Genomic DNA, 57,671 nt, shown 5'->3' with positions numbered 1-57,671 from the left:
CTTGACTTGATGATAACCATAGAGCTGCTTCATGATGGGTGAAAAAATATTATCCCTTTCACTTCTTGCATAAAACTCGGTTAAGTCATCTTTTAGACTCAAAAAGAATGTGATTCGATCTTCTGCTTCTGCTTGACTAGAACTGCTGATAGGATCATTTGCATACAACTCATATTGTAATATTGGGTTCTGAATGGTGCCTGTTGAATAAACGGAAAAAATAACACGAATAGAAGAAAGTTCGATCGCTTTTGTTAGTCGGTGTCCTTGATAGGTTTGCTCATTATTGGTCGGTTTAAACGATTGTAAAAAAGAAATGCTTTTCTCAAAATCAAAAGGTGCGCTTGGGTATAAAACGCCTGCTACATTATATTTCATTCACGATTACTCCTCAAATAAATGTTTGGTTAGAAAATCCGTTCATCGGGTTGACTAATAATGACTTACCATATTATACTACGATATATAGTTCGGTATCAAACTATATTCTAGCGAATTATTTTGGTTAAGGGAGGGGAAAACCATGAAAAGTGTTGTTGTAGTATGGTAACCAGATGTTCGATTGTCTCATGTGATAGGCACAAATCGATTGAGCACGCTCGATATTCGAATAAGCAATCCATGATCTGTTTGGAAATACATTTGCGTTTTATTGTTTGGAGCCTTATTATATAGTTACAAACTTTTAAAGGGGTAATCATCATGACCGATTTTTATTTGCAGGATTTACCGAGTAATAAGGTTTTAAGACAATACGCCGAGCAATTTCCAGAAGTAGATGTTTTATCCGTGGAACTGTGTCTGGGTTTTCTTACCACTTCCCGTGCTGTTTCTGATGCTTATCAATCATACTTTGCTAAATACGGATTATCATTAAACAAATTTAACATCCTTATGTTACTGTATCGAGCTCCCAAAAATGAACTATTCCCATCTGAATTAGCCAACAGTGTGGGACTTACTAGGGGAACGGTTACCGGTCTTTTAGATGGATTGGAAAAACAAGAGTGGGTAAAGCGGAAGCATAGTTCCGTTGATCGAAGGAAGTTAACGATTAAGCTGACAGAGAGCGGAAAAGAAAGATTGGTGGATATGTTACCTGACCATTATTATAGAACCAGTGCTCTGTTAGATAACTTAAGTACGGAAGAGAAAGAGTCTTTGAAACATATTTTAGAGAAGATATATACTGGAACATCGGTATTTTATGATTAAGGAGGAACGAACAATGGCAATAACCGCAAATCAATTTTTTGAAGAAAAGGTGCAGGCAACGTTTAGCCCAATGGACTATCTGAACGCAGTAAAGGAATCTCCAGAGGATTATTATCTAGTAGATGTCCGCAATGGTCCGCCACATTTGAAAAAAGAAAAAGTGGAAGGAGCAGTAGAGATACCACAAAGTGAGTTAAAGAAAAGATTTTTTGAATTGCCAAAAGACAAAACGTTAGTATTATATTGCTGGGACGTCTGGTGTAATACAGCGGCAAAAGCAGCATTATTTTTAATAAATGAAGGCTTTGAAGTGAAAGAATTAGCTGGGGGCATAGCAGCTTGGAATACAATGGGGTTTCCTACTGAAAAAGTAGCGGGAATAGAAGTGTAAGGAATTTCACACATTGTTCGATCTTGAATACCGTCCATTAGCAAATGAATTTTAATGGACGGTATTTACATAACCTCACGAGTGTTGATTAGGGAATGATACGGATCTACCTCTTTACAGACTGATATCACGATAAACTATTCCATTTCACTTGGATTCTCCTCTCTTATCCGATTGATTCGATCCAGCATTTTCGTTGGCTGATCCGATCTAAAAACAACACGATTAACCTGTTTCTTCCTCCCATAAGAACCCTTCATTAAAACCGGCTCTTTTAGAATGATCTCATATTGCGGGGAGTCCATTTTCAGCAATGAATAATAAGTATCTTTCGGTAGCTTATCTTCTATTCCGCCTTGTTTTGCGTTTATGATGCTTTCTATATTTCTAATATCTAATTCAATGCTACTCTGGTAGCCTAGTCGTATAATAAGCTTATCTTGTTTGATAACATGAGGCAAAGATCTTGTAGAATGATAAAGCCCAACCAAATAAAATAAAGCGTAAATATTTAATACCGTAAAGATCCATGCAGCAATGTTGCTCCACCATTGAATAACAAAATGGAATAATGCTCCTTCTATTGCAATAATAATCGAAAATACAATGACGATGGTTTTGATCTGTGATGTTTTGTGATAGGTAAAAAACTCATTTCCCTTCATATTAATGTTTTCAAACCATCCCCATACTGCATAATAGAAAACACTGATTTCTGTCATGACTGCTTCTAAGAAGAAACCTTTTCCCAATTTTGGCTCAAGCAACATTCTTGTCGTTTCCAGAAAAGTATAGCTACCATCCGCATTGATTTTCTTATAACGTATAATTCCTTTGGCTATACTATACACAACATAGATAACGACACTCATTTGCACAACAGGTAAAAGCCAATCCAAAATTTGATTAAAAAAATGTTTCTGAGCAGAAGGAATAATCCAATAAGAAAGCCCTAAGCATACAATAAATGATACATATAGGAGTATTTTCGGCAACGATCTAGGCAGTATTAAAAAGAAAAAAATACTTAATGGGCATAAAATGATTAAAGCTATCGTTAATGATAGGGCAACCAAGCTATGAATATTACTTAACCGAAAAATAATGGAACTTCCGATCATTACAAGGGAAAGAATCATAAGTAAAATAGGGAGTTGCAGACGGTCAGTCTTCATATTCATTGCCTCTTCTTGGTCTATTATTTTGCTTATTTAATATATCTGAGGCTGCTGCGGTGTAATCTTGGAATCCTTTAGATATAAAGGAAAAATGATATAAGGAACTTTCTTCTGTTTTTAACTTTTCGAGTTCTTCTTGATACTTTGGTTCTAAAATGTTGTTTAACATTCTTTCTAGCTGTTTCATTAAATGTTGAACGTCTATATGATGTGGAGGAACTCCACTCTCATAAAGACCTTGTAATTTATGGATAGCTATTAATAGTTCACGATTCCTATTCATTCTTTCTTCTTTAGGTATATGTTCCATAAATACTTGATCAACAATGGGTTTGGGAAGTTGGTTAGATAGCCATTGTTTCTGTTTGTTTTCCATTTGAATGGAATGAATGATAGCGAGTAATAAGTCACTCTCCATCTTTTCATCTTGAATGATTTGTTCTACTGTCGAAAACGTATTGATGATATGATCCAGTTCCTCTCTTTTCTGCTTAAGCAATTCTTTCTGTTTAAACAATGTATCTTGTACACTAGCTTTTGAATTCTTAGACAGGTAATCGATGATCTCTTTCAAAGAATACCCTAAATATTTGAGTGTTAAAATTTTCTGCATTTTAAATATATCGTCATGACTATAGAGGCGATAACCGTTTTGGGTATAGCTCGTTGGAGTCAGGACTCCTTTTCGATCATAATAATGAAGCGTTCGTTCTGTGACACCTGTCAATGTTGCAAATTTTTTTACGGTATACATTTTTTCATTCACGTGCGCTCTCTCCTTCCTTATTACATTCTATAGTATGACGTTAGGTCATAGTCAATCTTTTATATATTATTACTGGACTACCTGTTCATAGGTCTACAATCCACAGAATTGTAAAACGATTATGCGGAAATAGCAAAAGTTACTGAAGTACAAGTAAAGGGTTTAAGACATTATCACGCAAGCTAATTAATTAATGAGTTTAATGCTGATTATTAGTTGTATCACGAAGATTAGGACATAGCTCACCAGAAATAACCTTAAAACATTATGCACACTTATGGAGTAAAAATGATGAGCCGCTTGCTGAAAAAATGGCAGGGAATATTTTTTAGGAGGAAAAATAGGGTGACTATTGGGCGTTTTTGTAAGATGGAGATACAAGCTTGTTATGTGCTCTCTTCAAATTAAGGCGAGGGTTATAGTGAATTATTTAAACACTTCACAATAAGAATTATATATTGTATTTTTAGGAATATAAAATATAATAATTCATATATTCAATTTTATGATTATGTAAAACCAACAAATAAAGTGGCGACGTTTAAAACAAAGTCACGCCGTTTATAAAAATGTTGCGAAGGTTTATCTCTATGGATATGATGATTCCAAAGAGTATTTTAACGGAAGATACTTATGCAACAATCGGGTCATTTAATTGAATAATTGTGAAAGATAAAGAGGGAAAGAAGGGTGTATTATCATGATCAATACTGATACGGCATTAAGGGATAATATTAAATTTCAATTTAGTATTTCTAGACAACTTCTCGAATATCATCTTTCATCATTAAGTCAGGATGAATATATGTGGCGTTCCCCTAATAGTGGACTGTATATTCAAGAAGTAGATGGAAATTGGTATGCTGACTTACCTGAATCTGAAGCTTATGATATTGGTACACCAAGTATTGCTTGGACATTGTGGCATATAACATTTTGGTGGGAAATGGTTTTTAATCATTCATTTGGTGACGGTACTCTAACTAAAGAGGATATAAATGTTAATAGAAATGTAGAATCAGTCAAGTCAACTATCAACTCTCTGATAGAAAGGTGGGAAAAGACATTATCAAACGTAACAGAAGAAGATTTAAACAGTAAACATTACAGTAAGTTCCCGTTTAATAATGAAGTGGAATTTCATAAACTAGCCTCTTGGTTAAATCTCGAATTAATGAAAAATGCTTCTGAAATTGGTTATGTTAGATTTGAATATGCATCATCATCTGATAGATAGAAAAGTGCACTTAATATAGTAATGCAACAAATCTCTCTTTCGTATCAGGACTTAGTACAAAGGGGATAAAAGAGCATTGCTCACTTCCTTTGATAACACGAAAGGAGGTGAGAAAAATGAAACTATCTTCTTTTCAAACAACCATAGAAAATCAATTTGATTATATCTGTAAACGTGGGATGGAAGATGAACATATAGACTATTTCATTCAATTCAAAAAAGCATTCCAACTTAATCTGGAATGCTTTTTTGCCTTTTAGATTTGAGCATTCTTACGTACCAATAACAGATAGCTTAACAACCCGCCAAGGTTGGCAATGACCATGGTTAACCCCATCGGAACAGCCGTATCTTCTCCTGCAATCCCTACAAAAGGAATAGCTATGCCTCCTAATAGATAAGGCAGAATTCCTAAAAATGCAGAGGCACTTCCTGCATGTTTCTCCTGATTGCTCATGGCTAAAGAAAATGTAAGAGGGGTACTGATACCAATACAAGATACAACGACAAACAAAGGAATAACAATCAATGGCAAAGGCGCTTGTATCCATGTCATAAAAAATAAGATCATGCTAAATAAAGTAGAAATACAAAGTCCAATATAAAGTAGTTTATCTTCCTCTATTTTTCTTGTAATCCTTCCAATGATTCTAGTGCCGATGATAATTCCTGCACCGTTTAAAGCAAACAAGAAACTAAACATTTGTGGTGATACTCCATAAATAGACTGATAAACAAATGGTGTACCGGAAACATTCGCAAACACACTTGCCATGATCAAGCCTTGTGTCAGTCCATAGCCTAAGAAGCGTTTATTCTTGATTAACGTTCCAAATGTAAGCAGTGTTTCTTTTATATTTCCATCTACCCTGTTAGAAGTGGGGTTTGTTTCTGGTAAAACAATAAAAATAAAGGCTAAAATCGCCAGTGTAAAAAAACCAAGTAGCAGAAAAATGCCTTGCCAATTGGTGAAGTTAAGAACTGCCCCACCAATAATTGGAGCTACTATTGGTCCAACCCCGACAAAAAGGGTGATTAATCCATAGAGTCTTGTCAAATCCTTACCAGAATATATATCTCGAACAATCGCTCTGGAAATGACAACTCCTGCCGATGCAGTCAACCCTTGGAAAAATCTAGCAGCAATAAAAAGCCAAATCGAAGGTGCAAAAATGCACAAAACAGAAGCAAACACATAAAGAATCAATGCAGAAATAAGCGGTATTTTTCTTCCTCGCTTATCACTTAATGGCCCAAAGACAATTTGCCCAGCTGCCAACCCTAACAAACAAAAGGTTAAGCTTAATTGGACATTCGAAGCGGTTGTTCCAAATTCATTTGCAATGGTTGGAAAACTAGGCAGATACATATCGACTGTCAGTGAACCAAAAGCCGCCAGAATACCCAATAGTGCACTAATGGCGATTTTTCTGGAATGGGACATTGTATTTAATGATTTCATGTTATTCTATCATCCTATTCATCTTTTCTTCTTTCATCCTTATATATTTCAGATTAACAAAGAACGCAACATGTGTATAATACCTAAAATTTAAGATGTAATGCCTCATAAGCATAATTCTTTTTAGCAAATTAGATAATCAATACAAGAAGAACAAGATATTGCATAGGCGCTGTGCAAATAGGAGTGTTCTGAAATATTGAATCAATGGAAAAAGAGAGTAAATCTCCTCCCTTTTCCAATGCCTTCAACTAAGGTGCTTGACTCGATACATCCCCTTCTCAGCTATCAATTCGCACATACATAAGCAATGCTACGAATAGCAGCGGTTTTCTTCAGCTGATCGGTCATAGCCAATGCCAAATCGGCTCGAGTAATACGCCCTTTTCCGTTTGGTACAGGTTTATCAAAATGGATGCGATAATGTCCCTTGGGCGCGCCATTGGTTAGATAAGGCGGTCTGATAATGGTCCAGTCAAGGTTGCTTTGATAAATTTGTTTTTCCATACGTTGCATATCTCGGTAGATATGATGAAATACTCTCCATAAAATGCGGACAAGGATACGTTCTGTCAAAGAAGTTTCTTCTTTCGGCTTTAATGTTTCTGCAGACAGGCAGATCAATCGCTGTACTCCTGCTTGCTCCATTTCGCTGATGATCGTTTTCATTCCGTCCGAATAAACGGTTGTCGGCTGACGAGGACTTCCGCCTAGCGCCGAAAGCACCGCATCCTTTCCAGCTAGCTTGCCTGTTATGGTGCTAGATTGTAAAACGTCGCCTTGGATGATCTCTAGATGTTTATCTGATAACGCAAATTTCTCTGGTCTCCGCACGATTGCGGTTACTTCATGGCCTTGCAAAAGTAATTGTTTCACTAAAGGAATACCCGTATCGCCAGTGGCTCCAAATACAACGATTTTCACATGTAACACCTTCTTATTTATTTTTTTTGATAGTTATCAACAACTAACATTCGTTAGATGATTTATGGCACTACCACATTGCTACGTCCTACACCATAAGAAACAGAGAGTAGTAGAATCGCTAGTTAAACCGCCACATTCCATAGAAATATCTGTTCCTTTCTCGTTTATCTTGACCAGCCATTTGTTAACACTTCTTTTACTGGTGAAGTCCATAACAAAATGTTTGCACACTATTTTTAATAAATTCTTCCTTTGTTAGGCTAATAAACTTTCCTCCCCATAAAGCGGTAGAAATAAAATAACTGAACAGGGTAGCTAAAAAGGTAGAGGCTTGCGTATAAGAATCGGCTCGGATCATTTTTCCTTTTTCTTGCATGGTATTAAAATACGATGTGATAAACCCTTTTAACTGTTCGGTGTTGTCCGATATCAAATCAACTAATTCAGGCATCGACGTTCTTTCCTGAACAGCGATAAGGCAAATGGATTCATTGCGTATCATTAAATCAAGATATAGATCAGCTATTAGCAATAAATCTTTTTCCAGATCCCAAACTAGATCTTTCTCTAGGGTTTGTTGGAAGCGGGGCACAACCGTATTTTTTTCAATCGCTGCCTCTAACACGCCTTTTTTGGTTTCAAAATGGCGAAAGACCGTCATTTCACTCACGTCTGCTTGATCAGCAATTTCTTTAATTGTTACCAGTTGAAATCCTTTGTTTTTCATTAATTGCAGTGCTGATTGCAGGATGCGGTCAGATGTACTTGGTTTGTTTGGCATAATATGGCCTCCACTTTAATAAAATGATAGTTAGTGATCACTAACGTAAGTTGCTTATCATTCTAACTTTTTCTTTTTAGAATGTCAATCTCTTATGTTGTTTTTATTATGCAGAAAGACTAAACAAAAACAAATATAATTTAGGGTTGCCGACGGTGTGTGTTATACAAGCACTTCACAAAGGAACTTAATTGATGAAACAAGGTGAAAGTTAAAAGTGAATCATGTATTTTTATTGACTTGAAGTCAACTTTATCATATATACTAATATACGAAGAAAAAAGGAGGCGTGTGTTTTGAAGAAATATACAGTGGTTACAGGGGCTAGTTCAGGCATAGGATACACATCAGCTATTGCTTTTGCTGAGAGAGGAAAAAATTTAATTTTAATTGCAAGAAGAGAATTGAAATTAGTGGAGCTAAAAGACAGCATTAATGCACAGTTTCCAGATGTAGACGTTATTATTAAACCTTTTGATTTAACTGATATTGATAATCTAGAAGTTTCATTTAAGCAACTTGACGATTATTTTATTGAAACGTGGGTTAATAATGCAGGATTTGGTTACCATACTTCCATTCAAGAACAGAGTATCAGCCGTTCTCGTGAAATGATTCAACTTAATGTTGAGTCGTTAACGGTATTGTCGTTATTATATGTACAAAAATATAGTAACCAACCCGGCACACAATTAATCAACATTTCTTCTATAGGCGGTTATTTAATGATTCCAACTGCTGTGACATACGGTGCTACTAAATTTTATGTTAGTTCATTTACGGAAGGTCTAGCTTTAGAAATGAGAAGTAAAAATTTACCGTTGAAAGCAAAGGTTTTAGCTCCAGCTGCAACAGAAACAGAGTTTGGACAAGTTGCAAACGATATCGATGACTTTGATTACAATAAAGCATTTTCAACGTTTCATACTGCGGAAGACATGGCTCAATTGTTAATGGATTTGTATGATAGTGATCAAATAGTTGGTGTTGTAGACCGTAAAACTTTTGATTTCACATTAAGTGAGAATAGGTTCGATTACGGAGGTAAATAAACGGATTATTATGCCCACGGCAATAGAGGAACACTTTATTCAAATAAATGGTTAATATCAAATCCTATAGTTGAGATAAATAATGGTGAATAAAAGCCCCATGAAAAAACTGTCTTATTGTATAGGACAGTTTTTTAATTAGACGAGAAATAAAACACTAGCTTTTTCATTGATTATCAGCCTTTCTGTATCGTTGATTTATGTGAACACTAACATAAATACCCCTATTTAACATCTATTTATATTCTTGCTTGTTACGCGTCTTTGTTACATTGATAAGTTCAACAGACAATTATTAATGAGAATAAAATGATCGACAGAAATATTGATTTTAAAAGGACAGTCATCTATAATGTAATTAGTAATGATAATCATTATTAGTTTCATTGGAAAGTAATGATAGGTCATATCTTTATAAGACGTATAGAATCACGTTTGCAGGAATTGGTGGCGCACAATGACTTATGTTACAACGTTTTCATTTAAATATAACATACCATCTATATCCATTTATTTAATACTTAAAGAAAGTAGGGCTATGACATGATTGAACTTAAAGGATTGACCAAGAAGTATGGTAATAAACCTATCGTGAATGATATCTCGGTTGAAATTCAGCCTAATAAGATTACGTCGTTTATCGGACCAAACGGCGCAGGGAAATCAACGCTGCTTTCCATGGCAAGTCGTCTACTTGCTGCAGATACCGGAGAGGTATTATTAGATAAAAACAATATCAAAAGTATGAAATCGAAAGAATTTGCTAAGCGTATTGCTATTTTAAGACAATCGAATTTTTTGAATGTAAAATTAACGATTCGACAGTTGGTATCATTTGGTCGTTATCCTTACTCAAAAGGTCGTTTAAATGCGGAGGATAATCGCATTGTCGATCAATCGATTGAATATTTAAACCTAACCGATATCCAGCATAAATTTTTGGATGAACTGTCTGGTGGTCAAAAGCAACGTGCCTTTATTGCTATGGTTATTGCTCAGGATACAGAATACATTTTACTGGATGAGCCATTGAATAATTTAGATATGAAGCATTCTGTGCAAATTATGAAGATATTACGCAAGCTTGTTGATGAGTTGGATAAAACAGTGGTGATTGTTTTACATGATATTAACTTTGCCTCTGTCTATTCGGATTATATCGTAGCTTTAAAGGATGGGCATCTCATAAAAGATGGACCAACACACGAAATTATTAATTCAGAGGCGTTAAACGAAATTTACGATATGCATATTCCGGTTCATATGCAAAACGGTTGTCGTTTTTGTGTATACTTTGACTCTCATACAGGTTAAAAGCAGAGGGATCTGATGCTTTCTCCATCCATTTCTAGTGGGGAAGCGTCTGCTTTATGTATCATAACTGGATTTAGTACACCTGACTGAAAATGATGAATCTTGACCTATGCTTGCCCCTTTTATAAGGAGCAAGCATATTTTATCAACAAGGAAAGTATAAAACCCTTGGTATAATAGGACTTGGAATGATTTGACCTTGAACGAATAGTGGTACCGATAAGATGGATTATGTGAACGGTTTGTGTTTTCCTATGTGGTGAGTTTGACCTATTTTTCTCTGCTAGACAAGTCGCTCCGAGAATAGGTTACGCTTCCTAGCACATAAAAAACGTTCAACATGATCACTTGGAATAGCCTTTTACTTCACATAATCCATCTTATCGGCAGTCCGTATTCTCATCTCGGGTAGCATTAGAGGACTAGACGGATTTCCCCCTGTTTTATCTGACCGCAGTAACGGTCTGTTAGGTTCAACAAATTTTCAGTGATGATTCGTTTCTACAAGGGTGAACAGCAGTCATTTTGTATAAGTACCAAGATTAACAGTGAAAATGTACAAAATACAGTTGACAACTTTTATTAATTTGATATACTTTAAAATAGATTAATTGAGATTGATTATCAATATCGATTTGTTGTAGCTAGGCACTATAGTATATTAGGATTCATTATTTTACATCATGCGCTAAATATACGCAGATATTAAATAGATCACCTCAATAGTCTATTTGTCTATAAAATATACATAAAGAAAGAGGTAGGAGAAATGGAAAAAATACGTTTTTTTAAGTCCGCTTTTATAATTGCGTTATTTGCAATGTTTGTTTTGGTTTTGGTAGCTTGTGGCGATTCCAGTAATGAAGATGAGGGAAATGCTAGTCAAGATAATGATTCTGCTGAGACAGAAGAAACGGATGGTGCTTCTGAAGATGCAACGGTTGAAATTACAGATGCTCATGGAACAGTTACAGTCCCGGTTAATCCAGAGAATGTGGTCGCTTTAGATAGTAGAGCTTTTGAAACACTATCTGATTGGGGGATTGAATTAGCTGCTGCCCCTAGAGATTTAATACCTGAAGATATACCATATTCCAGTGATGAATCGATTGAAAATATCGGAAATCACCGTGAACCTAATTTGGAGCTTATTGCAGCTGCAGATCCTGAGCTTGTCATTGTGGGCCAACGATTTGATGGCTTTTACGAAGATATTAAAGAGATAGTACCAAATGCAGCGGTGATTGATCTGAACATTGACGTTTCTGAAGAAGCTACCACTCCTGGAGAAAATTTAGTAAATGGATTTAAGGATTCGACCACTTCTTTAGGAGACATTTTTGATAAAAAGGAAGAGGCGGAGCAATTGATAGCTGATTTTGATCAATCGATTGAGGATGCTAAGTCTGCATATAATGGAACAGATACCATCATGAGTGTAGTTGTTTCTGGTGGGGATATTAATTTTTCCGCTCCACAGTCCGGTCGTGTTTGGGGACCATTATATGATATCTTTGACTGGACGCCATCATTAGAAATTGACCAAGCTTCATCCGACCACCAAGGTGATGATATTTCGGTGGAAGCTATTGCAGAAACAGATCCTGACTGGATTTTCGTAATGGATCGTGACGCGGCTATCGCATCGGAAGAGGAAGCTTCACCTGCTCAAGATGTTATTGATAATGCGCCTGCTCTTCAAAACACAACGGCTGTTACGGAAGGACAATTAATTTACGCACCAGCAGACACCTATACCAATGAATCGATACAAACATTTACCAATTTATTTGAAGATATTGCAAATACTTTATCTGAGTAGTTTAGAGGAGTATAACTATAGTGCTTAAAAATACCATACAAAAAATGTTTGGGGCTGGGGATTCTCAGTCCCCACATTCTCATTATGAAAAAATATGGACGAAGCCTTTTATTTTAGCAATTATCGTTGTTATTATATTAGGTGTTATTTCCATGTCTATCGGGGTTTACGATATACGAGGTAAAGAAGATGGGATGGAAATGTTTTTCATCACTCGTATTCCAAGAACAGCTGCGCTAATGCTTACAGGAGCCGCAATGGCCATGTCTGGACTCGTCATGCAGCTTATTACACAGAATCGTTTAGTCGAACCTACGACTACAGGAACGATTGAATGGGCAGGTTTAGGCTTGCTTTTTGTTTATTTATTATTCCCCGCACCATCTTTAGTGCTAAGAATGACAGGAGCAATCATTTTTTCCTTTATAGGAACGATGGTTTTCTTTTTGTTTTTAAGAAGAGTGAAGCTTCGTTCTTCTTTAATTGTGCCGATTATAGGGATCATGCTAGGGGCGGTCATTTCTGCATTTTCCACTTTTATGGGACTTGTTTTTCAAATGTCGCAAAATGTGGAAACCTGGTTTGTCGGTTCATTTGCCTCGATTCAAGTTGGTAGATATGAATATTTATGGCTGATTGTTGTGGTTACTTTTCTTATTTTTATCTATGCTAATCGATTGACTTTAGCTGGACTAGGAGAAGATGTTACCACGAGCCTTGGGGTGAGTTATAATAAGATTATTCTTATTGGTACTGGCCTTATTGCTTTTGCCGTTGGAATTGTGGCAGCTGTGATTGGTAACTTACCATTTCTAGGTTTAATTGTTCCCAATATTGTTTCCATGTTTAGAGGCGATAATCTCAGGAGTAACCTGCCATGGGTATGTGTGTCTGGAATTGGGGCTTTGACTATTGCTGATATCATATCACGCACGGTTATCATGCCTTTCGAAGTGCCAGTCTCTTTGATACTTGGAACAGTTGGTGCGATCGTATTTATTGTTATTTTGTTAAGAAGAAGGAGGCTAGGATAACGAATTGGAATATACTAATAAAAAAAATGCAAAAATGGATTCTAGTCTCCTTAATACAGATAGAGCTGATAAAGCTTTTCGTTCTAAAAAGGAGGAAAGACGTTATTGGATATTATTGATAACAATGATTGGATTAGGTCTCCTTTCCTCGTATGGACTGTTAGTTTATAACAATCCCGTTCCAATAGATTCTCCTTCTTTTATACCAGTTGTGGAAAGAAGAATGATAGCTATTGTGTCCATGATTGTTGCTGCTGTTTGTCAGAGCTTGGCGACTGTTGCTTTCCAATCGGTTACGAATAACCGGGTGATAACTCCTTCGCTGTTAGGGTTTGAAGCACTGTATTCCACGATTCATACGAGTACGATGTTTTTCTTCGGTACCACTGTATTTATAGGTTATATGGGTGCTGGCTCCTTCTTATTGCAAGTGGCTGCCATGGTGGCGATGTGTTTGATCCTTTACGGATGGTTGCTTTCTGGGAAGTATGGAAATTTACAGCTGATGCTTTTGGTTGGTATCATTATTGGGACAGGGTTAAGGTCTTTGTCGACGTTTATGAGAAAATTACTTGCGCCTTCTGAATTTGACATTCTACAGGCGAAGTTGTTTGGTTCTGTCAATCATGCGGATGCGGAATATTTTCCAATTGCCATTCCCATCGTAATCATTGTGGCAATTCTTCTACTAGCTTATTCGAAGAGATTAAATGTATTATCGCTCGGGAAAGATATTGCTAGTTCTCTGGGAGTCAATCATCAATATAGTATCATTTATGTGCTTGTATTAGTTTCTATTTTGATGTCCGTCTCTACGGCGTTAGTTGGGCCGCTTACTTTCTTTGGCTTTTTGGTTGCAACATTGAGTTATCAGTTGGCACCAACTTATGATCACAGATATATTTTTCCTATGGCCCTTGCGACTGGATTTCTGATACTAACGGGTGCTTACTTTATTATGAATCATGTATTTAACGCTCAAGGTGTTGTGTCTGTTATTATTGAAATCGTTGGCGGGTTAACCTTTTTAATTATTATCTTAAAGAGAAAGACTTTGTAATTTTTATATCCTTCCATCTGTTAAAAGTCGTGCTGATGACTCTTAACAGATGGAAGGATTTTTTGTAAGTAGACTATAATAGGTGTTTGACTGGTTTTGACAGAGGTATTATCAGGAAATCATGTAAGCAAAGACTTGCTTGTCACATGTTTTTGTTGCATTGATAAGCTCAACTAATATAATACGGCTATAATAAGGGTTCATCACTTATCTCCAGCAAAAAAAATTATGGATTTAAACGAACTTTCATTTCAAATCATCCTATATTCCTTCATTTTGAAGCTTATCTGTTCTGGAGATACGGATTTATTTTGTGTTATACTTTGGTCATATGTTCATAGTTATAGCAAACGAAGGGGGGTAACGGAATGAGCCAAGACCGTAAGACCGTTACGAAAGAATATGTATCTATCAATGGGTTGAAGCAAGGTTTAATTATTGAAACAATCGATGAGAATCTGCCGGTTTTGTTTGTCGTACATGGAGGACCGGGTTATCCATTATATCCGATCGCTCGCGCGAATAATGTTCCGTTCCATCGCCTGTTCACGGTTTGTTATTGGGATCAGCGCGGCACTGGCATGTCCTATACATCAGACAAAAACAGCTTAACCATTGATCAGCTGGTCCAGGATATTGTAGAAATCAGTCATTATTTGCTCGACAAGTTTTCCCAAGAAAAAGTCTATCTGATGGGACACTCTTGGGGTACGATTATTGGCAGCAAGGCCGCTAGTATTCAGCCAGACCTTTTTCAAGCCTATATTGGTGTGGGGCAAGTGGGATCACAAAGTGCTTCTGAGCAAGAAACCTATGAGGTTATTTCGGAAAAAGTCAAAGCGACAGGAGAAGAAAAAGCAATCGCTGAGATCAACAGTGTTGATTATAGCGACGCCTATTATAAAGATCGAAAATATTTTAGTATCGTTGATAAATACAGAGCCAAATTTGGAGGCGGTTTTTTACGGAAAGGATACCCGAATCGACAAGGGCTGAAGGATGTATTTGGTACACGACAGTATGCGTTCAAAGAAAGAATCAATGTGTTTCGCGGTATCGGAAATGCTTACCAAGCTTTTGGTGAAAAAATGGCCAAAACGGATTTGGCGACGGAAATCAAGGAGATAAATACCGATGTTTATATCCTTCAAGGCAGACATGATTATTTAACGACGCATGCTCAGGCGTTTCGTTTTTATGATCAGTTGAAAGCACCTAAGAAGAGATTCCATACGTTTGAACATTCCGCACATTCCCCTTTTATTGAAGAGCAGTCGGCATTTTTAGAGAAATTAAAGAACGAGGTATTGGCAGTCCGTACATAAATATTCCGCTACTTTCATGAATAAAAGTCAAAAATAGATGATAAAGGTTGGAAGCTAAATGAAGATAAGACCGTACCAGGAAAAGGATAAAGACCAGATCATCAACCTATCCTATCGCTTCACTGACATCCCATTAATGGAATATAGAAATCGAGAGGATTTGAAAGCAAAACAATTAGAGTTGGCGATGAATGCTGTGACATCAATCACCTCGGATATTTTTGTGGTGGAAGATCGCGATGTGTTCCAAGGGTACATTGAATTGACTAGCGATCGAGATTATTTCACAAATGAAAGGATAGCATACATCTCAGCGATTGCTGTCACAAGTGGAGGTGAAGGGAAAGGCATCGGGAAATTGCTAATGGCTAAAGCAGAAGAATGGTGTCTGGATAAAGGATGTAAGCAGCTCGCCTTAGATGTATTTAAAGCAAATAAGCATGCTATTTCCTTCTATCGACACTTAGGATTTGAAGAAGAAATCGTGAAGATGGTTAAAACGTTGGAATAAAGCAGTCTTTTCCTTGGTGATCCTGACATGCCATTCTCAACAGGATCACCATCCTTTACACCCTCTTTTCTAAGTGCACTGTTTCTAATTCTCCTTCTTCCGCTAACACAAGTGCGAATCCTTTCTTTTTCCAAAAAGTCAATCCACCTGGTAAAAAGCGATGGGTGTGCAAATACATGATGGAATAATGGCTTTGTCTGCAAAATGTCAGCGCTTGTTGAAACAGGAGACTGCCAATCCCTTGCTGCCTTCTATCTGGTTTGACATAACACTTGATGATCTCGCAGGTATTCTCGTCATCATAACGGCTGTCGAGGGCAGTGATCCTGCCGTCATATGGCCTGATCGCGATCGTACCAACCACCTCCTGATCAGAAAAGGCGGCAATCATAGCAGTGTTGGAAGGTGTAAGGAATAAAGTCTCTATCTCTACTAAATCACGTTTGGAGGCATCCGTTAACGGAAAAGGATAGACTTCCTCCATTGTTCGCTGTATAAATGTGGATACAGCCTTGATATCATCTGGTTGTACTTCACGGATTTCTAGCATAACAACCTCCTAAATTTAAACTTTCTCCGCAATAAAGGTAACTATCGAGCCGCTTTGCGCTTTGCCGTAATCCATTTCATCATCAACGCGGCTAAATCCGGCATTTTTTAACAGCATGTTTAACTCGTTTAATCCATACCAAAAAAGGGTGAAATGAGAAATTTCGGTTTGTTGGATCGTTCCTTGATGAAGCAGTTCATATTTGTGGATATAGGAAACCTGCTGTTCGATCCAATTCATTTCTTTACTGACGCTCGTGAATAAGATGCCGGAATCTTTTGTCAACGTATAACGGTTGATAGCTGTTTCGTTCGCTTTGAAATTTGCTGGAAACAAGATATCAAAAATAAATTGCCCACCTTTTGCTAGAGATTGATAGATGTTTTGTAGCAACACGTCTATGTGGTGTTTAGGCAGCAGACAAAAGCTTCCTGTTGGCATAATAATGGTATCATACGTTTTGGGCAGGGAAAGCTGCATCAGGTCTTGCTGATAGAGATTTGTATCTACCTGATGCGTTTGCATGTTTTTCTTACATTGATCCAGCATGTCAAAAGAGAGATCCACACCATCAATGGCTATTCCTTTTTTTAAAAAGGGAATCAGCATTCTCCCTGTGCCAACTCCTGCTTCCAGTATAGGTCCCTGACGATTGGTTAGTTTTTGCTCATAGTATTCGATATCGCCATCAATGGAATGCCCAATGGGTTTGGTATGTTCGTATAGTTTTGTGCTTAATTCACCGTATTCTTTAAACATGATAATCCCTCTCTTATAAACTAGTTATCTGTTTAGTTTAACACGCCAGTCCATCTCCGTCACATGTTCTTTTAGAAAATAATAGTAAATGTGGGAGTGCAAGTGAGGACACAATGAAAAGAGCAGTTTGATAAATGTTTCTTATCGTGCGTGTTCAAAAATGCCGATAAATAGGACCTCGTTGGCTAAAACCTCAGGCGTCCTGGGACTGCGATTACTCGCCCCACCGAACCCATTTGTTGCAACGCCGACACTAGTACGTCCTGTACGTCGAAAGTTCAAGGCGGCGCAGTCTCCCGGTACCGGAACGTATGCTTTTCATACGTGAGGAACGGACTCACGCAGGATGTGTTGACCTCTACGTTGCCTACAGGACGTGGGCGGTCTTAGCAGAAGTTCCTATATCGCCAACGCAGAAATTCGCTGCGTCATTTTTGTTGGTCTTTTTGAACATCCTCTTATCGTGAATAAATAATGTAGTGGAATCATACTAATATTTCTAAAAAATAGTTTTATCCGACACCTTTTTTGGGAATAAGAGCTAATAATAGCACAATGACAATAGACCCATCTGTCAAACGCTAGATTTGTATTTTTGAAGAATACAAATTATAATGTAATTGTGATGCTATTCACAATATTTCTCCAAAAAAGAAAGGAGTAATCAAATTGAAGAATTTCTTAGCAATACTAGGAACGAACTCCGACCATTCCACGAATCGTCTCTTACTGCAGTTTATGCAGCGACATTTTGCCGAACAAGCGAACATTGAAATTTTTGAAATCAAAAACATCCCTGCATTTAATAAGCCGGAAGTGAAACAAGCACCTCATGAAGTACAAAAATTGACAGATAAAATGAGGGAAGCAGATGGGGTGATTATCAGTTCACCAGAATATAACCATTCTGTACCAGCTATATTAAAAAGTACGTTAGAATGGGTGTCCTACACGAATCAAGCACTAGTTGATAAACCAGTCATGCTGACAGGGGCTTCTTATGGGAAATTAGGTTCCTCTCGGGCACAAAGTCATTTGCGTCAAATCCTTGATTCACCAGAATTGAAAGCGCGTATTATGCCTAGTTCTGAATTCTTAATAGGTTATTCGTTACAGGCCTTTGATAATAATGGTCAGTTAAAAGATCAAGCTAAAATAGAAGAACTCGAGCAAATCTTTAAGGACTTTATCCAATTTGTAGAGATTACCAATCAATTAGTCAATGCGAGTGATTCGCATCAGAAGAAAGCGACAAACTTCTCTTGGGAGACTCATTAATTAATAGGAGGTATGACAGATGAAACTCGTTGGAATCGTTGGATCAAATGCTGAATTTTCTTATAATCGTTTATTATTACAGTTTATCGCAAAACATTTCAAAAAATTAGTGGATGTAGAAGTGTTAGATATTAAAGATGTTCCTATGTTTAATCAATCGGATGACCAAACAGACAGTGAAGTGATTCAACTTTTAAATAGTAAAATTGTTGAAGCAGATGGTGTTATTATTGCTACGCCAGAATACAATCACTCTATTCCATCCGCACTACAAAGTGTCTTGGAATGGTTGTCGTTTAACATACACCCACTTGACGGGAAGCCGGTCATGATTGTCGGTGCTTCTTATGATGTGCAAGGATCTTCCCGGTCTCAATTGCATTTGCGACAAGTATTAGATGCACCTGGCATTAATGCGGTAGTCATGCCGGGTAATGAGTTTCTATTAGGTGAAGTACAACAAGCCTTTGATGAGGACAATAATTTAAAGGATCAGCAAACGACGCAATTTTTAGAAAGCTGTCTGAAGCAATTTATTCGTTTTATCAATGTGGTTAATGTCTTGCAATCACCTGACGGCATGAAAGATGTATCGGATACGGAGGATTTATACGCGACTGGATCCATTGACACTACCATTGAAGGGGTCGACAAGTCAGCTGACGACTGGGTGGAACAGGCTTCTGACAAAACCCAAGCCGTAGAAGGAGATACTTACGTGAAACTAGATCGAGGTATTTTAACCGTTGATCAGATCAATCACTTTTTAAACTCGATGCCGGCAGAATTAACATATGCTGACAGTAACAATCAATTCTTATATTATAACCGCAAGTTTGGTGCGGAAGATATGTTGGCTCCTCGAAGACCGGAACAAGTAGGCAGCCCGTTAGCAGAATGTCACCCGGAAAGAGTATATAGCGGCGTTTCTTGGGTGATTCAACAATTGCGTAATGGAAAAGAGGATGTCGTACGTACCCATGTGCCGACACATGGACCAGATAAGTTTGTTGTCCATAGTTATCAAGCGATACGTGATCAAGGGGATCAATATATTGGTATTAATGAGTATGTACAGGATATTCAACCGATCATTGATTGGTATTTAGAGCAAACTGGCCAACAGCTAACCGGTGGCGGCGTCGATGCCGTTTCAGGAGCGACCACGAAGGTAGATACCGTTTCAGGGGCAACGGTTAAGGATAGTTAAGCAAAAAGAGGTCGGTATGGCCTCTTTTTTCGTAAACATTGTTAAGAGAAGGGGAATGCCTGTGAAAACGCGTGAGGTACATATGATGGGAACAGTTATCCAAGTATCAGTTCAGCATGACTATGCGGATTTTGTACTAGATGAAGTGATTCTTCGCTTAAAAGAATACGAACAGCGATTCAGTGCGAATGATTCTCGTTCAGAATTGATGGAAGTGAACAAGAATGCTGGCATAAGACCGGTCCACGTGAATCCAAGTTTATATGAACTAATCAAAATCGGAAAGAAACATAGTATGGCAACGGACAGTTTTTTAAACATTGCGATTGGTCCCCTTGTTCAGGCGTGGCGGATTGGATTTGAGGATGCCACTGTACCTTCATCGACAACCATTCCATCTTTACTTAGCAGTACCGATGCGGCAGAGATAATACTGGATGATCAGGAGCAGACCGTATTTTTAAAGGATTGTGCGATGTTTATCGATTTAGGAGCAGTAGCCAAAGGATTTATTGCCGATCTTATGGTAGATGATTTACAATCGATGGGAGTATCAGAGGCGTTAATTAATTTAGGTGGGAATGTGATGACCTATGGCACATCTCCCAAACAGGCTGATGGTTATTGGCGTATAGGCATTCAACACCCTTTTCTACCACGTGGGAATTATATCGCTGTTTTAAAGGCATTTAACCAATCCATTGTGACCTCCGGTATTTATGAAAGAAGTTTTACAAGGGATAACAGGACCTATCATCATATTCTGAACCCACAAACAGGTTATCCGATAGAATCAGAAATTGCGGGATTAACGATTGTATCCCAAAAATCGGTTGATGGTGAAATATGGACTAGCCGTTTATTCGGGAAATCATCTCGTCAAGTCATGGAGACGATAGAGCCATTAGAAGGTATCGAAGGTCTTGTTGTGACTAAGGATAGGGAGGTGTGGTGTTCAGAATCACTTAAGCCTTATATAAGTGCACCTATCTAAATGATTAAAAAATACCATTGCCAGACAACTCAAAATCTGTGTATGATAATAGCAACCTCTCTACATAAGAGATAAAAAAGGAGAAGACCATGATAGCAGATGAAATCCTTTCTAGTTTGTTGGTGGTTGGAGGCGTCGTCGGCCTCTTTATCATTATTTTTATTTTGAGCAAAATACCCGGAGCAGGTCTCATCGCACGTCTGATTCGGGGCTTGTTCTTGATTGTATGGCGTATTGTCCTGCTTGCTCTTACCTTTTTCATGTTTTTTATGATTGGCTATATGGTGATCGTATTCTTTACCTTCAACGGAAGTGAAGAGGGGATCCTATACCAAGGGGAGCCGATTAACTTTTTGATCGGTGATAATGCGAAACACGCAGCATACTTCATTATGGTGTACGCAGGATTTTCCCTAGTCTGTCTGTATGTGCTTGCCTTTATATTGGCAATCGTACGAAAAGGAGCACGTATCGTTGGCAGGTTTCGTGATGAGGCGATTTTGGTTATCATGTTACTTTTGATGTATACGGTTTTCCCAACGATCGTAGAGACAATCTTGCCGGATTTTGAGGTGGGTCGTTATGGAACATACGCGCTTGGCGTCTTACCTATTACGATGTACATTCAAGGGCGAATAAGCAAAGCAAGAAAACGAAATGGACGTGGGCGTTATCGGTCTCGCAAGGATGAATTTTATCGGGATTTAGGTGAAAAAAGTTCGTTTTAGGAACTGCGGATTGAACACATGTAAAAACCATATCGGATAATCGTAAGAAAATAGCTTCCTTGTCTAGCATGAAAAAAACATGTGACAAGCCATCGATTTGGCTATGTCACATGTTTTTTATTAAAATTCCATATTTTCAATCCATTGCGAGACCTCTTCTTCTATATCATCTCTCGGACTGTTTGCCATGGATAGTTCTTCCGTGATGGTCGCTTCAGGGAGCAGCTCTCTTAGGTCACTTTGTGGATCTTCTATCGGCTGGCTTCCACTAGTGAAAAAAGGGATAATATTCTTATCTGCCAGTTCTGTATCCATCAACCATTTTTGCACGGGTTGGGAAATATATCCATGCCAAGTGGGTGAGCCTACAAAAATCGTGTCATACTCCTCTATATTTAAATCTAAATCTTGTAATTCAGGAAATTCTCCCGCTTCTTGTTGCTCTCTTACTAAACCAGCAACTTCACTATAAGCACGTGGATAAGGTTCAACGGGTTCCAATTTTTCTAAGTCAGCTTCTGTTTGTACTTGGATTTCCTCGGCTACCTCTTCGGTATTTTCTGTTAGGGAGTAGTAGACGATCGCTGCGTTGGTTATTTCCGTGTCTGAATTTGCGTTTTCATTCGTATCATTTGGGGCATTTTCGTCAGCTTCTTCGGTATTATCAGGTTGACTGCCACAGGCTGCTAAAAGCAACAGTAAAAATAAAGCTACAATAACTTTCTTCATTCATCATCGCCCTTCCTTTTTTTTATTATCATTATCGTACGATTTAAAGTGGACTTTAAGTCAAGCAAAATGTGATTTCATTTACGAATGAATTCTAACAAAGAAGCAAGTCCTCCAAATAAAAGTCAACCTATCTTCTAAGTTATCTTTTGAAAAAGCATATGCCTTCTCTCGTGTACGATCTTGAACTTCATCAGAAAACAGATAATTAGGATTGCTCATCCTCTGTGTTTTCTGATTTTTTCATGTATTCCTTCAATCTTTGTTTATTCGGTTTAAGGGTGTATCCTAAATATTTCCTTTCTTTGTTGGCATCCTTATAGAAGGCGATCATCATCAATAAGACAACCAGACTAAATGGCAGTGCGGAAATAATCGCAGCAGATTGTAAGGCATCTAATCCGGTTTCTCCACCGGATAAGAGTAACACAAAAGCAATGGCTGACAACGAGATACCCCAGACGATTTTGACGAAATTTTTAGGATGCAAGGTTCCAAAAGCCGTTTGCATACCTAATACAAAGGTGGCAGAATCGGCTGACGTAACAAAGAAGGACGATACCAATACCAAAGCGGTAATTGTTAATAGGATACTTAAAGGTAGTTCATTGAAAATACCAAATAACTGTGTTTCAGGTGGCATGTCAAATATTTGTGAGGCATTTTGTCCTGTCTCAATTCCTGTTAAACCAAAGGTGCTAAACCAAAGAAAGCTTACAAAGGTTGGTACAAACAATACCGCGAGGACGAACTCGCGGATGGATCGGCCGCGTGAAACCCTTGCAATAAATACTCCGACAAAAGGGCTCCAACTCATCCACCAACCCCAATAGTATAATGTCCAATCCTGCATCCATTCCTGTTTTTGTTCACTTAATGGAGCCGGATCCAGACTATTAAATATTAATTGGTTCAAATAGTCGCCAGCAGCACTTGGGATCATATTGAGTATCAGTAATGTTGGGCCAAGAATTAGAATCGCTATCAACAATAAGCCAGCAAGTATCAGATTCAGATTACTCAAATATTGAATTCCTTTACTTAGACCTGTCCAAGCGCTGATTAAGAATAATATCGTGGCAATAGCAATGATGATTCCTTGGGTAAATATATTGTTTGGAATCTCAAAGAGGTAGTGTAATCCCCCGTTAATTTGCAGCGCCCCCACACCCAAAGAAACAGCTACACCAATAATGGTGGCAAATACCGCTAATACGTCCACGATATTGCCAAGTGGCCCGTCTACTCTATGCCCGAAAATAGGTCGTAGTGTTTTCGACATTAAACCGCGCTCGCCTTTTCTAAACTGAGTATAGGCTAAGGATAATGCAACCGTACCGTACACCGCCCAAGGATGGAAACCATAGTGCAGAAAGGTAGAGCGCATGGATTCTGCTAAGGCTGCTTTTGTTTTCGGATCGGCAGTAGGGGGAGCTACGTAATGAGAAATAGGCTCTGATGAACCATAGAAAACTAAACCAATCCCCATTCCTGCGCTAAACAACATCGTTAGCCATGATATCGTATGGAATTCTGGTTTGTCGTTTGGTTTCCCTAATTTGAGTTTACCGATAGGGCTGAAGCACAAAAAAATACAAAAGAATAAGATGAGGGTAAATATCACCATATAATACCAACCAAATACTTCAGTGATCCATGTACCGATGGCACCAGAAATGTCGCCAAATGAATCAGGGAAAATGGCACCCAGTAGCACTAATATACCAACAATAACAGCTGCATAAGTAAATACACTAGAAAAGTTCTTGTTCGTTTGCTTCATGAAAATAATCCTCCTTACTGCTATTTGAATCAATTTTTTTCGCAGTTTGCAGCATAAGCTATATAAAAAAGTTGCGTGTGTACATTGTTCGATGGAATAGCACTGTAATAACTTGTTTTTTGTAAGGTAGTTGATTATAGAGCTTACTCCATCCGCCCAGCCTCGATTTCAAGATTCCTGAAGAACAAAGAAAGGGGCTAACCATCAGTAGAATCTTCGTGTCTGAAAGTCTCACTTGATACGCAATATGGTAAAAGGCTGCATATATCTGTTTTCTTGGATTTATTCTCCCCAACGTTCTATAGATTTCATACATTATTTTTTAAATAGGGATGTGGTAAGTAGATCTGTCAATGAATCTAGACGAATGCAATTCTTTTCATAGGCTGGTTGCATGAGGTTCATCAAAAATTTCCCTTCCATTCAAAGTTAGAAATCTTACGAAAAAAAACGGGAACTATTGTACAAATGATAGAGCTTGTTTCTGTATTGTTAGGTTTTTGAGGGCTGATTCAGGAAAGAAAACAATGAAGGGTGTCGGAAATTTCCCGGGAAATAATGAATATGACGAATGAACGAGGCTGATGTCGGATAGTAAGTAAAATCTATAATAAAAGCCTCATTTCTCTTTTTTAAAGAGGAATGAGGCTTTTGGTTTATGATGAAGGAATTTTACTGATTTTCCTCGAAGTCGCCTACTTTTTTCTTGTATTCTTCCATCCGTTTTTTATTCGGCGTCAAGGTATAGCCTAAATATTTTCTTTCTTTGTTCGCATCTTTGTAAAAGGCTATCGTCATTAATAAGACGATGACACTAAACGGTAATGCAGAAATAATCGCGGCAGCTTGCAAGGCATCTAAGCCGGTTTCTCCACCAGATAGAAGTAAAACAAAGGCAATGGCTGATAACGATAATCCCCAGACAACCTTGACGAAGTTCTTAGGATGCAGGGTTCCAAAGGCAGTCTGCATGCCTAACACAAAGGTAGCGGAGTCGGCTGACGTAACAAAGAAGGACGATATCAACACCAAGGCGATAATCGCTAGTACGATACTTAACGGTAATTCATTAAAAATACCAAATAATTGCGTTTCAGGTGGCATTTCGAATATTTGGGCTGCCGTTTGTCCTGCCTCAATACCTGTTAGACCAAAAGCACTAAACCACAAGAAACTCACAATGCTAGGTACAAATAATACGGCCATCACAAATTCACGAATAGATCGTCCTCGTGAAACCCTGGCAATAAAAATACCGACAAATGGACTCCAACTCATCCACCATCCCCAATAGTATATCGTCCAGTCTTGCATCCATTCATGTTTTTGCTCATTTAAAGGTGATGGATCAAGGCTGTTAAATAGTAAATGAGAGAGATAGTCACCTGTTGCACTTGGTATCATGTTAAGTATCAATAAGGTTGGCCCTAGAATCAATATCGCAATAAATAACAGGCCAGCTAAGATCATATTCAAGTTACTTAAGTATTGAATCCCTTTACTCAGGCCACTCCAAGCACTTATTAAGAATAGTACCGTTACAATGGCGATGATGATTCCCTGTACCAAGGTGTTATTTGGAACATTGAAAAGATAGTTTAAACCGCCATTAATCTGCATGGCTCCTACACCTAAGGAAACAGCTACCCCGATGATGGTGGCAAATACCGCTAGTACATCGACCACATTTCCGATCGGTCCATCTACTCTATCACCTAAAATCGGCCGCAGTGTTTTCGAGATTAAACCAAGCTCTCCTTTTCTAAATTGTGCATAGGCTAATGCTAGTGCGACAATGCCATATACTGCCCAAGGGTGGAATCCATAATGAAGAAAGGTGGAGCGCATGGATTCGGCTAAGGCGGCTGTTGTTTCTGGATCGGCAGTAGGGGGAGCTAAGTAATGTGCAATGGGCTCCGATGAACCATAAAAGACCAAGCCGATCCCCATCCCGGCACTGAACAGCATAGTTAGCCAAGATATCGTATTGAATTCTGGTTTCTCGGTTGGTTTACCCAATTTGAGCTTTCCTATCGGACTGAAGCACAGAAAGATACAAAAGAACAGGATAAGTGTGAATATTACCATGTAGTACCATCCGAATACTTCTGAAACCCAATCACCAATCGCACCAGAAATATCGCCAAATTGATTTGGAAAAATGGCACCCAGTAGTACTAGTGCGCCAACTACGATTGCTGCATAAGTAAATACACTAGAAAAATTCTTATTTTTTTGCTTCATGAATTGATTTATCCTCCTTAATTTGTTTGAACAAACATGTTTTTTATTTTACCATAATTAGATAGTGATTCAAGCAAGAGTTCTAACATATTTCTGCCATTAGTTTACTTCAACTGTCTGATATTAGTCACTATACTTTACATTTGTAAATAATTATAATGATGTAATAGAGCGATATACTATGATAAAAAACGAGGGGATAGACTTGGAATTAAGAGTATTGCGGTATTTCTTAGTGATTGCAGAAGAAGGGAGTATTTCAAGGGCTTCAGAGGTGCTTCATACCACGCAGCCTACTTTAAGTCGGCAAATAAAAGAACTGGAAGAAGAGCTCGGTGCCGGTTTATTTATTCGTGAAAAAAGAAAAATGGTGTTAACTAAGGCTGGCATGTACTTAAAAGATCGTGCGCAGGAAATCCTGTCTTTATCTGATAAAACAACACAGGAATTTATTAATCAGCGCAAACAACTATTCAGTGGGCATATTTCGATTGGCTGTGTGGAAGCGGATAACTCAGATACACTGTCGATGATCTTGGAAGAGTTTATCGCGGATTATCCTGAGGTAACCTTTAGTATTTTTAGTGGGACTGGTGAAGATATTATCGATAAGTTGGATGGAGGGTTGTTGGATGTTGGTGTATTATTAAAACCAATCTCAACGGAAAAATATGAATATGTTTCCTTCCCTATGCATGAAAAATGGGGAGTTTTAGTAGAAACAAGCTCTTTTTTAGCTCAAAAAAACGACCTTGAACCAAAAGATTTAAAAGGAGTACCATTATTGGCTCCTGTGCGTAAAGATGTGCAAAAAAAGTTCGCTAATTGGATGGAGCAGGAAGTGGATGACTTGACGATAACTGGAGACTATAATCTGATTTTTAATGTGTTCTCTTTAGTAGAAAATAAGGTAGCCTCTGCACTGACTATTGAAGGGGCAATTGCTCATCGTCAGACCGAAAATTTACGATTTATTCCGTTGCATCCTCCGCTAGAAACACAATGTGTCTTTGCTTGGCGCAAAAATATAATGTTTTCTCCTGTTGTACAAGAATTGATTAAAAGGATGAATGATGCCTTTCGAGCATGATTTCTTTATCAGATAAAGATACAAACTTTACTATGTTGGGATTGGCACCGATTGTACCTTGAACGAACCGGAATACCGATCAGACCTATCATGTGAAGTTGTCGGTCCATCTACTTTGAGTGAGCAGTATGGACCGAACAGGCTTCAACCTAGGTTATCACTAGATCATCTTATGCATCTCTTAGTAAAACGCGTACAGTCGCACTAATTGGTCCTTCAGCTATCATAGGAGCCAGATAAGGACTGGAGCCGTACTTCTCTTTATAGGCATTATCAATTTTCTCCGTTAAGTCAGGGTCTGCATTGATTGGCTGAAATGTCACATCAAATTCTTGACCAGCTAATTGAATCTTTCCTGCTTGCTGTTCCACTGCCGATTGATACCATCTCGAACGCTTGCCGTTGTATGCTCTGACATATAGATGGTTATCAGTGACTACAGACCAGATCCAAGTTGGCGTTCCAGGTGTTTTTCCATCACTATAGAATGGTGAGATATAGAAGTCATCTACTTTGGCAAATTGATCAAGTTGTGCTTGTGTCCAGTTTGGTTGCATTTGTTTCTACCTCCTATTTGTGTGAAATGTAATAGTTATCAGAACGTTTAACGCCATGATATTTTCATTTTACATCCTAAAGTCGACTTTAAGTCAAGGGAACTGTTTTTTATAGTATATCGGACAGTGAGGAGCAAAGTGCTTATTTGTCCAAGCAAACAAGTAGCAACAGCTATCTAAATTTTCCCAGGCTATTGATTTAGCTACAGCGTACTCTTTTTTTTCGAAAGATGATATAATGATGGTGTGTTCCAGAATCACACACCTCGTTTGTGTATTTTTGAGGGAATAACAGGAAGTTTCATGATGAAATTCGTTTGAACATAAAGAAATGATCAACCATAGAAAAGGACGAAAGGAAGAGCATGAGATGTTACTTACCATCATTATTCTACTTATTTTAGTCGGAGGGTTCTTGATTGGATTAAGGAATGGCTTAGTGAATCAGATTGTCCGCTTAACCGGAATAATTGTAGCACTGGCCGTCGCTTATTTTTTCTTTAGAGATCTTGCTCCCTACCTAGAGTGGATTCCTTCTCCTGGCTCAGAGGGGAGCAATATAGCAAGTATTTTTTATCGATCGATTGCGTTTATCATTTTGTTTATCGGTACCAGGATTTTGTGGAATATTCTTGGTTCAACGCTTGATTATTTGGCAAATTTACCTTTCTTAAGCATCGTGAACCGCTGGCTCGGTGGGGCATTTGGTTTTGTTAAGGTTTATTTGATTGTATTTCTGTTTTTAAACCTGGTTGCCTTTGTTCCCAATGTAGCTGTGCAACAAGCCGTTTCTGATTCGAGCTTAGCACAGACGATGGTTCAGCATACGCCGATTCTGTCTGAAAAAATAGAGCAGTGGTGACGGCACTAAAAGAGAATGATGAATCTTTTTGATAAAATGGATCGTTATTCTATAGCGATAGTGATTATACTATACTTCGGAACCCTTAACATAGCTAGTGTTTTTGGGTTTTTTCTGATGCCTGTACATATTTGGTTGTGAAACATTTGATATTGTATTGGTCATCCTTATTTTTTATGTTATAGTAATGGCTGATTTAAAAGGAAGGAAAGGATCATGAAAAAAGTATTTTATGTTATCCTGTTAGCCATTTGTTTTGTTCTTATTTTAAGTGGTTGTGGTCAGTCGGACGATGAAAGTTCGAGAGCAGCGACAGATGAATCAAATGAAGCTGACCAAAGAGATAATGAATCGCAGAACGAATCGGAAGAAGAGGATGATGTAGACAACGAACAAACATCTTCCGAAGATAACACCAGTAACGAAAGTGAAATGGATAACAATGATGAAACCTCTTCTCATTCATCAGAATCAAAAGATACTACATCAACCAATGAATTCGCTGATGAAAATGAGAATTCAGGTAATCAGGATGATATCAAAATAGCGAACATGGATGAGGCTATTTCCCATCTTAAAGAAGAATTAGATCGTGCAGATGAATTAACTGTGGATGAAACAGAATTCATTCCGGATGATTCTACCGATCAGACAGATGGTAACGAAACTGTTTATACCATATCTTTAGTTTCTAAATCCATGAGAGAAAATGGTGGATCGGGTACTGTAGGTACATATAATGTATACGAAAACGGGGAGTATGAACTCGCCTATTAATTTGCAGGTGCATTTTAAAGGAAGGGTTTCCGAAAACTGCTCGTAAACAGCAATTGCCTCGTTAATCTGCTATCTTTTGTCGAAGTAGTTGTTCATTAGAGTGGACATAGCAACATCAGTCTTCTTGCGTTGTACAGGCTTGGTTAGGGCTTTTCACCGAACAAATGCAGTAAGAGCTGAGCTGAAAGAGCGCTTTTGAAGATGGAAGAATCCATTCTGTTAGTTATTTTGCTATAACAGAATGGGTTCTTTTTCAACTTTCGGCATAAATTTTTAGCAAGATCCATCTTAAAAGTCCGCCGACGGCTAAACCAATTGGTAAAAATAAGATAGGTAGCCAAATCGATCCTACCAAATGACCGAAAATGGTAAATGTAGGTGAAAAAATTAAGCCAACCGTTACAAAATAAGCAGAGAAGGCAAGTGGCAGATAGGCAAAAGGTTTTTCTCCACCACCTGCATGCTTATAAGCATCCCAAATAGCATAAAAGTACAAACAAGGATAAAACATCAGCCACAAATAATTGGTTTCTGCGATAGCTTCTTCCGCTTTAAAGTGGAAGCTCAACATAAGAATGGTATTTAGATTACCCTTGACATTAATTAGTATTTCCAATCCTATCAGCAAAATACCTTTTATATAATGATGATGTAATAATTGGGCAAACCCAGGTAATGCTATGCTCCACAGGACTGCTTCGAGCTTTTCGCTTTTTTTCGATATGTTTGTCCCCATAGACTTCCCTACTTCGATGATGATTTCTGATATATTGCTTTTGAGAGTGATTTCATCGATTGGATGGGAGCGATGAAAACAGCAAAGACTTCCCCGATAAGCTTGACCATCAAAGAAGGTTCCACTGAATGGGGGTGTGTGGAGATGTTATGAAACGGCAATGAGTCATTTCTCGAGAATACTGTGCCCATTTTTTTACCCCTTTCCCTTTTGTTTTGCTAACTTTTCCCGATCTTTAATGCCAGGTGGCTGTTCAAACCAATGATGATCAATCATGATATCCGCACCGCTTTTCGCAAGTTCAGCAACCTCTAATGAGAGGCGCTGGTAATTCATTTGTAAATCTGCACGCTGACTGGCCGCTGCGGCGGTGCTATAGTTACCTACTCCTGCTGACATCATCAAGGACATATGAAACATCATTAATGCATCGGAAAAAGTTTGTGTGGTGGAATCACTGACACCTACATCAGGTACTTGCGGAGCTCCGACATCATCTTTTAACATTTCATTCACAAATATTTTTATATGCTTTTGGGCCATGTTTTTACTTTTAATCATAAAATTCTGTACGTCCTTGGAAGGTGAAGTTTGAGCAAAGGCCAGGCACAGTTTTGAACCAATTTCATTTGTCTGAATGTTGGTATATAAATGTGCGATTTCAACGGCGTTTATCGGGCGTTTCTCACTAAATGGATTGAACCCATTGAAATACTTTTTGCTGTTAACATAGTCTATTTCTTTAGGGGGCTCAATATAAGGTTGTCTCGAGTTCACCCCTTTTTCCAGGGCGGTTTGGGTTGCTTGGTTATAAAGCATGATTGTTTCCTGAAGCCCTTGTGTGAAGTAATCTCGAATCTCCTTTTTAATACTCATAGAGACAAAGCCGCTATAAACGGACATTCCAATTCTCGCCATGTGTGTGACGTAGGTTAAGCAAAAGACGTCGGTAAAAAGCCATGGTGCCTGCATATTAATGTCCTGTTCAGAGAATCCATTTGGGGTTGCGTAATTCTCCTCTTCAAAAACTTGTTGTAATTGTTCGATACGATGAACGGCAATATCATAGGATTGCTGGATAAGTGGTTTTATCTCGGGATCATTGACATGTTTTAGCATGAAACGCAAGACGGATCTCGTCATCGAATCATTCATATATCCGGCCCAGACAGAAGCAATTTCAGCGGCGGTTAGATGTACATTTTTTTTGTTCAAGTGGATACCCCTTTCATGGATTGACTATAGCATTAGATTTTACAACGAATTTGTTTTTATACATAAATTGTCCCTGTTTGGAGAAAATAGGGGGAGTAACTATTGTAAAGGTTGTTCATATCTTTTTGAAAAACGCACTTTAATAGACATGAGGGGATAACGTTGGCTCGTTTATATCGAAAAAATCATAAGCGGAAAAAAGCAGAAGAGAATTTCTCTCTGGATATAGAAACGAATCTAGCTGGTAACCTGGAAAACATTAAAAATATGCTAGAGGAGCCGAGTGATTTGGTGATACGTGAATTCACCATGAACAATCATCGTACCGCTATTGTTTATATCGACGGCTTAGTGGACAGTAAATACGTGCATGATCACATTATGGATGACTTGAAACAAGCCAGTTCGTTACCTAATGATAAAGAGCAGCTCTTTGACACGATTCATTGGGAAGTGCTGACGGTAACTGGGATTGAACTGGGGCAATCCCTAGACGATGTATCGAATGCCATACTCAGCGGACGCACCGTGTTTTATTTAGACGGAATGACCCAGGTATTGATCATGGGAACGAGAGGCGGAGAAAATCGTGCTATTGAAGAACCTGCTTCAGAATCCCTTATTCGTGGGGCAAGGGATGGATTTGTCGAGAATTTAAGGACCAATACATCGTTGATTCGTCGACATATTTCGGATCCTAATCTTCGTTTTAAAAACTATAAGGTAGGTAGACGATCTAAAAAAGATCTGCTCGTTGTTTATGTGGATGGTATTGTCAATCCGGATATAGTGGAAGAGATAAAACGAAGGTTAGAAACGATTGATATGGACGATGCTCCGGAATCTGGCTATATTGAACAATGGATTGAGGATAGTTTTTTGTCTCCTTTTCCACAAGTGTTAAATACAGAACGGCCTGATAAAGCGGCTGATGCTGTACTACAAGGGAAAGTGGTTATTATGCTAGATCGTACCCCTTTTGTACTGATTGCACCGGCAACTTTTGGTAGTTCTTTGCATTCTCCAGAGGATTATTATTGGCGCTGGTCTTTGGCAACGCTGATTAGAGTCTTGCGTTATCTGGCTGCCTTTATTTCTGTCTTTCTTCCAGCTCTATATATTGCATTGGTTTCCTATCATCAAGGGCTGATTCCGTCTGACTTGGCATTTTCAATTGCAGCAACAAGGGATGGAGTTCCCTTTCCGCCATTTATTGAGGCATTAATTATGACGGTAACGATGGAATTGCTAAGGGAAGCTGGATTACGATTGCCCACTGCGATAGGTCAAACGATAGGGATTGTTGGTGGGCTCGTGATTGGGGAGGCTGCGGTGTCGGCTGGAATCGTTAGTCCGATTATGGTTATTGTCGTTGCCTTAAATGCCATTGCTTCCTTTGCACTTCCATCCTATAGTATCGCCATTTCGTTTCGGATTCTACAGTTTGGCTTAATGGTGGGAGCGGCGATATTCGGTCTTTACGGCATCGTGCTCGGCTATATCATGATCAATATCCATATTGTTAATCTGACGAGCTTTGGTGTCCCGTATTCCTCTTCCTTCGCACCAAGCTTTCTGGACGATTGGAAGGATCTCGTCTTACGTGCCCCAATTACCATGAAAACTAGGCGCCCCAGCTATATGAAAACCAATGATGAGAAACGCATGGACAAAGGGGAAAGTACCTAATGAAAAAACTTAAGTACGAAAACGATAGAATTAGTCCCAGAGACATCTTCGTTGCTATTCCATCTATTGTGACCGGGGTAGGTGTTCTCTCCTTACCAAAAGTGATAGCCTCTGCCACAGAATCAGCCGATGGGTGGATTCCTTTATTCATAGGTGGATTGATTGCGATAGGGTTAACTTGGGCAGTAGCCAAGTTTGCTTCCGGTTTTCGCCATCAATCATTCCTTACCTATGCTACTAAGATTGTAACCAAACCAGTGGCAATGCTGCTGACGAGTTTGTTTGCTGTAGTTTTTCTTATGATTACGTCCTATCAAGTGCGTAAAATTAGTAATATTGCACAACAATATTTATTTGATCAGACACCGATCGAAATTATTGCACTCTCCTTCTTGCTGGTCGTTATTTATGCGGTCTCTGGTTCGAGGGTGGGGTTGTTTCGGCTTAATATTATGTTTTTACCGATTATTCTGCTTATCGCGTTTTTTTTGATTATATTTAATTTAGGTTGGTTTGAGCCTGGTCGATTATTGCCGATGTTTATAACCCCTTTTACTGATTATGTGAAGGTGCTGAATCAAGGGGTTCTGGCATATATGGGGTTTGGTATTTTATGGTTTTATCTTGCCTTGGTTGACCAACCCGATAAAGCACCCAAAATGGCCGCGCTGGGAATGTGTATTCCTGTTGGGTTATATATCATTATTTTTTTCGTGTGTATTGCGGTATTTGGTAATGCCGTCACTTCCAATTTACCCTATCCAACCGTTGAACTAGCCAAGGTGGTGGAGATACCGGGTGGTTTTTTTGAACGATTTGAATCTATCTTCTTTGTGATTTGGATTATGGCTATTTTCAATACGACAGCCATGGCGCTGGATGTGAGTGTGTTTGCCTTGAATTCCATTTTTAAAAATACGATGAAATTAAAGCTTATTTTTATGCTTGCCCCTGTCGCTTATATCATGGCGATGCTGCCTCAAGATGTGATTGCGGTGGATTTTTTGGGAGGGCTTATAGGTAATGTCTTAATAATCCTGAACTTGGTGGTGCTAATACTATTGCCAGTGGTTGCCAAAATCAGAGGAGTGAAGCAAAATGAATAAAAAGTATTTGCTCATAGGCTGCTGTTTGCTTGTTTTCCTGAGTGGGTGCTGGGATGAAATAAATATTGAAGAACGAGGTTTTGTGGTTGGTTTATCGCTTGACTTGGCAGAAGAGCAATCTGGCGATAAACCAATAATCACCGTAACGAATCAATTTGTTGTACCTGCTGGATTAGGTACTCCTAATGAAAACAGCAGCGGTGCGCAAAAACCCTACAGTAATGTATCAACGAGCGGGAGAAGCGTATTCGAGGCGATTCGGAAAATGTCAACGATGAAGGGTGATCCTCCCTTTTTTGAACATTTGAAATTAATCATCGTTTCGGAAGAGTTAGCCTCTGATCAACAGTTATTTGCCGGGATGATGGATCTGTTTCTGCGTGATCAGGAAATGCGTCGGTCGGTAAGGATTCTCATTTCCGAAGGCAAGGCGATGGATATACTGGATATCGAACCGGATACAGATCCGCTTCCAGTCATGTATATTAATAACGCTAGTGAAAACACCGATAAAGTGGCCGGATTGATTAAACCACTTAGAGCAGGGGATTTGCATGAATATCTGTTGGAAAATAATAATTATCTTATCCCAAGGATTTATGCCATGGATAGTAAAATTCAATTTGATGGTGCAGGTGTTTTTAATGGAGAAACAAATCATTTAGTCGGGGTTCTTAATGATAAAGAAGTGGTAGGTTTTAACCTGATAATGGGTAAGTTGAAAGGGGGATATATTACCTTTGACATCAATGATCAATTAATGCTTTATGAAATAAAAAAAGCAAAAAGCAATATAACGATCGATACAAATGGAACTGATCAAGTGACCATTGATGTCACGATTGATACAGAAGGCAGTATTGGGGAGATGCACGGGAAACGGACCCTTTTAGAAAAAGGTTACCTTAAGAAAATAGAGGAGCAAATCAATAAGAGGATGGAGCAATTGGCAAACGAGGTCATAAAAAAAGGGCAGGAGGAAATAGAGTTAGACTTTTTTGGTTTTAACAAGATCATGCGGCAAAGACATTATCCAACATGGAAAGAAATCAAGGGTGACTGGGAAGAAGGCGAAAATATTTTTCAAAATGCTACGATCAAAGTAAAGGCCAATTCGATTGTCCGAACAACAGGTGCAACAGATAAGGTAAAGGATTAAGAGAGGGAGCGAAGCATTTATGTGGAAACCGTTATTGGGCGTATTACCTGAATATTTGATTCTGGTCTGCACCATATTAGCCCTTTTGATTCCGTACGTTATTTATAAAATAAATCAACAACTGCATAAATACGGTGACCCACCATGGAAAGCGAAAAGCGATGAAAAGAAGAGTGGAGATGAAAAATAGAAAACATAAGGCTTGTGGGCTGGTGACTGTGAAGAATTGTAAACATGCCTTTAAAGCATACTCCTTTGTTTGAAAGGTATTAGACGAGCAACACATTTCGTTATACCATAGAATTATACGGAAAAAGTTTTAAAGGATGCGTCCTAGAGAAGCATCTTTTACATGGAGGTATGAAAAATGGCAAAACATGAAGAAGTAAAAAATGGTGTGATTTTTCCAATAGGAGAAAAAAATGATGCGTTTGCGCAATACTTTGTCGGACAAAGCTATTTGCAAGGTTTGGTATCAGATCCCGATGTAAATGTTGGCGTAGGGAATGTGACGTTTGAGCCTGGTTGTCGGAACAATTGGCATATCCATCATGATGGCTTTCAGATTTTGTTAGTAACTGGTGGAGAAGGATGGTACCAAGAAGACGGGCAAGAGGCACAATTTTTACAAGCTGGTGATGTCATTGTGACGCATGACGGTATTAAACATTGGCATGGTGCGACAAAAGATAGCTGGTTTGAGCATATCGCAATAACCGCTGGAACCCCAGAATGGCTGGAACCTGTTTCAGACGATATTTATTCCCAGCTAGATGCACAATAATTAAGAGAAAGAGGGATAAACGATGGCAAAAAAACAAACAGCAGGTCGTGACAATCTAGGAGAGTTTGCTCCACAATTTGCAGGCTTGAATGATGATGTCTTATTTGGCGAAGTGTGGTCTAGAGAGTCAGAATTATCTCCTCGTGACCGCAGTATGATTACTTGTGCCAGTTTGATGACGCAAGGTGCTCCTCAATTAGAGGCTCATCTAAACATAGCCAAACAAAATGGTGTAACCAAAGACGAAATCGTCGAATTAATTACCCATTTGGCCTTTTATACCGGTTGGCCTAAAGCATGGTCAGCCTTTACAATGGCGAAAGAGATTTTTGATGAAGAGTAGAGGGAGATAATGATAAGAAAGCCAAGGACCTTTTAAAAACTAAGGTTCTTGGCTTTTTTAATTCGTTGGAGTGGCAACGGTCATCACTTGGAGAATGACGACCTTTTTCAATCTTCATCATTTCAATAGAGTCATCTTGCTTATGTTACTCTAGGTTTGCATGCTTGGTAAACATGGCGCTTCCCTTCATTTCTTGTTTCTCCATCAATCGCAAAATAAACGCATCAAATAGGAGTAATAGGGTTTGCTCAAACATGGCACCCATTGGTTGGATCGATGTAGATTCATTATCGGACTTATCCTTAGTTGAGCCTGGTAATGAAACGGTGATGTCAGCCATTTGTCCAATAGTTGACGCTGGCGAAATGGTTACAAGGGCAACGATCCCTTCCAAGCTTTTTGCCTTTTGAACCATAGAAACTAATCCCTTAGTCTCTCCCGAACCAGATCCGAGAATGAATAAGTCCCCTTTCTCCAAATTAGGGGTTACCGTTTCTCCTACCACGTAAGCTTCAAATCCCATTTGCATTAAGCGCATGGCAAAAGTTTTCATCATAAGTCCAGATCGTCCAGCTCCGGCAACGAAAATCTTCTTAGATGTCAGGATTTGCTGGACAAGTTGTTCCGCTTCTTCATCATTGATTAAATCGGCAGTTGGCGCAAGCTCTTGTAATATATTGGTTAGATGCTTGGTTGTCCCCATTGTGTTTTCCATCCTCTTAAGCAGTCTCTTGTTTGATTAATGCTTCTATTTTTTCAGCTGCCGCTTGTTTATCTTCTTGTCCCGCAATACCACCACCAACAATCACAAGGTCAGGCTGTGCTTGCACTACTTCAGGGAGGGTTTCTAGCTTAATGCCACCCGCAATAGCTGTTTTGGCATTCTTCACAACCCCTTTAATGGTTTGAAGGTCCTCAAATGAATTTTTACCAACTGCTTGCAGATCATAACCAGTGTGTACACAAATGTAGTCAACACCCATGTCATCCACCTCTTGGGCACGTTTGGCAATATCTTTTACGGCAATTAAATCAACAAGAATTTCTTTCCCTTGTTTTTTCGCTTCTTCTACAGCGCCTTTGATCGACTCATCTTCTGCTGTACCTAAAATCGTAACAATGTCGGCACCATTTTCGACTGCTTTTTGTACTTCATAGCCGGCTGCATCCATTGTTTTCATATCCGCTAATACTTCTAACTGCGGGAATGCTTCTTTCATTGCTTTTACTGCTTTTAATCCTTCAATTTTAACAATCGGTGTTCCGATTTCTACAATGTCGATATGGTCTTTTACTTCTTCCACCAATGCTATGGCTTCTTCTGTATTTACGAGGTCTAATGCTAATTGTAATTTCATTTATGCTTCACTCCTATAATAAAATTTGTTACATCTATAGTATATGATGTTTTATCATTTCTAAAAAGTACGCACTTTAATCTCAAATAGTTACTCCTGCATAACTCGGTGTGCAAAAGTATACCAAGTGTTGTTAAAGGAAGGGAGCATAAAAAGGGCATGAATAAAGGCATCGGAAGGCCTATTTTAAGAACAATCCAATACAAAGAAGGAACTATTTAATATAAAAAAGTAGAGGAAGGGGAAAGATTTTGAGTACCGGTATGACTAAAAAACGTGTCTGAAAAATCTCGATTTACGGTCCAGCCATTTTTTATTTTACAGTAGGTATAATCGGATTTAATGGCCAGTGGGAATCACCAAGTTCTATCCATAAAAAACGGCTAGAACTACGCAATAGTTGTCGACTTAGTATTCTCCATCACTTTTTGTATGATCCTGAGAAAGGGTTTATCACTATTACGTCTTATTCTAGCCATTTGACTTATTATTTTGGTGAACTGCTTACTTCTACTTGATCCTCGACTTCGACAACATTCTCTAGGTAATCTTTTCCCCATTTATACATGGATTCCAATATTGGCATTAAGCTTTCCCCATGTTCGGTTAGGGAGTATTCTACTTTTGGTGGCACAACGGGATAAACTTCCCTGTGGACAATCTTATCTTCTTCCAGCTCTCTTAGCTGATTGACCAGCATACGTTGTGTAATTCTTGGCATCAGTGACTTTAATTCACCAAACCGTTTAGTTCCTTCTTTTCCTAAGTGCCATAAGATAAGCATTTTCCACTTGCCACCAATCACAGAAAGAGTCAATTCTTTTTCGCAGTTATAGGTTTTGCCACAAATGTGTCCCACTTACTGTCACCACCATATTTGTAATTATAGTATACTTTTTGCTACTACACGCAAATACTATACGTATATTTAAATATTATACAAGGAATGGGTGTTCTTTGTATAGCAAAGCGAAACATAAGTGTCTTAGTCTTAGTAATTAACAGTATTGACATACCTTTATGGGGTATTATATGATTGGCCTAAGAATAGTGAGTCCTAGCAGTTACTAGGAATGAATTAAAAATCAATTCATGTAACAAGTGTTAGTGTAATTTTAATACTTGACAATACCTACCCGGGGTATGATAGAATGGATGTAGATAAAATAATAGGAGGTCATTCACATGCAAAATATTACCCTTAAGGTACAAGGGATGTCTTGTGGACATTGCGTTTCTTCTATTGAAGGAAATGTAGGAGAAATGACTGGTGTTGAATCAGTTAAGGTGCATTTAGAAGATGGAAAAGTCGATGTAACGTTCGAGGCCGGGCAAGTCAATGAACAAGATATTATCGAAGTAATTGAAGATCAAGGATACGATGTCGCTTAAGAAGAACGGTCGTGCTAAAACAGCACGATCCTCTTTTTGACATATATATACCCTACAGAGGTATGAGAGAGGTGAACAGGGTGGAAGCACAAAAAGAAGTAAGTTTACAGATTCAAGGTATGACCTGTGCCGCGTGTGCGAATAGAATTGAAAAAGGTCTTTATAAAATAGATGGTGTGGAAGAAGCAAATGTTAATTTTGCGATTGAAAAGACGAAAGTGGTTTATGATCCAGAGAAAACTGGAGTATCTGATTTTGAAGAAAAAATTGAAAGGCTAGGTTATCATGTGGCCCATGATAAACAAACTTTTGATATATCTGGCATGACTTGTGCTGCTTGTGCCAATCGAATTGAGAAGAAACTGAATAAGACAGAGGGTGTAGCAGAGGCTAGCGTGAATTTTGCTTTAGAAAATGTATCTGTGGAATATGATCAAGACCAGGTAACCATCCAAGATATGATGGAAGCCGTCAAAAAACTCGGGTACACATTAAGCATTCCAACATCCAAAGAAGAAACAGCTACTAATAAAGAGGAAGAAATCCGTCATCAGACTGGGAAGTTTATCTTTTCCGCTATTTTAACATTGCCTTTACTATGGACGATGGTGACACACTTTGAGTTTACTTCCTTTATTTATTCCCCAGATATGTTAATGAATCCATGGGTACAATTAGCCTTGGCGACACCAGTTCAGTTTATTGTTGGGGCACAGTTTTATAGCGGTGCTTATAAGGCGTTGCGGAATAAAAGTGCCTCTATGGATGTGCTGGTAGCTTTGGGTACTTCTGTCGCTTACTTTTATAGTATTTTCCTTGGTGTAGAGTGGCAGTTAAACGGGCAATTTGGTATGCCAGAGCTGTATTTTGAAGCAGCGGCAGTTATCATTACATTAGTCCTGCTTGGAAAGCTCTTTGAAGTTCGTGCGAAAGGAAGAACTGGACAGGCGATTCAGAAATTGCTTGGTATGCAGGCGAAAACGGCTCGTGTGCTGCGAAATGGTGAAGAGCAAGAAATTGCTATAGAAGAAGTCATCGTTGGAGATATGATCATGGTTCGGCCAGGTGAAAAAATACCTGTTGATGGCATGATTATCAAAGGGGAATCAGCCGTTGATGAATCGATGATTACGGGGGAGAGTATTCCTGTTGATAAAAAGATAGGCGATGTAGCGATTGGTTCCACGATCAATAAGAATGGTATCTTAACGATGGAGGCGACCAAGGTAGGTAAGGATACTGCCCTTTCGCAAATTGTCAAGGTAGTAGAGGAAGCACAGGGAAGTAAAGCAGATATTCAACGCGTGGCCGATCGTGTATCGGGTGTGTTCGTTCCAGCGGTTGTCGGCATCGCATTAGTTACATTTCTTGTCTGGTTTTTTATCGTAGAGCCAGGAGAATTACGCACAGCCCTTGTGCCAGCGATTACGGTGTTGGTGATTGCTTGTCCTTGTGCCCTTGGTTTAGCTACACCGACCTCAGTCATGGCTGGATCCGGCAGGGCTGCGGAATTAGGTGTTTTGTTTAAGGGTGGCGAATATCTAGAAAATACCCGTACTTTAGACACGATCGTGTTAGACAAAACGGGTACCGTGACGAAAGGTGAACCGGAATTAACCGATGTTCTCCCAGAAGAAGGATTTACAGAAACAGAGGTATTGGCTTTAGTGGCAGCTGCCGAAAACAGCTCGGAACACCCCCTTGCAGAGGCGATTGTCCGAGGGGCAAAAGCACAAGGAATAACAGTAGAAGCCGTGGATTCCTTTGAGGCGATACCTGGTTATGGTATACGTGCAACATTGCAGCAGCAAACGATATGGGTAGGCACAAGAAAATTGATGCAAGAACAGCAACTAGATATCCGTTCCGTAGAAGAAAACATGGCCAAACTAGAATCAGAAGGAAAGACAGCTATGCTCATCGGTGTGGATCAACAGCTGGCAGGGGTGATTGCCGTTGCAGATACCGTCAAAGAAACATCGAAAGCAGCCATCCGCAGAATGCATAAGCTCGGTTTGGAAGTGATTATGTTAACGGGTGATAACGAACGGACCGCTCAAGCAATTGGAAAACAAGTCGGTATTGATCGCGTAATTGCTGAAGTAGTGCCTGAACAAAAGGCAAATGAAATCAAACAATTACAACAAGAAAATAAAAAAGTAGCGATGGTAGGCGATGGTGTAAATGACGCACCAGCACTCGCCGTAGCTGATATTGGCATGGCAATTGGTACTGGTACGGATGTAGCGATTGAGGCAGCAGATATTACCCTGATGCGAGGCGACTTGAATAGTGTGGCCGACAGTGTCCAAATCAGCGGCAAGACCATGCGTAATATTAAGCAAAACTTATTTTTCGCCTTTTTCTACAATACGGCTTCGATCCCTATTGCTGCGATTGGTCTGCTTGCTCCATGGGTTGCTGGAGCCGCGATGGCCTGTAGTTCGGTATCAGTGGTACTAAATGCCTTGCGATTACAGCGTTTGAAGCTAAAGGGAGGCCAGGAATAAGATGTCAATCAAAACATGGGTTTCTTTAGGTGTTGGATATGTCGTGATTGTTTTTGCCGGGTATGCCTTGATAACGGGGAATAGTCCGTTTTAACGTAAAAGCCTCTCCATTGAAGGCGAATCACCGGATTTAACCAGTGATTCGCTTCATTGTTATGCAGGGTTTTTTGTACGTCAAGTAGAGTCCCGTAGAAAGCAGTATCCCAGCAGAACCATATAAAAATCAGCTAACACATCCAATGGGAAATAGTAGTAGGGTGCTACGTGATTACTTGGAAAGCTCACATTTGTTTTTTTGATGAGCGGTAGGAGGACAGGAAGATCTGTCAGTTGCTGCACGTTATTAGTAAATTTGATTCTACCTTTAATTGGTATGAAAAAAGACAAACCATATACTAAATCCAATCATGGTTTGTCTTTTGAAAGTTTATGCTAGTACTTGCGATTTTCTTATCGATTGAAGAGCAGTTGACCAAGCAACGACATCATCAATTAATTCTTCCAACCGTTTATGATGAACTTCCATTGGTTTGAAGATAGCTATATGTTCGAAATCATTAAATAAACTGAAAGCTCCTTGTGGCTCCACGGCAGCTATTTTTAGGTTTGCTAAAGTGGTGCGCAGTGCAAGGGAAGCTGCAATACCCAAGGTAGAACCATAGCTCACAATACCTGCTGCTTTATGGTGCCATTCCGAGCCCAGATAATCAATATGATCTTTAAGCCCTGAAGGAATATTATTATTGTACTCAGGTGTCACAAAAATAAAACCATCGAGTGCCTCGATTTTCTTTGACCAAGTAGTATGCGGTTCCGTTGTGTATTCTTTGTTTTCGAGAAGCTCGTCGATAAACGATTGGTTATTCATTATCATACCATTCCACAAGCGCATGCAAGACGCGATCAAGCAGCCCTTTTTCTACAGCTGCAGCAATCGTCCCTTCGCTGAATCGTTCTCCACGTACCATATAAGTTGCTGTACGAATGGCGTCTCCAATGGTTAGCTCCTTACCTGAAACGGCGCGGTCAGGCAATCCATGTTCCATCCAGACATATAACGGGGTGACAGCACCAACCTCAGATAATAGGCGGATCACCTCGCTTATCTGTTCACTATAACAGGGATAGCCAATGTGGTATACTCGATTAGAAAGCTGCTTCCCGCCTTTCCAGTTGACTTGGCGATCTGCCCCTGTCCGTTTCTCCGCTATCGCACGTAATCCCTCCCATGCCTCTGTGTTTGTTTGATCAAGCTGGTCTATAGAGTTGCCGGTCATTCGAGTTTCCATTCATACGTTCCTTCCTTTCCATACTGTTAATGGATATCCTGATCATTCTCGCTCGAATACTGTTTACTCAATTGCTCTAGTCGTTGGGCGATATCATATTCTATTCTTTCGCTTAGAGGCAGTGTTTCCGACGCAAATGGCAAAAGCTGCGGGTTGTCACCGATCATAACGGTGTACATGGCATGCTGAAACATGGTGATATCGTTGGCGTCATTACCGAACGCGAGATAATCTCCAGCCGCTACACCTAACTGCTGTAATCCAGTCCATTTATCAATACCTTGTGGGCTTATGTCCAAAACTCCTTCGTCACCATGGACGTGAACGACTACCTCCATTTTTCTAAGTTCTTTTTCAACTTCCTCCATATGATCCGATGTTAACAGCAACATTTTCACGATCGATGTTAATTGTCCGAGCTCCACTTTTTTAGCGAGACGTTGTGGATCAAGGTTATTTAAAATAGGGTGGGCAGCTGGGCCGGTGTAGGCATAGTCCCAATCACTATCGATTAAATAAGATACATGATACTTCTGTAATAAAGCGATCATCGCTTCCTGCGTTTTTTCTTCAAAGGAAACCGTTGAGAGGATGTTTCCTTGTGAAGAAATGATGGAACCATTACCGCCAATCATTGAATACGTATGAAAACGTTGATGTAAGACAGGAAGCAAATCCCTTATCGGTCTGGCAGAGGCGAAGATGACCTCATGTCCTTGTTTTGTTAAGTTTTCTAATGCAATTAATAGCGGTTTTGAGACTGGTTTTCCTTTGAAACAAATCGTACCATCTATGTCAAATACGAATTTCATTCTGTTCCACTCCTATGTTTTTTGTTATGCTCATTTTATCAGTTTATCGTATCATGAAAAGGACAAATGTCCCAAAGGAGGGATTGGATGAAATATATGCAGGATACTGAATTGCTTGAAAGGAAATTAAAGCAATATGAGCTGGAGAAGATAGTGAATCAAACAAACGGCGTGCCTTGGTCATTGCAGCAATATGAAGCAAATGAAAAAATCTTGTTGGAAGGGGCAAAACTGGAGACACTCTTGTTTTTGGTAGAGGGAAGAGTGAAAATCACCTCTAGTGTCGCAACAGGTAAATCTCTTTTACTGCGATTTGCCCAGCCGTTTTCCATTATAGGTGACATTGAATTAATCCGTGATATTCCTGTTCAATCAGAGGTGGTCGCGGTAGGTTCGTGCTTAATGATTGGCTTACCGATTAATTATATTCAACACCATATCATGCATCATCCTCCTTTTTTGCATATGCTTTTGCAGCATGTCAGTTATAAGCTACAAACCTGTACGACGGCTTCACGCATCAACTTGTTGGCAACGGTGGAAAATAAGTTTGCCAGCTACCTTTTATCTACCTTAACACCAGAACAAGGTAATAACTTTGGCATGGAGCTGAGAACGTCTAACATCAAGGAAATTGCCGAGGTACTTGGAACCACCTATCGTCATTTAAATCGAGTGATCCATTCACTTACGGAAAAGGATGTTATCGAAAAAGATAACCATCTGATCCGGGTACGGAATTGGCAAGAACTAAGAAGATTGTCTAATGGCATACGTTATCAATAATCATAATAGGTTTTTGACGTAATGTTATCTCGTGTTTGGCTTGCTGCTTGTTAGGGAATATTCTTTTTAAATATTCTTTAAGGAGAGGGTAGAATGTTACGCACATGTACCATCCTCATGCTGCTGAGCATTGTGATGGTAATGACGGCATGCAATATCTCAGGGTCAGAAGAAACAAGCAGTGAGGGTAGTGAAGTAAAGGAAAATCAAGAGCAGCAACAAGAAAAAACTGTACCAGAGGATACGATGTCCGATGATGGTCAGCAAAATAGTGCAACGGATGAGAGTGAACAGTCAAGTAACACTACCGATGATGAGAGTAGTGACGATAGGGATATAGCAAAACCCGAGCTTTATGAACCAGAAGAAGTGAGTGGACGCGACAATCCTGAAGAAGGTAGCGGTGATGTATACCCTGAGGCTTTGGAAAATCTAGAACTGCCTTATATCTATGAGAATACATTGGTGTATAGCGGGACGATTAATCCTGAGCAAAGTATTCGATTTGAGATTTCGCAACCAGATAGTGAAGAAGTAGAAAACGTTGATCCAGAAGTGACAGAGCAGGGGCATTTTGCGTTGCCACTTGATGGCATGGAGCTTGAGGCTGGCGATGAGTTGATTGTGTATGTGATGGGAAATATGCCGCACGAACAGCAATTTGTCCTGCCTATCCAGCCAGCCGAAGATGGAATGGAATTAGTAGAAAGCACTTCGGATACAGCAGTTATGAATGACATTAAGGAAGCCACTGATTTACCAGAATTTTATGAAAACACCTCGACTTATTATGGCAAGACATTGCCTGGTGTTTCGGTGGAAGTTTCTGAAGTAGACGCATTCGTAGCAAGCACACAGGATTTGGAAGTAGAGGAAGAGGGTGATTTTCATGGCGATTTTTCTAACTTCCCATATCAAGCAGCTGGCGAAGCAGGATTGCAGGAAGGACAACATTTATTGTTCCGCATGACAGATGAAGATGGAAATCTCGCCTTATTCCTAACCGACATTCTAGCGCCTTCAGATGACCCTAATTATGATGGCCCCATTTCTGAATAAGGATGTAACACAAGCAGATGCGAAAGGGAATGCTTTCGCATCTGCATAATATTGGAATATTATAAAAAAAGAAAAGGGAACCGCTGGCAAGTACTTGTGGACAACGATTCTTAGGGACGGGAGAGGGTAAACCTGATTCCAGAGTCTGTAATCTCAGGGACTGAAGAGAATAAATCGCAAAACTTTGTCTGTAAGAATGACACTTGCGGTATGACTCCTGCTTCATGATATAGAGAAGCTTGAAAATATCAGACCATCATTAACATTAATGGTTCAAGATAGAGTTTCCATTTATGTAGACTATCGATAATCCGGGTTATCTGGAATTGTGTTTTCCGATAAGTGGGGATTTTTAGACAACCTCGATAAGAAAAAGACGATGAATCATCCATCGTCTTTTTTAAAAGATAAGAAAGTATAAAATTCTGAGTATGAAAGGATGTGGACCGATTTTGATCTTGAACGAATGGTGATACCGATAAGATGTATGATGTAAAGTATCTAGTTCCATTATTCCATGTAGTAAAGTTGATTGTTTGTCAGTGCTAGACAGCGCTCCGGAAATAGGTTCCGCTTTCCGCGAGCTTGGCTCAGCCTCCTCGTCAGCAAAGAACGCTTCCTGCGGGGTCTTCACACTGCGCTTTTCTCGCAGGAGTCTCCACCTATTTCCTCCGCTGGGTAGTAGCACTACAATCGAATGGTTGCGAAGATGAAGTGTTCCAGACACTATATTTCTGCCAATAAGCAAACCGCATAACCTTTTTCTGAGAACGGTTTGATCCTACGTTATGACTTTTATATTTGTAGCATGATCATTACGCAACCGAAGAATCAGCTGACGATTTTCTCCTTTCGCTACAACACTGTCTAGGTACCTAGAACCCTTCATTCTAGCAGTAACAACCATTGTTGTACTTTTACCTAGCGGAGGGAATATGCGGAGACTCCTATGGGAACAGGACGAGCTGAAGATCCACTAAAAAGTGCTTTTCTTTTTAGTTAGCTGAAGCCGTCCCCATGGAAAGCGCAGCATATTCCCGCAGCGCTCGCCTAGCACAAAAAATCCGGTCAAACTCACCACTAAGGAAAGTGGGCTACTTAACATAATCTATCTTATCGCCAGTTCAGTGGCTGCTTTGAGTGGTCGGCAAAGGACCGGGCGAATTTGGCCCGGTTTTTCTTAATGCCTTTTATGCGATTTTATTAGCAAAGATTCGTTTATAGATCATATAAAAAATAGGAATACCAATCAATAACACAATCAACTCACTAATCCCTGTGGTAAGCCATGTGAAGAAGAAAGGGAGTTCCAATGCAATGTTCAGCATAAAAGCAATAATAAACATATTAAAACTAAAAATCAATGTATTCAAGAATAATAGCACCAGCGTGTTTTTAATATATTTCTTTAAGAAAATAATAATTCCTAATGAAATAGCGGTATGTGCCGTTCCGAATAAAAGATCTAGTCCTCCCGCCATGGAAAACAAATTAGAGACAAATACTCCAATTGTAATCCCAAAAAAGAACCGTTTATCAAAGATTACTAAATGGTTAAACATCTCTGATATCCGGAATTGAATCGCACCGAATGCGACTGGAGAGACTAATAAGGATACGGCAACATATAGCGCTGCAACGATCCCGTTAATCACAAGCGTTTTTATATTCATGTTCTATCTTCCTCCTAGTTTTTTAACGTGGGATGGTTTCGAACCACGTCATGCTTTGCTTATCATACCAGTGTTTAAGCAGGAAAACAATTGATTTGTATGATCTGCCATTTACTTTCTCGCGCACTTTAAAAAGAACGGTTAATTTTATTTGTATTGGTAAAGCTAAAGAAAGAAATCTATAACGAAATGAGGCCCAACCTATGTCTGAAAAAGAGAAATCAACTAATCCAGCGAGTCAGGAGAATGATCAAACCTTAACCACCCGCCAAGGACACCCTGTCACGAACAATCAAAATATTCGTACCGTCAGTAATCGCGGTCCAGCCACGTTGGAGAATTATGATTTTATTGAAAAAATCAGTCACTTTGATCGTGAGAAGGTGCCGGAACGTATTGTGCATGCTCGTGGTGCTGGTGCACATGGTTATTTTGAAACATATGGCACAGCTGGTGAGGAGTCAGTATCTAAATATACTAGAGCGAAAGTTTTTCAGGATAAAGGAAAACAAACACCGGTATTTGTCCGCTTTTCCACGGTCGTTCATGGCAACCATTCCCCAGAAACGGTCCGGGACCCTCGTGGTTTTGCGGTGAAATTTTACACGGAAGACGGCAACTGGGATCTTGTGGGCAATAACATAAAAATCTTCTTTATTCGGGACGCAATGAAGTTTCCCGATATGATTCACGCTTTTCGTCCAGATCCAGTCACGAATATCCAGGATGCCGAGCGCTTCTTTGATTTCTGTGCCAATTCCCCAGAATCTTTCCATATGGTGACATTTATCTATTCACCATGGGGAATCCCTGCCAATTATCGTATGATGCAGGGTTCTGGGGTGAACACGTATAAATGGGTCAATCAGGATGGGGAGGCGGTTCTCGTCAAATATCATTGGGAGCCGAAGCAAGGAATTAAAAATTTAACTGCTAAAGAAGCTGCAGAGATTCAAGGTGAAAATTTCAATCACGCCACACAGGATTTATATGATGCGATCGAAAACGGAGATTATCCAGAATGGGAGCTATTCGTACAAATTATGTCTGATGATGACCATCCGGAACTTGATTTTGATCCATTAGATGATACCAAACTGTGGCCTGAAGATACTTTCCCATGGCTGCCAGTGGGAAAAATGGTATTAAACAAAAATCCAGAGAACTATTTTACCGAAGTAGAACAGGCTGCATTTGGAACCGGGGTTTTGGTAGATGGCCTCGATTTTTCTGATGACAAAATGCTGCAGGGTCGTACCTTTTCTTATTCAGATACCCAGCGTTATCGTGTCGGGGCCAATTACCTGCAAGTTCCTGTCAATGCCGCAAAAAAACGTGTAGCAACCAACCAGGAAGGCGGTCAACTCCGTCAACAAAATGATAAAGCACCGGGACAAAACCCCCATGTAAATTATGAACCATCTGTATTAGGCGGTCTGGAGGAAGCAGAGCAGGTTGGGAAAGAATACACACCTCATGTAGAGGGGAATCTTGTCAGAGAATCAATTGATCGCCACGACAATACCAAACAGGCTGGGCAAACCTTTCGACAGTTTAAAGATTGGGAGAAGGATGAATTATTAGCCAACTTGATCGGTGATTTATCGACTTGTGATCAGCGTATCCAGGATAAAATGATTAGCTTAGCGGAAGAAGCAGATGAAGAATATGGCCGGCGCCTGCGCGAAGGCTTAGCACAAACCATGAAGCAGGGAACCAGTCATAATCCATTAGGTGCAGCAGATGCAGAACAAGCTCCTAAGCATGCGGAAGATTTAGGACATGAAGCGGACCCCTATTGATATTCGAAAACCGTGCCTCCTATATGAAGAGGCACGGTTTTTTTATGTATTCATCCTAACAATTCTTTCATTATTATATATATGAGAAACTATTACTGAGTTATCGTATTTTAAGTATAGGATAAGTTACTTTTCAAATCGTAATGATTACGATATAATGAATTCAGCTTTTGTAGAATTCATTTTGCGCTAAGCTAATAAGGAGGAGAGTGTCATGTTATACGATTGTGCTGTTATTGGAGGAGGTCCGGCAGGTTTAAACGCCTCGCTCGTCTTAGCCAGGGGGAAGAAAACCGTGTTGTTATTGGATGATGGCACCCCACGTAATGCGGTAACACAGGAATCTCATAATTTTATTACAAGGGATGGCATTCAACCGGCTGATTTTAGAAAGGCAGCTCACGCAGATTTAAATAAATATGATGCGATATCTTATCAAAAGAAACGGGTAAACGATATTATCCCATCAGAAGATGTGTTCTCTATTCGAACCAACGATGATCAGGAGTATAGGGTCAAAACCATGATACTCGCAACAGGTTTAAAGGATGTCCTTCCAGATATAGAAGGTATTCATGATGTCTATGGGACCAGCTTGTTTGCCTGTCCTTTCTGTGATGGATGGGAATTAAAGGATACGCCGTTAGTCTATATTGCTGAGCGCGGACCTGTTTTTCATGGAGTCAAAATGTTCTCCAATTGGAACAAAGATATTGTGGTATGCACTAATGGAAAAGAAACCCTCTCTACAGAAGAAAAAGAGATACTAGCACAAAAACAAATCCAAGTGTTGGAAGATGAGATTTTACGTTTGCAAAGTGAAAATGGACAATTAAAGAAAATTCAATTTAAGAACGGCAAGGAGCTGGAACGAGAGGCAGGGTTTGTTTCCTATGATATGCAGCAGGCTGCCCCGTTTGCCGAGCGTCTTGGTTTAGAAATGAATGAAATGGGAGGTATTCAAACAGATAGTTACGGGCGGACAAGTATAAAAGGGATTTATGCGGCTGGCGATAATGCTTCGGGTCCCCCTCAGCTTATTATTGCGGCCAGCGAGGGAAACAAGGCAGCGATAGGTGTGATCAGTGACTTCGTGGAAGATTCATTTTAATTACGCCCACTTGCTGATGGACTACTTCTCTATGTAAAACGAAACAATTACTATTTACATTTGATGAAGAATCAAGTATACTATGTCAATACGTCATTATTTTGAATGAATCAAGCTTGCATGAACAATAGAAGATATGATATCGAAAGGAGTATAAATAACATGGCTAAAAAGTCCAAAATCGCAAAAGAAAAGAAGCGTCAGGAAAAGGTGGCGCAATATGCAGAGTTGAGAAGAGAACTAAAGGAAAAGGGAGATTATGAGGCACTACGCAAGCTGCCACGAGATTCTTCACCTACTCGTCTAAAAAATCGCTGTGAGGTAACCGGAAGACCACGAGGCTATATGAGAAAGTTCAAAATGTCCCGAATTGCCTTTAGAGAATATGCCCACAAAGGACAAATTCCTGGTGTGAAAAAGTCGAGCTGGTAAATGGTTTGTTTCAAACAGAATCTGTCATGTAGTGGAAGGCTGTCGCAATGATGACCGCTGCTCTGTTGCATGCTAATGATCTATGAAAGATTGGGTCTCCTGTTTGGAGTTTTCTTCTGAGGGTTGAGGCAGGAGTTTTTATAACTAAGCAGTGCTGCGACGACCACAACGCCAGCATTAGCATGTCCTGTGCAGCAAAAATCCAACTATATAAGTTGAATTATCCGATAGGTGCTCTTGATCCATTCGTGTGAATGGTCATTCACACGAATGGATCAAACTAGATTATCAGGAAATAATGTGAGCAAAGATTTACTTATCACAGATATTTGTTACATTTATAAGTTCAACTTATATAGTAACAGTCTCACTTTACCTAAAATAGGCTGAGCAAGGAGGAACAACATTGGTACAAGATACCCAGATTCCGGTAACGATTTTAACCGGTTTTTTAGGTGCTGGGAAGACCACATTGTTAAACAATTTGTTACACGATCTATCTGAGCAAAAGACGGCTGTTATTATTAATGAATTCGGTGACACATCAATTGACAGTCAGCTGGTGGTATCCACAAACGAAGAAATTGTGGAAATTAACAGTGGTTGTATTTGCTGTAATGTGCGTGGTGATTTAATTCGGTTATTGGCCGATTTGCAGAAGCAAGAGGATACAATCGATCGTGTTGTGATCGAAACAACTGGAATGGCTACCCCCGCTCCCGTGATTCAAACTTTTCTGATGGATGAGCAAACCGCGGCGTCCTTCGAGATTGACAGTGTGATTACGATGGTAGATGCCAAGCATATTGGACAACATTTAGAGGAAGAAGAGCCGGCTCAACAAATTGCCTTTGCTGATAAATTGCTGGTCAATAAGATCGATCTTATTACGAATGATGAGAAAGAAGCGTTGAAACAACAATTAATTAGCATGAATCCAAATGCCAAAAAGTTTTATACGACAAATGCCAAGGTGGACAGCAGTGAATTAATCGGGACGAAATCTTTTGCTGTTGAAAATGCGTTGAACATGGATCCGGATCTCTTGACAGACACCCATCACCATCATCATAGTCCAGTTACCTCTTTCGTCTTACAGGAAGATCGTCCGTTGGATATCGATAAGGTGAATAAATGGTTTGCCTATTTAGTCCAGATGAAAGGGGAAAGCTTGTATCGTTACAAAGGAGTACTTTATATCAAACAGATGGATAGAAAAGTGGTATTCCAAGGCGTGCATATGCTCTTCGCTGGTACAGAGGGAGACGAATGGGCACCTAATGAAAAACGACAAAGTGAGGTTGTATTTATTGGAAAGCAGCTGGATAATAAGGAGCTGGAAACCGGTTTTCAATATTGCCTTGCTTAACTTTTTAAGATTTAAATCGTAATGATTTCGAATGAGGAGGTTGCTATGGATAATCTATATGATGTCATTATCGTAGGAGCAGGTCCTTCTGGAATAGGTGTAGCCTCTATACTACAACAAATGGAATGTTCGTCCTATTTGGTCTTAGAAAAAGAAGAAGTAGGGGCGTCCTTTTTACGCTGGCCGGAGGAAATGCGGTTTATTACGCCCTCTTTTCCGGCACGGGGATTTGGCCAGACCGATTTGAATGCGATTGTTCCAAAGACTTCACCGGCGTATACCCTTGCTATGGAACATCCTAGCGGCAAGGATTATGCTGGTTATTTACAAGTCATTGCCAATCATTTCTCGATTCCGATTAAACGAGGGGTAGAGGTAAAGCATATTGAAAAAAAGGGCAACCTTTTCACTGTGGAGACGTCATCGGGAGTCTATCAAAGTCGCTTTCTGGTCTGGGCTGCGGGAGAATATCAATATCCAGATATGAACCCATTTCCGGGAGCGGAGTTTGCTATTCACAATAGTCATATTTCTTCTTGGGAGGAGTTGACTGGAGATGATTTTATCGTTATTGGCGGTTATGAAAGTGGCATGGATGCAGCTTATCAACTAGGAAAGCTTGGCAAAAAGGTTACAGTAATTTCCAATAGCCATTCATGGGAATTAGAAAGTAGTGATCCTAGTATTGCCTTATCCCCTTATACCTATCAGCGAGTTCATCCATTGTTAGATTCTGAATGGTTTACGCTGGCGGGGCATAAGACAGTAGAATGGCTGGAAGCAGATGAGAAAGGCTATTACGTTTTTGCTAGTGACGGAGACGTCTATTTCAGCAGTGAAAAACCGATTCTAGCTACTGGATTTGCGGGCAGTACGATGATTATTGAAAACTTAGTAAAACGTGGAACACATCATAAGGCGCTGCTGAATGAATCAGACGAATCCGTGGAGACGTCAGGATTGTTTCTGACTGGCCCTGAGCTACGGCATAACGACCATATCTTTTGTTATATTTATAAATTCCGCCAGCGGTTTGCGGTTATAGCGGAAGCAATAGGGGAACAGTTAGGTTTAGATTTGTCCGTTATCGAGGCGTATCAACAGGAGAATTTCTATTTAAACGACCTTTCCATGTGCGGGGAGAAATGCCAATGTTAGAGCAAGCAGAGTATGCTGATGTGGCATGGACAGAAGTATTGCTAGTAGGCTGTGAATCAGTAGGGAAATCTGGCTTATTTCGACAATTGATTGGTGAGAAAAAAGCATTAGCCAGTAATGTAAAAGGGTCTACCATATCTGCTTTGCAGGCGCCTTGTCATTTAAATGGGAACATCCAATTAACCGATTTACCAGGTCTTCAATTTGAGATGGATAGCCATAACACTCAACTAACGTTAGATCACTTACAAGAAGGAAAGACAATTCTCCTAGTCGTGAAGTCTACGGAATTGAAAGAAGAATTGGAACAACTGCAAACAGAATTAAATTTGAAAGGGAGAAAGATCGCCATCGTGGCAACACATCGAGATAAGTACTCGCCATCCCCAGCGGAGCAAAATAGAGTACAGGAATTATTACAGGTACCCGTTGTCTGGATAAATACACGAAAGATGGATGACTCAGTGCAGGAAGAAGTCATGCGTGCTATCAAACAGGCTCAAGTATGGGGAGCTACTGCAAGTATTATGCGTTTTCTCCCTGCTTCTTCACCAAATGTCCACCAATTACTTCCTATTTTTCGTTTACCAATCGCAGGTCCACTCTTGGCTTGTTTCTTCCTGTTTGCAATGTTTGCTCTTCCGGTTATCGGCGCATACCTATTGGTCTCCTGGCTGGAACCAATTGTGGATCAATATGTGCTTGATCCTCTCATTACAACACTGGATCAGGCACCCTATTTTCTAGCAAATATGTTGATAGGTGATTACGGGTTAATCACGCTAGGTTCTTATTCGTTTCTGTGGGCTTTTCCGGTAGTACTGTTGATCGGGGTAATGACAAGCCTAACCGAAGAGATTGGTATACAAGAGCACATCACGACTACATTGGATCCTTGGCTTCGTAAAATAGGGTTAACAGGAAGGGATTTACTACCGGTAATCACAGGCTTTGGCTGTAATGTCGTTGCCGTTTTTCAAAGCAGAGGATGCAGCAGTTGTACACGCATATCCTGTGTTTCCTTGATTGCTTTTGGTTCGGCATGCAGCTATCAAATAGGAGCGACGTTATCCATTTTTAATGCGGCACAAGTACCATTTCTATTTGTGCCTTATATATTGCTGTTATTTTTGGTTGGTGCGATCCATACAAGAGTTTGGAATCGGCAGTCTGCAGATCAGTTCACACGTATAGCACCGCTCCCTTATATACAAAAGATAGATTGGAAGGCATTCTTTTGGAAGCTTTCAGGAGTGATAAAACAGTTTTTATTGCAGGCGATGCCCATCTTCTTAGTCATTTGTTTGGTGGCATCTGTTTTAGATACAATCGGCATATTATCCATTTTTAGCTGGCTTGCTATGCCATTGCTTGCATTGTTTTCCTTGCCGGCAGAAGCAGCGCCGGGCTTAATCTTCTCTTTTATCAGAAAGGATGGTTTGCTTGTCTTAAATGAAGGACAAGGGAGTCTTTTAATGGATATGTCGATTAGTCAGATATTTATACTGGTTTACTTGGCTTCTACGCTTTCTGCTTGTTTAGTAACCTTATTTACGATTGGCAAAGAGCTAGGCTGGAAGACATCGCTTTCGATTGGCGGTAAACAGATGTTGACCAGTATGGTAAGTGCAGCCCTTTTGGCAGTAGGATTATATTTTTTAACATAGGGTAGTAGATCTGGGTTTTCATTGGTCCAAAGCAGCCCATAAATATAAAGGAGGACGAATAAATGAAGAAAATTCCTGTTACTGTACTAAGTGGATACTTGGGCGCAGGTAAAACAACGTTATTAAATCATGTCTTACATAATCGTGAAGGTTTAAAGGTAGCGGTTATCGTTAATGACATGAGCGAGGTAAACATTGATAGTGAGTTAATCCAAACGCAAGGTGGATTCTCGCGTACAGAAGAAAAGCTGGTAGAAATGTCCAATGGTTGTATTTGTTGTACCTTACGCGAGGACTTATTAGTAGAAGTTGAAAAGCTCGTCCAAAAAGGTGACGTCGATTATATTTTGATTGAATCATCAGGTATTAGTGAACCTGTGCCTGTTGCGCAGACTTTTTCGTATATTGATGATACGATGGGGATTGACTTAACCAAATATTGTGAACTAGATACGATGGTAACAGTGGTTGATGCCAATCGTTTTTGGCATGACTTTGGTTCCGGTGATTCCTTGTTAAGTAGAAAACAAGCAGTAGCCGATGAGGATACGCGGAATATTGCCGATTTATTAATCGATCAGATTGAATTCTGTAATGTGTTGATACTGAATAAAACTGATTTAGTAGCAGAAGAAGACTTGCAGAAACTGGAACAAGTTATTCGCAAACTACAACCAGAAGCGAAAATTATTCGTACTCAACACAGTAACATCGATCCAAAGGAAATACTAAATACCAAGTTGTTTGATTTTGAAAAAGCAAGTGAATCAGCAGGTTGGTTAAAAGAACTAAATGCAAGAGTCGAGAACCATACTCCTGAAACAGAAGAATATGGAATTGGATCCTTTGTTTATACTTCTAGGTTACCATTCCACACCGAACGATTGATGAGCTGGTACCAGAACCTGCCTCAAGAAATAGTTCGAATGAAAGGGGTAATCTGGTGTGCTACTCATAATGATGTCGCCCTATTAATATCTCAAGCTGGTCCTTCTGTGGAATTGGAGCCTTTAGCTTATTGGGTAGCCAGCTTACCAAAAGAAAAACAAAAACAAATTTTAAGTCAAAATCCGGAAGTGAAAGCATTGTGGGATCCAAAATATGGTGATCGTCATACTAAGATCGTGTTTATAGGTATGGATTTGGATGTTGACCAAATAACAAATGATCTGGAGCATTGCCTTTTGAGTGAATCTGAAATGGATGAAGACTGGTCCAAGTTTAGAAACCCATTCCCTTGGCGACTTTCATAATCAGGAGGGAAACCCATTGATTTTATCTGGACAGACGATTGAGCAATTGATACAGGACAAACAAATGACGATTGCCCCTTTTCAGCAATTAAGCATCCAGCCGGCTTCTATTGACTTGCGTCTGGGGGAACATTTCGTCATCGTGGATGATATCTCTACCCCGTTTTTGTCGGTAGACAAGCCAGCGAAGTATAAGGAAATACAAGTATCGGAGGAGGGGTTTATTACAATTCCTCCGCAAACCTTTTTACTGGGCACAACACTGGAGGAAGTGAAGCTGCCTAATCATTTAACCGCCTTTGTAGAAGGCAGAAGTTCAGTCGGCAGATTAGGCGTGTTTATCCAAAATGCTGGCTGGATTGATCCAGGCTTTGCTGGGCAGATTACCTTGGAACTGTTTAATGCGAATCGCGTGCCTGTGCAATTACAGGTGGGCATGCGTATTTGTCAGCTGGTCATCGCACAAGTCGATCAGCCGACAGAAGGATATAGCGGAAAGTATTTGTTTCAAGAAGGAGCGACCCCGAGCCGTGTCTATAAGGATCAGGAAAGAAAGGAAGAATAATTGATGAACAAAAGAATTCCAGTAACCGTTTTGAGTGGGTTTCTAGGCGCGGGCAAGACATCCATGCTTAACCACCTGCTTACCGAACAACATGGACAGAAAATAGCCGTTATTGTCAATGATATGAGCGAAATCAACATCGATGCCAGGTTGGTGAAGGAAGGTAGTTTGATCCGCACCGAGGAAAATATGGTAGAGATGACTAACGGCTGTATCTGCTGTACCTTGCGAGAAGACTTAATCGTCGAATTGGAAAAACTGGCGAAGCAGGATATCGATTATGTCTTGATTGAATCAAGCGGTGTCTCAGAACCAATCCCGGTCGCTCAGAGTTTCGTCTATGCCGATGAAGAATTAGGAATAGATTTACAAGCCCTTTTCCAACTGGATACGATGGTAACATTAGTCAATGGCCAGCAGTTTTGGCAAGATTATCGCTCAGAGGATTTGCTGCTGGACCGGGAATTACATGTATCGGATGATGATGAGCGGGGGATTGTCGATTTACTAGTCGATCAAATCGAATTTGCCAATGTGATTGTGTTAAACAAAGTAGATAAGCTGTCGAGTGAGGAGATGGAAGAATTAAAAGATTTACTTTATAAGCTAAATCCAGAGGCAAAGATTATTCCCACTACATTTGGTCAAATAGATCCTTTACAAGTGCTGCATACCGGTCAATTTGATTTGGAAGAGGCAAGTCACGGGGCTGGCTGGATCAAAGAGTTAAATCAAGAACACGTACCAGAGACCGAAGAGTATGGGAT

The 57,671-nt window shown here is 39.6% G+C and carries 57 protein-coding genes, 1 pseudogene and 1 riboswitch (2 of these 59 running past the window's edge); of the genes and pseudogenes, 37 read left to right on the top strand and 21 right to left on the bottom strand.

The genetic code is table 11. The annotated features are described in order from the left end of the window. On the bottom strand, nt 1-378 hold the 5' end (the start) of the coding sequence (locus BN6556_RS02240) for a DNA-3-methyladenine glycosylase family protein (protein WP_066186602.1). It extends 552 nt beyond the left edge of the window; only the first 378 of its 930 coding nucleotides appear in the window; the start codon lies at nt 376-378; its stop codon lies off the left edge, out of view. A 324-nt stretch (nt 379-702) separates the two neighbouring features. On the opposite strand from BN6556_RS02240, the gene BN6556_RS02235 reads away from it, so the two are divergent. Together BN6556_RS02235 and BN6556_RS02230 are read left to right on the top strand one after the other, a co-directional pair. Next, nucleotides 703-1,215, top strand: a complete 513-nt coding sequence (locus tag BN6556_RS02235) for a MarR family winged helix-turn-helix transcriptional regulator (protein WP_066186599.1) — start codon at nt 703-705, stop codon at nt 1,213-1,215. A gap of 13 nt (nt 1,216-1,228) precedes the next feature. Then, nucleotides 1,229-1,606 carry a rhodanese-like domain-containing protein gene (locus BN6556_RS02230; RefSeq protein ID WP_235817432.1) on the top strand — a complete coding sequence of 126 codons (378 nt, stop codon included), beginning with the start codon at nt 1,229-1,231 and terminating at the stop codon, nt 1,604-1,606. A 137-nt stretch (nt 1,607-1,743) separates the two neighbouring features. Here the strand turns inward: BN6556_RS02230 and BN6556_RS02225 are convergent, their stop codons facing one another. Then, nucleotides 1,744-2,781, bottom strand: a complete 1,038-nt coding sequence (locus BN6556_RS02225) for a hypothetical protein (RefSeq protein WP_066186596.1) — start codon at nt 2,779-2,781, stop codon at nt 1,744-1,746. Then, complete coding sequence (locus BN6556_RS02220) at nt 2,771-3,550, bottom strand: MerR family transcriptional regulator (RefSeq protein ID WP_066186593.1); 780 nt, start codon at nt 3,548-3,550, stop codon at nt 2,771-2,773. The genes BN6556_RS02225 and BN6556_RS02220 overlap by 11 nt, the downstream gene beginning before the upstream one ends. Nucleotides 3,551-4,250: 700 nt before the next feature. Between BN6556_RS02220 and BN6556_RS02215 the strand changes: the two genes are divergently transcribed. Next, nucleotides 4,251-4,787, top strand: coding sequence for a DinB family protein (locus BN6556_RS02215; protein WP_066186591.1), 537 nt, complete (start codon nt 4,251-4,253; stop codon nt 4,785-4,787). Between the two features lie 116 nt (nt 4,788-4,903). After that, nucleotides 4,904-4,993: pseudogene (locus tag BN6556_RS21450) on the top strand (sigma-70 family RNA polymerase sigma factor); the annotation flags it as partial. 50 nt (nt 4,994-5,043) lie between these two features. Here BN6556_RS21450 and BN6556_RS02210 read toward each other — a convergent pair. The 3 genes from BN6556_RS02210 to BN6556_RS02200 all read right to left on the bottom strand — a co-directional run bounded on the left by BN6556_RS02210 (nt 5,044) and on the right by BN6556_RS02200 (nt 7,957). Further along, entirely contained in the window at nt 5,044-6,249 is a 1,206-nt protein-coding gene (locus BN6556_RS02210) for a multidrug effflux MFS transporter (protein ID WP_066186589.1), read from the bottom strand. 288 nt (nt 6,250-6,537) lie between these two features. Then, complete coding sequence (locus BN6556_RS02205) at nt 6,538-7,173, bottom strand: NAD(P)-dependent oxidoreductase (RefSeq protein ID WP_066186586.1); 636 nt, start codon at nt 7,171-7,173, stop codon at nt 6,538-6,540. A 199-nt stretch (nt 7,174-7,372) separates the two neighbouring features. Then, nucleotides 7,373-7,957, bottom strand: a complete 585-nt coding sequence (locus tag BN6556_RS02200; RefSeq protein ID WP_066186584.1) for a TetR/AcrR family transcriptional regulator — start codon at nt 7,955-7,957, stop codon at nt 7,373-7,375. Between the two features lie 296 nt (nt 7,958-8,253). Between BN6556_RS02200 and BN6556_RS02195 the strand changes: the two genes are divergently transcribed. The 7 genes from BN6556_RS02195 to BN6556_RS02165 all read left to right on the top strand — a co-directional run bounded on the left by BN6556_RS02195 (nt 8,254) and on the right by BN6556_RS02165 (nt 16,075). Beyond that, entirely contained in the window at nt 8,254-9,009 is a 756-nt protein-coding gene (locus tag BN6556_RS02195) for an SDR family NAD(P)-dependent oxidoreductase (protein ID WP_066186578.1), read from the top strand. A gap of 543 nt (nt 9,010-9,552) precedes the next feature. After that, the gene (locus BN6556_RS02190; RefSeq protein ID WP_066186574.1) at nt 9,553-10,323 is read left to right on the top strand and encodes an iron ABC transporter ATP-binding protein; all 771 of its coding nucleotides are present in this window, start codon (nt 9,553-9,555) and stop codon (nt 10,321-10,323) included. 769 nt (nt 10,324-11,092) lie between these two features. After that, nucleotides 11,093-12,145, top strand: coding sequence for a siderophore ABC transporter substrate-binding protein (locus BN6556_RS02185; RefSeq protein ID WP_066186572.1), 1,053 nt, complete (start codon nt 11,093-11,095; stop codon nt 12,143-12,145). A gap of 44 nt (nt 12,146-12,189) precedes the next feature. Further along, entirely contained in the window at nt 12,190-13,179 is a 990-nt protein-coding gene (locus BN6556_RS02180; RefSeq protein WP_187374469.1) for an ABC transporter permease, read from the top strand. 34 nt (nt 13,180-13,213) lie between these two features. Continuing rightward, a complete protein-coding gene (locus BN6556_RS02175) occupies nt 13,214-14,239 on the top strand; it encodes an iron chelate uptake ABC transporter family permease subunit (RefSeq protein ID WP_066186633.1) in 1,026 nt (341 codons plus the stop codon). 368 nt (nt 14,240-14,607) lie between these two features. Then, nucleotides 14,608-15,564 carry an alpha/beta fold hydrolase gene (locus BN6556_RS02170; protein ID WP_066186567.1) on the top strand — a complete coding sequence of 319 codons (957 nt, stop codon included), beginning with the start codon at nt 14,608-14,610 and terminating at the stop codon, nt 15,562-15,564. A 58-nt stretch (nt 15,565-15,622) separates the two neighbouring features. Beyond that, nucleotides 15,623-16,075 (top strand): GNAT family N-acetyltransferase, encoded by a 453-nt coding sequence (locus BN6556_RS02165; RefSeq protein ID WP_066186563.1) that lies wholly within the window; start codon nt 15,623-15,625, stop codon nt 16,073-16,075. 55 nt (nt 16,076-16,130) lie between these two features. Here the strand turns inward: BN6556_RS02165 and BN6556_RS02160 are convergent, their stop codons facing one another. Together BN6556_RS02160 and BN6556_RS02155 are read right to left on the bottom strand one after the other, a co-directional pair. Beyond that, nucleotides 16,131-16,625, bottom strand: a complete 495-nt coding sequence (locus BN6556_RS02160) for a GNAT family N-acetyltransferase (protein ID WP_066186560.1) — start codon at nt 16,623-16,625, stop codon at nt 16,131-16,133. A gap of 15 nt (nt 16,626-16,640) precedes the next feature. Further along, nucleotides 16,641-17,384 carry a class I SAM-dependent DNA methyltransferase gene (locus BN6556_RS02155; protein ID WP_066186557.1) on the bottom strand — a complete coding sequence of 248 codons (744 nt, stop codon included), beginning with the start codon at nt 17,382-17,384 and terminating at the stop codon, nt 16,641-16,643. Between the two features lie 669 nt (nt 17,385-18,053). Here BN6556_RS02155 and BN6556_RS02150 point away from each other — a divergent pair. From BN6556_RS02150 to BN6556_RS02135, 4 genes are all read left to right on the top strand, one after another. Beyond that, nucleotides 18,054-18,662 carry an NADPH-dependent FMN reductase gene (locus BN6556_RS02150; RefSeq protein WP_066186554.1) on the top strand — a complete coding sequence of 203 codons (609 nt, stop codon included), beginning with the start codon at nt 18,054-18,056 and terminating at the stop codon, nt 18,660-18,662. A gap of 19 nt (nt 18,663-18,681) precedes the next feature. Beyond that, nucleotides 18,682-19,872, top strand: coding sequence for an NAD(P)H-dependent oxidoreductase (locus BN6556_RS02145; RefSeq protein WP_066186552.1), 1,191 nt, complete (start codon nt 18,682-18,684; stop codon nt 19,870-19,872). A 55-nt stretch (nt 19,873-19,927) separates the two neighbouring features. Further along, a complete protein-coding gene (locus tag BN6556_RS02140; RefSeq protein WP_066186550.1) occupies nt 19,928-20,866 on the top strand; it encodes an FAD:protein FMN transferase in 939 nt (312 codons plus the stop codon). Between the two features lie 89 nt (nt 20,867-20,955). Continuing rightward, nucleotides 20,956-21,594, top strand: a complete 639-nt coding sequence (locus tag BN6556_RS02135) for a hypothetical protein (protein ID WP_066186548.1) — start codon at nt 20,956-20,958, stop codon at nt 21,592-21,594. A gap of 120 nt (nt 21,595-21,714) precedes the next feature. Here BN6556_RS02135 and BN6556_RS02130 read toward each other — a convergent pair whose 3' ends face one another. From BN6556_RS02130 to BN6556_RS02120, 3 genes are all read right to left on the bottom strand, one after another. Then, nucleotides 21,715-22,323: a flavodoxin gene (locus tag BN6556_RS02130; RefSeq protein WP_066186545.1), complete on the bottom strand. Its 609-nt coding sequence runs from the start codon at nt 22,321-22,323 to the stop codon at nt 21,715-21,717. Nucleotides 22,324-22,531: 208 nt separating this feature from the next. Further along, a complete protein-coding gene (locus tag BN6556_RS02125) occupies nt 22,532-24,106 on the bottom strand; it encodes a BCCT family transporter (protein WP_066186542.1) in 1,575 nt (524 codons plus the stop codon). 672 nt (nt 24,107-24,778) lie between these two features. Continuing rightward, entirely contained in the window at nt 24,779-26,350 is a 1,572-nt protein-coding gene (locus BN6556_RS02120; RefSeq protein WP_066186539.1) for a BCCT family transporter, read from the bottom strand. A 205-nt stretch (nt 26,351-26,555) separates the two neighbouring features. On the opposite strand from BN6556_RS02120, the gene BN6556_RS02115 reads away from it, so the two are divergent. Next, nucleotides 26,556-27,440, top strand: coding sequence for a LysR family transcriptional regulator (locus tag BN6556_RS02115; RefSeq protein ID WP_066186536.1), 885 nt, complete (start codon nt 26,556-26,558; stop codon nt 27,438-27,440). A gap of 170 nt (nt 27,441-27,610) precedes the next feature. Here BN6556_RS02115 and BN6556_RS02110 read toward each other — a convergent pair whose 3' ends face one another. Further along, on the bottom strand, nt 27,611-27,997 hold the full coding sequence (locus BN6556_RS02110) for a DUF2255 family protein (RefSeq protein ID WP_066186534.1): 387 nt from the start codon (nt 27,995-27,997) through the stop codon (nt 27,611-27,613). 370 nt (nt 27,998-28,367) lie between these two features. Between BN6556_RS02110 and BN6556_RS02105 the strand changes: the two genes are divergently transcribed. Then, entirely contained in the window at nt 28,368-28,859 is a 492-nt protein-coding gene (locus BN6556_RS02105; RefSeq protein WP_066186630.1) for a CvpA family protein, read from the top strand. A gap of 216 nt (nt 28,860-29,075) precedes the next feature. Then, the gene (locus BN6556_RS02100) at nt 29,076-29,636 is read left to right on the top strand and encodes a hypothetical protein (protein ID WP_066186533.1); all 561 of its coding nucleotides are present in this window, start codon (nt 29,076-29,078) and stop codon (nt 29,634-29,636) included. Between the two features lie 253 nt (nt 29,637-29,889). Here BN6556_RS02100 and BN6556_RS02095 read toward each other — a convergent pair whose 3' ends face one another. After that, on the bottom strand, nt 29,890-30,372 hold the full coding sequence (locus BN6556_RS02095; protein ID WP_066186531.1) for a hypothetical protein: 483 nt from the start codon (nt 30,370-30,372) through the stop codon (nt 29,890-29,892). A 195-nt stretch (nt 30,373-30,567) separates the two neighbouring features. Further along, a complete protein-coding gene (locus BN6556_RS02090; RefSeq protein WP_078059887.1) occupies nt 30,568-31,587 on the bottom strand; it encodes a DUF3231 family protein in 1,020 nt (339 codons plus the stop codon). A gap of 162 nt (nt 31,588-31,749) precedes the next feature. Between BN6556_RS02090 and BN6556_RS02085 the strand changes: the two genes are divergently transcribed. The 6 genes from BN6556_RS02085 to BN6556_RS02065 all read left to right on the top strand — a co-directional run bounded on the left by BN6556_RS02085 (nt 31,750) and on the right by BN6556_RS02065 (nt 36,668). After that, nucleotides 31,750-33,276 carry a spore germination protein gene (locus BN6556_RS02085; protein ID WP_066186527.1) on the top strand — a complete coding sequence of 509 codons (1,527 nt, stop codon included), beginning with the start codon at nt 31,750-31,752 and terminating at the stop codon, nt 33,274-33,276. Continuing rightward, nucleotides 33,276-34,382: a GerAB/ArcD/ProY family transporter gene (locus BN6556_RS02080; RefSeq protein ID WP_066186525.1), complete on the top strand. Its 1,107-nt coding sequence runs from the start codon at nt 33,276-33,278 to the stop codon at nt 34,380-34,382. The genes BN6556_RS02085 and BN6556_RS02080 overlap by 1 nt, the downstream gene beginning before the upstream one ends. Continuing rightward, nucleotides 34,375-35,541 carry a Ger(x)C family spore germination protein gene (locus BN6556_RS02075; RefSeq protein WP_066186524.1) on the top strand — a complete coding sequence of 389 codons (1,167 nt, stop codon included), beginning with the start codon at nt 34,375-34,377 and terminating at the stop codon, nt 35,539-35,541. The genes BN6556_RS02080 and BN6556_RS02075 overlap by 8 nt, the downstream gene beginning before the upstream one ends. Nucleotides 35,542-35,560: 19 nt before the next feature. Then, the gene (locus tag BN6556_RS22260; protein ID WP_162840586.1) at nt 35,561-35,731 is read left to right on the top strand and encodes a hypothetical protein; all 171 of its coding nucleotides are present in this window, start codon (nt 35,561-35,563) and stop codon (nt 35,729-35,731) included. Nucleotides 35,732-35,908: 177 nt separating this feature from the next. Continuing rightward, nucleotides 35,909-36,325 carry a cupin domain-containing protein gene (locus tag BN6556_RS02070; RefSeq protein WP_066186521.1) on the top strand — a complete coding sequence of 139 codons (417 nt, stop codon included), beginning with the start codon at nt 35,909-35,911 and terminating at the stop codon, nt 36,323-36,325. A 22-nt stretch (nt 36,326-36,347) separates the two neighbouring features. Further along, nucleotides 36,348-36,668 (top strand): carboxymuconolactone decarboxylase family protein, encoded by a 321-nt coding sequence (locus BN6556_RS02065; RefSeq protein WP_066186518.1) that lies wholly within the window; start codon nt 36,348-36,350, stop codon nt 36,666-36,668. Between the two features lie 145 nt (nt 36,669-36,813). Here BN6556_RS02065 and hxlB read toward each other — a convergent pair whose 3' ends face one another. The 3 genes from hxlB to BN6556_RS02050 form a co-directional block, all read right to left on the bottom strand. After that, the gene (hxlB, locus tag BN6556_RS02060; RefSeq protein ID WP_066186516.1) at nt 36,814-37,371 is read right to left on the bottom strand and encodes a 6-phospho-3-hexuloisomerase; all 558 of its coding nucleotides are present in this window, start codon (nt 37,369-37,371) and stop codon (nt 36,814-36,816) included. A gap of 16 nt (nt 37,372-37,387) precedes the next feature. After that, nucleotides 37,388-38,026: a 3-hexulose-6-phosphate synthase gene (gene hxlA, locus BN6556_RS02055; RefSeq protein WP_066186514.1), complete on the bottom strand. Its 639-nt coding sequence runs from the start codon at nt 38,024-38,026 to the stop codon at nt 37,388-37,390. Between the two features lie 487 nt (nt 38,027-38,513). Next, the gene (locus tag BN6556_RS02050; protein ID WP_066186511.1) at nt 38,514-38,885 is read right to left on the bottom strand and encodes a winged helix-turn-helix transcriptional regulator; all 372 of its coding nucleotides are present in this window, start codon (nt 38,883-38,885) and stop codon (nt 38,514-38,516) included. Between the two features lie 326 nt (nt 38,886-39,211). Between BN6556_RS02050 and copZ the strand changes: the two genes are divergently transcribed. Continuing rightward, nucleotides 39,212-39,418 carry a copper chaperone CopZ gene (copZ, locus tag BN6556_RS02045; RefSeq protein ID WP_066186508.1) on the top strand — a complete coding sequence of 69 codons (207 nt, stop codon included), beginning with the start codon at nt 39,212-39,214 and terminating at the stop codon, nt 39,416-39,418. Nucleotides 39,419-39,498: 80 nt separating this feature from the next. Beyond that, on the top strand, nt 39,499-41,928 hold the full coding sequence (locus BN6556_RS02040) for a heavy metal translocating P-type ATPase (RefSeq protein WP_148436639.1): 2,430 nt from the start codon (nt 39,499-39,501) through the stop codon (nt 41,926-41,928). Between the two features lie 427 nt (nt 41,929-42,355). Here the strand turns inward: BN6556_RS02040 and BN6556_RS02035 are convergent, their stop codons facing one another. The 3 genes from BN6556_RS02035 to BN6556_RS02025 are packed head-to-tail and all read right to left on the bottom strand — an operon-like array spanning nt 42,356 to nt 44,029. Next, nucleotides 42,356-42,796, bottom strand: a complete 441-nt coding sequence (locus tag BN6556_RS02035) for an NADPH-dependent FMN reductase (RefSeq protein ID WP_066186502.1) — start codon at nt 42,794-42,796, stop codon at nt 42,356-42,358. After that, nucleotides 42,789-43,217 carry a DUF6508 domain-containing protein gene (locus tag BN6556_RS02030; protein WP_066186498.1) on the bottom strand — a complete coding sequence of 143 codons (429 nt, stop codon included), beginning with the start codon at nt 43,215-43,217 and terminating at the stop codon, nt 42,789-42,791. Before BN6556_RS02030 ends, BN6556_RS02035 begins: the two co-directional genes overlap by 8 nt. A 26-nt stretch (nt 43,218-43,243) precedes the next feature. Next, the gene (locus BN6556_RS02025; protein WP_066186492.1) at nt 43,244-44,029 is read right to left on the bottom strand and encodes an HAD-IIB family hydrolase; all 786 of its coding nucleotides are present in this window, start codon (nt 44,027-44,029) and stop codon (nt 43,244-43,246) included. An 87-nt stretch (nt 44,030-44,116) separates the two neighbouring features. Here BN6556_RS02025 and BN6556_RS02020 point away from each other — a divergent pair, with 87 nt between their 5' ends. Together BN6556_RS02020 and BN6556_RS02015 are read left to right on the top strand one after the other, a co-directional pair. Then, the gene (locus BN6556_RS02020; protein ID WP_066186489.1) at nt 44,117-44,815 is read left to right on the top strand and encodes a Crp/Fnr family transcriptional regulator; all 699 of its coding nucleotides are present in this window, start codon (nt 44,117-44,119) and stop codon (nt 44,813-44,815) included. Between the two features lie 93 nt (nt 44,816-44,908). Further along, the gene (locus BN6556_RS02015) at nt 44,909-45,874 is read left to right on the top strand and encodes a hypothetical protein (protein ID WP_066186486.1); all 966 of its coding nucleotides are present in this window, start codon (nt 44,909-44,911) and stop codon (nt 45,872-45,874) included. A gap of 1,190 nt (nt 45,875-47,064) precedes the next feature. On the opposite strand, the gene BN6556_RS02010 is transcribed toward BN6556_RS02015, so the two are convergent. Further along, nucleotides 47,065-47,547: a QueT transporter family protein gene (locus BN6556_RS02010; protein WP_066186483.1), complete on the bottom strand. Its 483-nt coding sequence runs from the start codon at nt 47,545-47,547 to the stop codon at nt 47,065-47,067. Between the two features lie 8 nt (nt 47,548-47,555). Continuing rightward, a riboswitch (PreQ1 riboswitch) is annotated at nt 47,556-47,600 on the bottom strand. 150 nt (nt 47,601-47,750) lie between these two features. On the opposite strand from BN6556_RS02010, the gene BN6556_RS02005 reads away from it, so the two are divergent. The 9 genes from BN6556_RS02005 to BN6556_RS01965 form a co-directional block, all read left to right on the top strand. Further along, entirely contained in the window at nt 47,751-49,349 is a 1,599-nt protein-coding gene (locus tag BN6556_RS02005) for a catalase (RefSeq protein ID WP_066186480.1), read from the top strand. Between the two features lie 214 nt (nt 49,350-49,563). Next, on the top strand, nt 49,564-50,460 hold the full coding sequence (locus BN6556_RS02000; RefSeq protein WP_066186478.1) for an NAD(P)/FAD-dependent oxidoreductase: 897 nt from the start codon (nt 49,564-49,566) through the stop codon (nt 50,458-50,460). A gap of 162 nt (nt 50,461-50,622) precedes the next feature. Continuing rightward, complete coding sequence (gene rpsN, locus BN6556_RS01995; RefSeq protein WP_066186476.1) at nt 50,623-50,892, top strand: 30S ribosomal protein S14; 270 nt, start codon at nt 50,623-50,625, stop codon at nt 50,890-50,892. Between the two features lie 406 nt (nt 50,893-51,298). After that, nucleotides 51,299-52,261, top strand: coding sequence for a CobW family GTP-binding protein (locus BN6556_RS01990; RefSeq protein WP_066186474.1), 963 nt, complete (start codon nt 51,299-51,301; stop codon nt 52,259-52,261). 45 nt (nt 52,262-52,306) lie between these two features. After that, entirely contained in the window at nt 52,307-53,419 is a 1,113-nt protein-coding gene (locus tag BN6556_RS01985; protein ID WP_066186471.1) for an NAD(P)/FAD-dependent oxidoreductase, read from the top strand. Then, nucleotides 53,413-55,086 carry a nucleoside recognition domain-containing protein gene (locus BN6556_RS01980; RefSeq protein WP_066186469.1) on the top strand — a complete coding sequence of 558 codons (1,674 nt, stop codon included), beginning with the start codon at nt 53,413-53,415 and terminating at the stop codon, nt 55,084-55,086. The genes BN6556_RS01985 and BN6556_RS01980 overlap by 7 nt, the downstream gene beginning before the upstream one ends. Before the next feature lie 62 nt (nt 55,087-55,148). Continuing rightward, complete coding sequence (locus BN6556_RS01975) at nt 55,149-56,339, top strand: GTP-binding protein (protein ID WP_066186467.1); 1,191 nt, start codon at nt 55,149-55,151, stop codon at nt 56,337-56,339. 16 nt (nt 56,340-56,355) lie between these two features. Beyond that, complete coding sequence (gene dcd, locus BN6556_RS01970) at nt 56,356-56,904, top strand: dCTP deaminase (RefSeq protein ID WP_066186465.1); 549 nt, start codon at nt 56,356-56,358, stop codon at nt 56,902-56,904. Between the two features lie 3 nt (nt 56,905-56,907). Next, a protein-coding gene (locus BN6556_RS01965) for a GTP-binding protein (RefSeq protein ID WP_066186462.1) crosses the window boundary here: on the top strand, nt 56,908-57,671 show its 5' portion. 418 nt of this gene lie beyond the right edge of the window; only the first 764 of its 1,182 coding nucleotides appear in the window; it begins with the start codon at nt 56,908-56,910; its stop codon lies off the right edge, out of view.

The organism is Gracilibacillus timonensis (assembly GCF_900086715.1).
GTDB lineage: Bacteria > Bacillota > Bacilli > Bacillales > Amphibacillaceae > Gracilibacillus > Gracilibacillus timonensis.
The sequence above is the reverse complement of the archived record's forward strand: the minus strand, read 5'-3'. Positions and strand labels throughout refer to the sequence as shown.

What these genes read in the sequence shown, in the direction of transcription:
- BN6556_RS02135 (WP_066186548.1), top strand. Translation starts at nt 20,956, where the DNA reads ATGATAGCAGATGAAATCCTTTCTAGTTTGTTGGTGGTTGGAGGCGTC.
- BN6556_RS02020 (WP_066186489.1), top strand. Translation starts at nt 44,117, where the DNA reads ATGAAATATATGCAGGATACTGAATTGCTTGAAAGGAAATTAAAGCAA.
- BN6556_RS02230 (WP_235817432.1), top strand. Translation starts at nt 1,229, where the DNA reads ATGGCAATAACCGCAAATCAATTTTTTGAAGAAAAGGTGCAGGCAACG.
- BN6556_RS02190 (WP_066186574.1), top strand. Translation starts at nt 9,553, where the DNA reads ATGATTGAACTTAAAGGATTGACCAAGAAGTATGGTAATAAACCTATC.
- BN6556_RS02175 (WP_066186633.1), top strand. Translation starts at nt 13,214, where the DNA reads ATGGATTCTAGTCTCCTTAATACAGATAGAGCTGATAAAGCTTTTCGT.
- BN6556_RS02210 (WP_066186589.1), bottom strand. Translation starts at nt 6,249, where the DNA reads ATGAAATCATTAAATACAATGTCCCATTCCAGAAAAATCGCCATTAGT.
- BN6556_RS02130 (WP_066186545.1), bottom strand. Translation starts at nt 22,323, where the DNA reads ATGAAGAAAGTTATTGTAGCTTTATTTTTACTGTTGCTTTTAGCAGCC.
- BN6556_RS02185 (WP_066186572.1), top strand. Translation starts at nt 11,093, where the DNA reads ATGGAAAAAATACGTTTTTTTAAGTCCGCTTTTATAATTGCGTTATTT.
- copZ (WP_066186508.1), top strand. Translation starts at nt 39,212, where the DNA reads ATGCAAAATATTACCCTTAAGGTACAAGGGATGTCTTGTGGACATTGC.
- BN6556_RS02010 (WP_066186483.1), bottom strand. Translation starts at nt 47,547, where the DNA reads ATGAATATAAAAACGCTTGTGATTAACGGGATCGTTGCAGCGCTATAT.
- rpsN (WP_066186476.1), top strand. Translation starts at nt 50,623, where the DNA reads ATGGCTAAAAAGTCCAAAATCGCAAAAGAAAAGAAGCGTCAGGAAAAG.
- BN6556_RS02235 (WP_066186599.1), top strand. Translation starts at nt 703, where the DNA reads ATGACCGATTTTTATTTGCAGGATTTACCGAGTAATAAGGTTTTAAGA.
- BN6556_RS02000 (WP_066186478.1), top strand. Translation starts at nt 49,564, where the DNA reads ATGTTATACGATTGTGCTGTTATTGGAGGAGGTCCGGCAGGTTTAAAC.
- BN6556_RS02035 (WP_066186502.1), bottom strand. Translation starts at nt 42,796, where the DNA reads ATGAATAACCAATCGTTTATCGACGAGCTTCTCGAAAACAAAGAATAC.
- BN6556_RS01980 (WP_066186469.1), top strand. Translation starts at nt 53,413, where the DNA reads ATGTTAGAGCAAGCAGAGTATGCTGATGTGGCATGGACAGAAGTATTG.
- BN6556_RS01975 (WP_066186467.1), top strand. Translation starts at nt 55,149, where the DNA reads ATGAAGAAAATTCCTGTTACTGTACTAAGTGGATACTTGGGCGCAGGT.
- BN6556_RS02160 (WP_066186560.1), bottom strand. Translation starts at nt 16,625, where the DNA reads ATGCTAGAAATCCGTGAAGTACAACCAGATGATATCAAGGCTGTATCC.
- BN6556_RS02025 (WP_066186492.1), bottom strand. Translation starts at nt 44,029, where the DNA reads ATGAAATTCGTATTTGACATAGATGGTACGATTTGTTTCAAAGGAAAA.
- BN6556_RS02065 (WP_066186518.1), top strand. Translation starts at nt 36,348, where the DNA reads ATGGCAAAAAAACAAACAGCAGGTCGTGACAATCTAGGAGAGTTTGCT.
- BN6556_RS02100 (WP_066186533.1), top strand. Translation starts at nt 29,076, where the DNA reads ATGAAAAAAGTATTTTATGTTATCCTGTTAGCCATTTGTTTTGTTCTT.
- BN6556_RS02165 (WP_066186563.1), top strand. Translation starts at nt 15,623, where the DNA reads ATGAAGATAAGACCGTACCAGGAAAAGGATAAAGACCAGATCATCAAC.
- BN6556_RS02145 (WP_066186552.1), top strand. Translation starts at nt 18,682, where the DNA reads ATGAAACTCGTTGGAATCGTTGGATCAAATGCTGAATTTTCTTATAAT.
- BN6556_RS02075 (WP_066186524.1), top strand. Translation starts at nt 34,375, where the DNA reads ATGAATAAAAAGTATTTGCTCATAGGCTGCTGTTTGCTTGTTTTCCTG.
- BN6556_RS02070 (WP_066186521.1), top strand. Translation starts at nt 35,909, where the DNA reads ATGGCAAAACATGAAGAAGTAAAAAATGGTGTGATTTTTCCAATAGGA.
- BN6556_RS02170 (WP_066186567.1), top strand. Translation starts at nt 14,608, where the DNA reads ATGAGCCAAGACCGTAAGACCGTTACGAAAGAATATGTATCTATCAAT.
- BN6556_RS02180 (WP_187374469.1), top strand. Translation starts at nt 12,190, where the DNA reads ATGTTTGGGGCTGGGGATTCTCAGTCCCCACATTCTCATTATGAAAAA.
- BN6556_RS02120 (WP_066186539.1), bottom strand. Translation starts at nt 26,350, where the DNA reads ATGAAGCAAAAAAATAAGAATTTTTCTAGTGTATTTACTTATGCAGCA.
- BN6556_RS02005 (WP_066186480.1), top strand. Translation starts at nt 47,751, where the DNA reads ATGTCTGAAAAAGAGAAATCAACTAATCCAGCGAGTCAGGAGAATGAT.
- BN6556_RS02225 (WP_066186596.1), bottom strand. Translation starts at nt 2,781, where the DNA reads ATGAAGACTGACCGTCTGCAACTCCCTATTTTACTTATGATTCTTTCC.
- BN6556_RS02110 (WP_066186534.1), bottom strand. Translation starts at nt 27,997, where the DNA reads ATGCAACCAAACTGGACACAAGCACAACTTGATCAATTTGCCAAAGTA.
- hxlB (WP_066186516.1), bottom strand. Translation starts at nt 37,371, where the DNA reads ATGGGGACAACCAAGCATCTAACCAATATATTACAAGAGCTTGCGCCA.
- BN6556_RS02155 (WP_066186557.1), bottom strand. Translation starts at nt 17,384, where the DNA reads ATGTTTAAAGAATACGGTGAATTAAGCACAAAACTATACGAACATACC.
- BN6556_RS02095 (WP_066186531.1), bottom strand. Translation starts at nt 30,372, where the DNA reads ATGGGGACAAACATATCGAAAAAAAGCGAAAAGCTCGAAGCAGTCCTG.
- BN6556_RS02125 (WP_066186542.1), bottom strand. Translation starts at nt 24,106, where the DNA reads ATGAAGCAAACGAACAAGAACTTTTCTAGTGTATTTACTTATGCAGCT.
- BN6556_RS02200 (WP_066186584.1), bottom strand. Translation starts at nt 7,957, where the DNA reads ATGCCAAACAAACCAAGTACATCTGACCGCATCCTGCAATCAGCACTG.
- BN6556_RS02215 (WP_066186591.1), top strand. Translation starts at nt 4,251, where the DNA reads ATGATCAATACTGATACGGCATTAAGGGATAATATTAAATTTCAATTT.
- BN6556_RS02080 (WP_066186525.1), top strand. Translation starts at nt 33,276, where the DNA reads ATGAAAAAACTTAAGTACGAAAACGATAGAATTAGTCCCAGAGACATC.
- BN6556_RS02030 (WP_066186498.1), bottom strand. Translation starts at nt 43,217, where the DNA reads ATGGAAACTCGAATGACCGGCAACTCTATAGACCAGCTTGATCAAACA.
- hxlA (WP_066186514.1), bottom strand. Translation starts at nt 38,026, where the DNA reads ATGAAATTACAATTAGCATTAGACCTCGTAAATACAGAAGAAGCCATA.
- BN6556_RS02105 (WP_066186630.1), top strand. Translation starts at nt 28,368, where the DNA reads ATGTTACTTACCATCATTATTCTACTTATTTTAGTCGGAGGGTTCTTG.
- BN6556_RS02015 (WP_066186486.1), top strand. Translation starts at nt 44,909, where the DNA reads ATGTTACGCACATGTACCATCCTCATGCTGCTGAGCATTGTGATGGTA.
- BN6556_RS22260 (WP_162840586.1), top strand. Translation starts at nt 35,561, where the DNA reads ATGTGGAAACCGTTATTGGGCGTATTACCTGAATATTTGATTCTGGTC.
- BN6556_RS01985 (WP_066186471.1), top strand. Translation starts at nt 52,307, where the DNA reads ATGGATAATCTATATGATGTCATTATCGTAGGAGCAGGTCCTTCTGGA.
- BN6556_RS02140 (WP_066186550.1), top strand. Translation starts at nt 19,928, where the DNA reads ATGCCTGTGAAAACGCGTGAGGTACATATGATGGGAACAGTTATCCAA.